This is a genomic window from Thermocrispum sp. (assembly GCF_002919275.1).
In the GTDB taxonomy this organism is placed as follows: Bacteria; Actinomycetota; Actinomycetes; order Mycobacteriales; family Pseudonocardiaceae; genus Thermocrispum; species Thermocrispum agreste.
In genome coordinates, this window is the sequence record NZ_PKFA01000065.1 from 55,931 (window position 1) to 113,601 (window position 57,671).

Genomic DNA, 57,671 nt, shown 5'->3' on the forward strand with positions numbered 1-57,671 from the left:
TCCAGGTGCACCGAGATCGCTCGATCGGCGCCGAGGTCGGCCGCGACCTTGTTCGCTTCGACATCCCGGACATCGGCGATCACGACCTTCGCTCCGCGTTCGACGAACAGGCGTGCTTCGGCCTCGCCTTGTCCACGGGCCGCGCCGGTGATCAGGGCAACCTTGCCGGTGAGTTCGGCCATGGCTGTCTCCGCTCGGAATCACGAGGCGATCGACGTCGCGGGGACCGCGAGAGCGCTGAGGATGTCCTGGGCGGCGGCGAATCCCGATTGCACGGCCGTCTCGGTGTACCAGGTGCCGAGATAGTCCCCGGCGAGCATGATGCGGCTGGAACGCCGGGTGAGCGTTGGCTGGAGTTCGCCGCGCCGCGGGAAGCAATAGGCCAGGCCCTGCGGCCATCGCTGTACATGCGCCTCTTCCACCAGGGACGGAAAGCCCGGGAAGATGTCGTCGAGATCCCGGTAGTAGACGTCGAGAATCTCGTCGTCGCTTTTGTCCAGCAGCGCCCGGGCCAATTGGGCGGGCGAGAACACCATGATGCTGCTGCCCCGGCCACGCGACCGTTCGATCGCCCGGATGGTGTTGGACATGTTGAAGAACACGTTGAAGGCCCGCTTCGGTGTCGCGATCGCATAGGCGTCGTCCCACACCTGGGGCGTGGACTCGTTGGTCAAAATGGCGACCGAGACGTACGGGCCGTACACGATCTTGCTCAACGCCGCACGGACGTCGGCTTCCAGATCCGGGGCGATCCGGTGCGCGATCGGAGCGGGAATGGCCAGCACGGCGTACCGGGCCTTGATCTCGTGCTCCTTGCCCGCGTGCTGGTAGCGCACGACGACGTGGTCCTTGGCGTGCACGACCTCGTGCGCTTCCGCCTGGAGTTTCGCGGCAGGTCCGAGGCTGGCGCCGAGCGTCTCGGTCAGCGTCGACGGCCCGCCGACGATGTTCCGGGAGAGTCCGCCGGTACGGCTCCACACCAGCTGGAAGTAGCCGACTCCGGCACCGGCCGAGATCTGCTCCGGATCACCCGCCGATCGGCTGACAGTAGGCCGGAACAACGCGTCGGCGTCGGCCGGGAGCTGCCCGACGAAGTCGGTGAAGGTGCGATCTCCGAGGAAGTCGTAGATGCGCTGCTGCCGGACGCGGTAGTCCTCACCGTCTCGCGGCGCGCAGACCTTGCTGTACCTCATCACGGCGAGGCGGACCTTGATGCCCGCCCTGACCACGGCGGCCCGATCTCGCCAGGACATCGGCACCCGGAACGGATAGCTGGCGACCGGTCCGGACGTGATCACCTTCCCGTTCATGGCCAGGCCGGTGAGGGTGCCGGGCACCGGTACCGAGTCGATGCCGATGGCGTCCGTCAGGGCCCCGGTGGCGGAGCCTGGCCCGTTGTAGACGTGCGCTCCCCAGTTCAACCAGTAGGGGCCGCGGCGTTCGGACCGGATACGACCGCCGAAGCGGGTGCCCTTTTCGAGCAGGAGGATGTCGCGGTGACGCAAGCGGTGCGCCGCAGCCAGGCCGGCGAGGCCACCTCCGATGACAACTGCGTCGTACACTTCGGTTCCTTTCGACCGGGTCAGATCGCCCAGCACAGGCGGTAGGCGTCCAAGATCGCCGCGTGAATGTTGCGGCTGGTCACGGCGTCGCCGATGCGGAAGAGCTGGAAGGAACCGGACTCGTTCCGCACGATGCGTTGCGGCGACAGGCTGATCAGCGCCGGGTAATCGACGGCTCCGTGATTCACCGACAGGTCCTTGAGGTCGAAGTAGAGGTTGTCCACCGGCACGGTGCCGTGCTCGACCACGACCTGGTCGACGATGCGCGTCTCGGTGGCTTGCGAGTACTCGTTCACCAGCGTCGCTTTGATGCGCCGGTCGCTGGTTCGCTCCACGGCCACCACGCGCGTGTTGAGCGTCGTGGTCACCGAGTGGTCGGCGAACACTGTCAGGTATGCGGGATAGTTGGTGCTGCCGACCAGCGGGGCGACGGTGCGTTCGGGAGTGACGATCTCGAGATCCGCGCCGGAGGTGGCGATCATCTCGGCCGCGCTCATCCCGGGGTGATCGCCGTTGTCGTCGTACAGCAGGACCGACTGCTTCGGCTTCGCCTCCCCGGTCAGGATCTGCCAGCTGTCCGTCACCAGATCCGCGGGCCCGTCCACACCACCGGTGTTCGGGATTCCACCGGTGGCAACGATGACGACGTCGGGATCCTCCGCCAGCACGTCGTCCGACTCGGCGACGGTGTTGTAGTGGATCTTCACCCCGAGGCGTTCGCATTCCTGCACGCGCCAGTCGACGATGCCGATCAGGTCACGCCGCCGGGGAAGACGGGCGGCGACTGCAACCTGTCCACCCGGCTGGCTGTTGGCCTCGAACACGGTCACCGAGTGGCCGCGCTCGGCCAGCACCCTGGCTGCCTCCAGGCCGGCGGGGCCCGCACCCACGACGACCGCGGTCTTCGGGCTGCTGCTCGGCTCGATGGTGTGGGGCAGCTGGAACTCCCGTCCGGTCGCCGCATTGTGCACGCAGAGGGCGTCCGCCCCCTCGTACACCCGGTCGATGCAGTAGCCGGCACCCACGCACGGCCGAATACGGTCTTCCTCCTTGGCAGCGACCCGCCGCATCACATGCGGATCGGCCATGTGCGCCCGGGTCATGCCGACCATGTCGAGCAGACCTTCTGCGATGGCGTACCGGGCCGTCGCCAGGTCGTTGATCCGCCCGGCATGCATGACCGGAACGTCCAGCGCCCGTTTCACCTCTCCGGCGAACGCGAGATGGGCCGCGGCCGGGGTGCCCATCGGGGCGATGACCCTGGACAGGTTGTTGTCGGTGTCCAAACTGCCCCGGATCACGCTGAGAAAGTCGATCCCCTCCGCGACCAGGCGGCGCGCGATCTCGATTCCGTCGCCGGCGGTGAGGCCGCCGGGTCGCGCTTCGTCGACGGCCATGCGCAGCCCGACGACGAATTCGTTGCCCACGCGGCGCCGGATGGCTCGGATCACCTCGATCGGAAACCGCAGGCGACGCTCGAAGTCCCCGCCCCATTCGTCGTCGCGATGGTTGGTCGCCGGGGACCAGAACTGATCGAGCAGATGCCCGTTGGCCATGAGCTCGATGCCATCCATTCCGCCCGCCCGGCAGCGCTCGGCGGCGTCCGCGTAGGCGGCGACGATCCGCTCGATGTCCCAGTCCTCGGCGACTTTCGGGAAGGCCCGGTGCTGGGGTTCTCGGTCGCCCGATGCCGAGACGACCGGCAGCCAGTCGCCCGCGTAGTTGCTGGTGCGGCGGCCCGCATGGGTCACCTGACACATGACCAGCGCACCGTGCTGGTGCACCGCGTCCGCGATCGCAGCCAGATACGGGACCACCTCGTCGCGATACAGCGCGATGTTGTTGACGAAGGCGGGTGAATCGGGGGCGACGCACGCCGCGCCACCCATCATGGTCAGCGCAAGACCGCCTTTGGCCTTCTCCTCGTGGTACCGGAGATACCGCTCCTTCGGCATCCCGTCCTCGGCGTACGCGGGTTCGTGCGACGTGCTGACCACCCGGTTCCTCAGCCGCAGGTGCTTGAGCCGGAACGGATCGAGCAGCGGATCGGTCGTTGCCATGGGTCTACTCCGTTGCGCGGGTAGGCGTCAGACGCCCATGTACGGGTATCGGTAGTCGGTGTCGGGCGCGAGGTTCTCCTTGATGAACCGACCGCTCACCCACCGCTGCAGGGCCAACGGTGAGCCGATCTTGTCGTTGGTGCCGGACGCCCGGGCACCCGCGAACTGCTGCCTGCCGATCAGCATCCCGGCGCACTTGTCGTTGATCGCCAGATAGCCAGCGGCGTCCCGCAACACGTCCAGTGCCTCGTTGATCGCCTTGCGGTCGGTGGCGTAGACGGATGCGGTCAGACCGTAGGGGCTGGTCCGGTCGGCCAGCTTCAAGGTGTCCAGCCAGTCCCGGTCCTCGTAGACGTACACCGTGAGCAGCGGCCCGAAGAACTCCGTGGTCATGGTGAAGGCCATCGGGTCGGTGGTCTCGAAAATGGTCGGGCGCACGAAGTACCCGACTTCCTTCGACGTGGTCCCACCGGCCACCACCGTGTGGGTTCCGGACGAGTTCGCCCGCGCGATGGCGTCGGCCAGGCGGTCGTGCGCGGCCTCGTCAATCACCGCGCCGAGGAACGTGCGGTGGTCAGCGACGTCACCTACCACGAGCGATTCGGTCTGCTCGGCGAGCCGGTCCTTCAACCGCTTCCAGATGCTGCGCGGGATGTAGGCGCGCGACGCGGCCGAGCATTTCTGTCCTTGGAATTCGAACGCGCCCCTGGTCAGACCGGTGAGCAGGGCCTGCAGATCGGCCGACGGGTGGGCGACCACCGCGTTCTTGCCACCGGTCTCCCCCACCAGCCGCGGGTAGTTGCGGTAGATGTCGATGTTCTTGGCGACCTTCTTCCACAGCTCGCGGAACACCTGGGTGGAGCCGACGAAGGCCAATCCGGCGAAGTTCGGGTCGGCCATGGCGACGTCGGTGACGAGCTTGCCATCGCCGTGCACGGTGTTGATGACGCCGGGCGGCAGCCCTGCTTCCTCGAAGACCCGCCGGACGACGTCCGAGCTCAACGCGGACTTCTCCGACGGCTTCCACACCACGGTGTTGCCCATCATCGCCGCCATGGCGGGCAGATTGCCGGCGATGTTGGTGAAGTTGAACGGGCTGACGGCGAGCACGAAGCCTTCCAGCCCCCGCTGGTCCAGGTAGTTGTTCTCGCCTTGCACCGAACGGGGCTGCCGGGTGTAGATCTCTTCGGCGTAGTAGGCGTTGTACCGCAGCAGGTCGGCCAGCTCGCACACGCCGTCGATCTCGGCCTGGTGGAACGTCTTGGACTGATTCAGCATGGTGGCGGCGTTGACCTCGTCGCGGTACTTGCCGGTCAACAGCTCGGCCGCGCGCAGGAACACAGAGATGCGTTCCCACCACGGCAGGCGGGACCATTCGTGCCGTGCTTCCAACGCGGCCGTGATCGCGTCGCGGACGTGCTGCTCGTCGGCCAGGCTGAGCCTGCCGATCACTCGGCGATGCTCGTGGGGCACCACGACCGGCATGGACCGCTCAGTTTCGAAGACCTTGTCGCCGATGGCCAGCGGGATCGGCTGGGTGAGCTCGGAAAGCCGCTTGATCTCCGCCTTCAGCGACTCGGCCTCGGGCGAACCCGGCCGGTATTCCCGGACCGGCTCGTTCTGTGGAGCCGGTACGCGGAAGTTTCCTTGCACGGGATGGTTGACACCAATCACGGGGCTGCTCCAATCACACGAGCTCGGGGGTTCGGATACGCACGCCGAAACGGTCGAGACGGAACGGTGTGAGCAGGGCATGCTCGGTTCGCTGGGCGATCTCGCGGGCGGCCAAGGCCCCGGTCACCGGCCCGAGCGTCACGCCGAGCGTGCCGTGCCCGGTGGCGAGGTAGAGGCCTTCGTGGGTGGGCACGGGCCCGATCACCGGCAGGTCGTCCGCGGTCGTCGGGCGGTGACCAACCCACTCGACGTCGATCTCGGTGGGCCGCCAGGTCTTCAGGTAGGACAGTCCTTCGCGGACGACCGTGTCCAAGCGTTTGCGGTCGAGTTCGAAGTCACGGCGTCCGATGTCGAACGTGCCGGACAGCCGGACCGCACCACCGAACGGCGAGCACGCGACCATGCTTTCGTAGAGCTTGAGCGGATGAGAGGGCGCCGTTCCCCGGCCGTAGGCCGTCATGCTGGTGCCCTTCGCAGCTTCCAGCGGAACCGGCACGCCCAGTGGTTTCAGCAGGGCGCGCGATGCGTATCCCGCGGCGACCACGACCTGGTCGGCTTCGAGCTGCCGGCCCTCCGAGGTGTCGACGGTCCATTTCCCACCGGGTCGCGATTGGAGCCGGACGGCCGCATCGTGCTCGATGACCGCGCCGCCGTTGGCTGCCAGGGCTTTCGCCAACCCGGCAGTCAGCGTCTCCGGGCGTACATGCCGCTCTGAGACCAGGTGGACGACTCCCGCCAGGTCCGGGCGGAGGGCAGGATCGAAGGCGACGATGTCCTGGCCGCGGTGGACTTCGATCTCGCCGACGTAGCCCAGCGAGCGCATCCGATCGGTCAGCCGCCGGAACTGCTGAAGATTCGCGGCGCGCTTGAACACCACGGCGAGCCCTTCGGTGTGGTGCTCGAAGGTGACGCCGCGCTCGAGGAGCGAGTCGACGTGCTCATGGGCGTGACGGGCGAGGGCCTGGAGGGCGGCCGTTGCCCGGCTGCTTCGCCTCTTGGAGCAGGCCCGCAGGAACCTCATGACCCAGGAGGCGAAATCCCACTCCAGATGCGGGCGCAGACGTGCCGGAGCTGCAGAGCTGAAGAGGCTACGCACCGCGTCCCGCACCGCGCCTGGCGCGGCCCGGGGGACTGACAAAAACGGCGTGATCCACCCGGCATTGCCAGCCGAAGCTCCTGCGCCCACCGCGCCCGCGTCGAGCACGGTCACCTCGAGACCGAGATCGGACAGCTCGTAGGCACATGCCAGTCCGATGACGCCCGCGCCGATGACCACGATCGTCATCGGGCGGCTCCCGCCAGCTCGCCAGTCACGTAGTACTCCCTTCACATCGGCGCCCGTCGCTCGCGCGGATCAGGCGGCACGTCCTGCACTCCCTAGCGGGCCGGGACATCCGGGGTTCCCCGTCGGCAGTGCTCCGGTCACCGGAACCGAGTCCAAAACACCGCACCTCGGTGCACCCGAATCCCAGGTCCACCCGGCGCTTGCGGGTGCCCCCGAACTCTGGTCACCCGAACTGTCGTTCGGTGCACCCGCACGCCCGTCACCCGATGCGCGGTCCGGACGACCGGGCGCCGGGTGCCATCGACCCGGACTGCCTGTGCTCGGTTCGCCGGTGCCTCGGCCGCCCGAGTCACGGTCGGTTTGCCGGAACGTCGGCAGCCCGGGCCGTGGTCGGGATCCGCCGACCGCGTCCCGAACCGTGGCCCGATCACCCGAACCGGGGTTCGTCACACGGACGACGGTAAATGTGATCACACATCACAGTCAACCCGATGTGATAACAGATCTCGCGCGGTAGGATCGTCTTGTGGCTTACCTACGCGATCCCGGACAGGCGGACCCGGCGGCACCCGTCGTCGCCGCTCCCCTTGCCGATCAGGTTTTCGCGCTGCTCCGCGGATGGATCATCAACGGAGAACTGCTTCCGGGCGACCGACTGCGCATCCGCGATCTGGCCGACCGCGTCGGCACAAGCGTGATGCCGGTGCGCGAGGCGGTACGCAGACTGGTGGAATCCGGCCTCGCCGTGCACGAGCCCTACAAAGGCGCCACCGTGCGCGAACTCGACGTCACCGAGCTCGAACACGCCTACGACGTGCGCATCCTGCTGGAAGGCGAATGCGCTCGGCTCGGCACACGGGCGGCGCCGCTCGTGGTGGCCGACCGTATGCAGGAACACTGGGAGCTGCTCGAGCAGGCTGCCCGGAACGATGACGTCACCGAGGCCCTGCACCAGGACGAACTCCTGCTCGGCGCGCTGTACGAAGCCTCGGGCAATACTGTCCTCGTCGACCTCATCCGGGGCCTGTGGGACAGGTGTCGCCCGTACAAGGTCGTCTGGGCGAGCAAGGCCAGCGAGAAGGGCAACGTCAGCCTGTGGCACTACAAGCCGGACCTCATCGAAGCAGTACGGAATCGGGACAGCGACGCTGCCGCTGACATCGTGCGGACTTCGTACCAGAAGGCCAAGACCGCCATTCGCGAGGCATTGGCGCGCACCAAGTCCAGCGTCGGCCGCGTGTGATCGCCCACCGCCACGCGACGTCGAAGGGTGTGATCACGATCGGTCACTGTCGTCGCGGCTCCCAGATCGGCACCGACCGCCGGACGATCGCATCGCTATTCCGTCCAGAATGACCTCGGCGCCCAGCCTGAACTGCTCGTCGAAATCGTCGAGTTCGACCGGAGCATGCTGGGCGAGCAGCGGAGCGTGAGCCGCAAGATGTTCCGCGACCGCCGAACGGATCTGCTTGTCACCTTCGGGTGTGCGCACCGTGGCCCACCAGGAGCTTTCCGCCGCCGCGAACCCGATCGCGTAGTTGGTGAGTGCGCCGACCGCCGCGACCAGAGTGGCGCCCGTCAGCCCCGCTTCGATCAACGAGGCGTGAAACCGCTCCGAACGACGCAGCGCGTTCGGGCCGATGAGCGGCCGCGTCGACATCAGCGTGGGCATCCAGCGGTGCCTGAGCATGACCTCGCGCATCCGGCACAGCTGTTCCAGCACAGCGTCCCGCCACGGCATACCGTCCGCGGCCGGCTCGATCTCCCCGATCACCGCGTCGAGGGCAAAGTCCAAGACGTCCTCCCGACCCGACACGTACTCGTACACCGACATCGGCGCCACGCCGAGCCGCCGGGCCAACGCACGCATCGAGAAGCCGTCCAGCCCGCTCACGTCGAGCAGGCCGACGGCGGCTTGCACGATGCGTTTCCGGGAGAGCCGGGGCCGGTGAGCGGGTTCCGTTCGGAACCAAACCGAGTCCATGGTTCCACCGTACACCGTACGGAATTCCGTACGACTACTTTCCAGGTGCATGAGCGACGATCAGGACTGGCAGCGCCGCTACTGCTTCCTCGCGTTACGACTGAATCGCCTGCTGCATGGCAGCGCCCTGCTCTACTACGGTCCGGCAGAGTGGCAATCACAGGTGGCGGCAGAAGAGCCCACTGCGGCGGAATTGCTGATCGACGAGGCAGACGAGCTCTTGGCTGACGCAGACTCGCCGCACCTCGTCGCCCATCTCGACGCAATGAAGGCAGTCGCGCGATTCACGACCGGGCAGCCGATGCCCTTCGGCGACCTGGTGGACGCGATCGTCGGCCTGCCGGCGGAGTGGATTCCCGAGACCATCTTCGAACACGCCCACGAACTGCTCGACCGAGCGCTGCCGCCCCGGCACGGGTCCCTGGCGGAGCGCTACCAGGCGTGGCAGCGGCACTACTCGGTCACCGATCTTCGGTTGATGGAACGTCTCGTCCTCAAGACAGATCACGAGTGCCGAGTGCGTACTCGCCGAATCCTCGGCATCGAGCCCGACGACGCCGTCGACTGTCAGGTCGTGCCTGACGCTCATTTCCACTTCGCCGGCCTGTACCGGCCGACCGCGCCGTCGACGATCTTCGTCAACGCCGGCAGACCCTTCAACGTCGCCGATCTGATCTACAACGTGGCCCACGAAAGCCACCCGGGCCACATCGCCGAGACACGCACCAAGATCCGTCGAGCCACCCGCCTCGACCAGCGAATTCGTTTCCTCTTCTCACCGTCTCTCGCGCTCGGCGAAGGCATCGGGCTGGCCGCCGAGTCCGTCATCTTCCCCGGCACCGAAGCGACGGAATGGCTTCGCCACACAGTGCTTCCGGACACCGGGATCGAGTACGACGGAAGCGATGTCGCCGACATCCACCTGGCCAAGAACATGCTGTGGGGTGTGTGGGCCAACGCTGCCCTGATGGCCGCCGAGGGCCGGGCGAACGACGACATCGCCGACTATTTGGCGCAGTGGGCGCTCTACGACGACGACGAGATCACCGCCGTGGTTCCCGCCATGAAACCCTCACCGATGTCCGCCTACTACCTGAGCTACTTCCACACCTGGAACCTGGTGCGGTATCTTGCGGCCGACGCCGGAGCCATGTTCAAGCTCCTGACCGAGCACTGGCTTCCTCGGGACGTCACGCGCCTGGTGCGGTGACCCGGGCGAGGACAAGCTTGGCCGCGACCAGGAGCATCGTGGCGGCGACGACGATCTCGAGTAGCTGCCATGCGCGCGGGCGGGCCAGTAGCGGTGCGAGCTTGCGTGCCCCGAACCCGAGGCTGGTGAACCACACGACGCTGGCCGTTGCCGCGCCCGCGGCGAACAACCACCGACCGTCGAGCGCACCGTGGGCAGCGTCGTACGTGGCAGCGATCGAGCCGATCAGCAGCACGGTGTCCAAGTAAACGTGCGGATTGAGCCAGGTCAACGCAACGGTCCGGGCGATGACGCGGCCACGGGACTCCCCCACCGGCCTCCCGTCGGTGGCGATCAACGCGCCCGGAGAGAACGCCCGGCGGAGCGAACTCGCCGCGTACCACAACAGGAACGCGACGCCGAACCAGGTGACGGCGTCGATGAGCCAGTGAGCGTGGGCGACGGCTGTCCCGACACCGGCGACACCGGCAGTGATCAGAACGATGTCGGACACCACGCACACGGCGATCACTGCGGCGGTGTGGCTTCGCGTCATCCCCTGGCGCAGCACGTACGCGTTCTGAGCTCCGATGGCGACGATCAGGGATCCCCCGGTCAGGAACCCGGCACCGAAAGGAACGAGCACGCATTCCACGCTAAGGCGCGATCGGGAACAGTTCAGCGAAAGATTCTTCAGTATTTGAAGCTGTGCTTCACTGAGCTCGTGCGCTTCCACCCCGCCCAGCTCGAAACGCTGCTCGCGATCGCCGAGGACGGATCGTTCGAGGCCGCAGCCCGCAGGCTGCACCTCACCCCCAGCGCGGTCAGCCAGCGCATCCGCGCGCTGGAATCAGCCGCAGGCCAGGTGCTTGTCCGGAGGACGACTCCCGCCGAGATCACCGACGCCGGCGCGCCACTTCTCCGGCTCGCCCAGCAGCTGCGGATGCTGACGGCCGAGGCCGGTGCGGAACTGGGGCACGACGACGTCGTGGAGCTGCGGGTGGCAGTCAACGCCGACTCACTGGCGACGTGGTTCCGGCCGGTGCTGTCCGCCATCGGCCGGCTCCGCAACACTGCACTCCAGCTCGCCGTCGAGGACGAGGGGCATTCCCACGAGCTGCTTCGCCGAGGCGAAGTCCTCGCCGCGGTCACCAAGGAGCCAAGGCCGGTGCAGGGATGCAACGTCGAATTTCTCGGCTCGCTGCGCTACCGGGCTGCAGCATCCCCGGAACTGCTCGCCGAGCATCAGCACGGTGCGGACGTGGACTGGTCCGCCATGCCGATGCTCGTGTTCAACGAGAAAGACCGGCTCCAGGACACCGTCCTCGCCGCCCACCAAGCGTCACGGCCCCGCGTGATCCATCGGGTTCCCAGCTCGGCCGACTTCTTCGAGGCCGTCCGTGCCGGCCTCGGCTGGGGCCTGATTCCTGTCCCCCAGCTCGTCCCCGCTTTGCAGCACGGCGATCTGGTGTGCATTCCTGGCACCGGGCCGGTCGACGTCGATCTGTTCTGGCAGCGGTGGCGTCTGCGCAGCCCGGCACTCGACACGCTGACCGACATGGTCAAGGCGGCCGCTCGATCCGAGATGCACCGGCAGGAAGACAGCGCTTGAACGCCACCCCCTGCTGCCACAAGTGGCCACTTGGGCCGGCCGGAGGGCTCCCCCGTGACCAAGGCTCTGTCCGGTGTGACTGCCCAGTCACCGTCTCCCTTCTGCCGTGAGCGAGACGACCTCGACGCTGTTCTCGCTTGCCCGACATGACCGAGATCAATCTGCGTATCGTCTCGGTCATGTTCGCACGCCCGGGTGTGCCTGCGGCTCTTGCAGCCTCCGGAGAGCACGAAACCCCCGAACCTACGACCCGTAGATCCAGGGGTTCCGATGTCCTGAGGCGTCTCGATGGTCGGGCTGACAGGATTTGAACCTGCGACCCCTTGACCCCCAGTCAAGTGCGCTAACCAAGCTGCGCCACAGCCCGCCGCACCCCGCGTCCTGGAGTGCGCGCTCCACGATAGCGCACCGGCCGTCGTCGCCGCTGACGCGGGCATCCCTGCGTCGCGCGTCCGCAGCGGCAGCGGAAACGGTCAGCGCGCCGAAGCCGGAACGGACTCGGCCCTTGCCACTTCCTTCGCCGGCGTGGACTCGATGTCCAACGTGGTGCGCAGCCTGATCGGCTTGAGCAGCAGCGCGGCGATCACGCCGACCACCGCGACCGCGGCCGAGATGAGGAAGATGTGCGCGGTCGCGTCCCCGTAGACCGACTGCACCACCTCGCGAACCTGCGGCGGCAACGCCTCGAGGTTCAGCGCGCTGGGCCCGCCCGAACCGCCGAGCGACGCACCGGTCCCGCCGAAGGCCGCGGACAGATCGGCAGTGACCCGGTTGGCCAGCACCGCACCGAGCACCGACACGCCGACGGTGCCGCCGAGCGACCGGAAGAACGTGATGGCGCCGGTGGCCGCACCCACGTCGGACAGCGGAACCGCGTTCTGCACCGCCAGCACCAGGTTCTGCATCGTCATGCCGACGCCGATGCCGACGACGACCATGGCACCGCCGACCTCCCACAGCGGGGTGGCGTGGTCCATCAGGCCGAGCCCCACGAACCCCAGCACCAGGATCGCCGTCCCGGCGATCACGTACGGCTTGATCTTGCCCGTCCGGCTGATCAACCGGCCCGACACGGTGGACGACACCAGCATCCCGGCCATCATCGGGATCGTGAGCAGCCCGGCCTCGGTGGGCGAATAGCCGCGGCCCACCTGGAAGTACTGCCCGAGGAACACCGCGCCGCCGAACATCGCCATGCCCACCGCCATGCTGGCCAGGATGGCCAGTGCGGGCGTCCGTCTGGTCACGATGCGCAGCGGCACGACCGGCTCGGCCACCCGCGCCTCGACCAACACGGCCACCACCAGCAGCGCCACTGCCCCACCTGCCATGGCCGCGGTCTGCCACGACAGCCAGGCGAACGAGTTGCCGACGAAGGACACCCAGATCAGCAGCAGGCTGACACCGGCGGCGATGAGCGACGCCCCCAGGTAGTCGACCGTGGTGTCCGGGCGCCGCACGGTGGGCAGCTGCAGCGTCTTCTGCAGAACGACGAATGCGATCACGGCGATGGGCACGCCGACGAAGAAGCACCACCGCCAGCCGAGCCACGACACGTCCACGATCAGCCCGCCGAGCAGTGGCCCACCGACCGTCGCCAGCGCCATCACGGCGCCCAGGTAGCCGTTGTACTTGCCGCGTTCCCGGGGCGGGATGATCGCCGCGATCACCACCTGGACCAGCGACTGCAACGCGCCGACGCCGAGACCCTGGAACGCGCGGGCCGCGATCAGCTGGCCGACGTTCTGGGACAGCCCGGCGAACAGTGAGCCGAGCACGAAGATGGCGATGCCGATCTGCAGCAGCAGCTTCTTGCTGAACAGGTCGGCCAGCTTGCCCCAGATCGGCGTGCTCGCGGTCATCGCCAGCAGCGTCGCGGTGACCACCCAGGTGTACTGGGTCTGCGAGCCGTTGAGCGAGCCGATGATGCGCGGCAGGGCGATGGACACCACCGTCGAGCTGATCATCGCGACGAACAGGACAAGCAGCAGCCCGCTCAACGACTCGAGCACCTGCCGTCGCCCCATCACCTCTGGTGTGTCCAAATCCGGCTCCTTCCCATCGACGCGGCTGTTCCCCCGTGATGCACAACGCCGCCGGGCGGGCGAACGTTTCCCACTGAGCAAACTTTCGCAGAGTGAAATAAGCCATATCGAATAAGGTGCTCTCATGGCGACCGCAGAGTCCCTCCGCGATCGGAAGAAGGCGGCGACCCGGCAGGCGTTGCACGAGGTCGCATTGCAGCTCGCGCTTCGCGAGGGGCTGGACAACGTCACCGTGGAGCAGATCGCCGACGAGGTCGGTGTCTCCCGGCGCACGTTCTCCAACTACTTCGCCAACAAGGAAGAGGCCATCCTGCACGCGGAGCGGGAACGCACCAGGAAACTGCTCGACCTACTGCGCGGCCGGCCTCCGGGGGAGAAGGCGTGGCTCGCCCTTCGGCGCAGCGCGCTCCAGCTCTACGGCGAGAAGAGCACACCCGATCTTGCCCGCATCGAGCAGTTCCGGCTGCTCATGCGGCATCCGTCCCTGATGGCCAGGCAGGCAGCCGACCACTTCGCACTCGCCCGGGAGATCGCCGCCGTCCTCCAGGAGCGCGAGCCCGGCATGACCCACGAAGTCGCCAGGCTCACCGCCACGACGTTCATGACGGTGCTGCGCACCGCCGGGACGCTGTGGTTCGAGCAGGGCGGCAAGGAACCCCTGGTCGACGTGATCAATCGGGCACTTGATCGCGTGCACATCGCTTGAGCATTCGTTGCACCCGGTACTGCCGACATCACACGGAACGGCTCTCCTGCGGGAGCCGCGCGCGACCCGGGCAGAGCGGCTATACGTCGATGATGGCCGCCGCGCACCACCGACCGTCGCGATGGTCCATGCTCAGCCCGGACAGTGCCACGGCCTTGGGCACCGCGCCGATGATCTCCACGCCCTCCAGATCCGCGACCGGCATGACCACTCGCAGCATCCGTGACCCGATGTCCACCGTCAGGCCGGCCGCGACGGCGTTCTCCGTGTCCAGCACGTAGATCACCTGGTCGAGCACAGCGACCAGGCGGTCGTCGTCGGTGTCCGCGGCAAGCTCTGCGGACACCGATCGTTCCGGCTGCGCGCGGATGTCGGCGAAGCTGCCGACCATCGCGGCCACCGCCTCGGCGAGGCACGCCTCACGCGTCGGCGCCCACGCTTCGATCCGGATGTCCGCGGTGTGCGGCACGATGCGGTGTCCGCGCTCGCTCGTCATCCCTTGACCACACCCAGCGGGACCAGCTTCGCGACGATCCGGCACAGGCCGGCTCGTTCGGCGACCGACACCACCTCGGACACGTCCTTGTACGCTTCCGGCGCCTCCTCCGCCAGACCACGGCGAGAGGCACCACGCACCGCGATCCCGTGCCGCCGCTCGAGCTGATCGAGCATCTTCGTGACGTCGACCGACTTCACCGCCTGGGTGCGGCTGAGCACCCTCCCAGCGCCGTGACACGTCGAATGGAACGCCCCGCCGTCGGGCACACCGGCCAGCACGTACGAGCCGGTGCCCATCGAGCCCGGGATCAGCACCGGCTGGCCCACTTCGCTCAGATCCGGCGGCAAGTCCGGATGCCGCGGCGGCAATGCGCGGGTGGCACCTTTGCGGTGCACGCACAGCTCCCGCCGCTCGCCGCCGACCTGGTGCCATTCCAGCTTGGCCAGGTTGTGCGAGATGTCGTAGATCAACTCCAGGCCGCGTCCGGTGATGGTGCGGAACACCTCGGCCGCGGCCAGCCCCAGCAGGTGCCGGTTCGCCCTGGCGTAGTTCGCCGCGGCCGCCATCGCCCCGAGGTAGGCACGGCCTTCCGCGGACTCGACCGGCACGCAGGCCAGCTGCCGATCCGGCACCCGGATGCCGTGCTTGGGCATCGCCCGTTCCATGCCACGCACGTGGTCGGTGCAGACCTGGTGGCCGAGTCCGCGCGAGCCGCAGTGGATCATCACGCACACCTGGCCCTCGCGCAGCCCGAAAGCGGCCGCGATCTTCTCGTCGTGGACCTGCTCGACCGCCTGCACCTCGAGGAAGTGATTCCCCGAGCCGAGGCTGCCCAGCTGGGCCAGCCCACGCTCGACCGCGCGGTCGCTGACCTGGCCCGGATCGGCGTCGGAGACCGCCCCGAACTCCTCGCATCGATCCAGATCCCGCTGACTGCCCTTGCCCTGCTCCACCACGTACCGCGCGCCGCCGGTGAGCACCCGCTCCAGTTCGCGACGGCTCTTCATGGGCCAGATCGCGCCTTTGCCGGCCCCGCGCGGCGTCTTCCTGGCCAGTGCGTCCATCAGCTTGTCGCGGACCTCCGCGAACTCCGCACGGCTGAGGTCTGCACCGAGCAGTCGGACACCGCACGAGATGTCGAAGCCGACACCGCCGGGCGAGACCACTCCCCCGGCACGGACGTCCGTAGCCGCCACACCACCGATCGGGAAGCCATATCCCCAATGGATGTCCGGCATGGCATAGGAGGCGCCGACGATCCCCGGCAGCGTCGCGACGTTGGCCACCTGCTGCAGCGACTGATCCCCGGCAGCCTCGGGCAGCAGCCGCTTCGACGCGAAGACCACGCCCGGCACGCGCATGTCGCCGGACGGGTCGATCCGGAACCGGTAAGGCGTCTCCTCGATCAGCTTCATCCTGGACACTCCGTCGTGACGCAAACCCCGAGAACCGAGCGCTCGACGAGTCCACTCATCCGTTGCGGACGGTTCAGCCTCACGGTAACCGCTGTGCTCGCACACGCCCGCCAGGTGCTGGCAAGCGAACCGAAGGTCGTTGTCACTCACCGTTTCGTCAGCTCGTCCAGGCGGGCCCAGTCGATCTGGCCGCCACCGAATCTGGCGGCGCGCAAGTCACCGGAGCGGGCATGCCCTTCGAACCGCTCCACCCTGGACAGCCGACCGCAGATCTCGCCAAGCTGGGCCGAACTCATCTTGTCCCGCACTTCTTGATACGTCACAGTCTTCAGGAACTTCCCCACCCACAGGCCGCCGGTGTAGCGGGCAGCGCCCCGGGTCGGCAGGACGTGGTTGGTGCCGATCACCTTGTCGCCGTACGGCACACAGGTGCGGTCACCGAGAAAGAGGGCCCCGTAGTCGCGCATCGCGTCGAGGGCTTTGCGCGGCTCATGCGTCATGACCTGAACATGCTCGAACGCGTAGCTGTCCGCCATCGCGTAGGCCTCCTCAAGGGTGTCGACGACGTGCACCTCGCCGTGGTCGCGCCAGGCCGCAGTGGCGACCTCGCCGGTGGGCATGCCGGGAAGAAGGTCGTCGATGCACCGCAACACCGCCTTGCCGATCGCCTCCGAGGTGGTGATCAGCACGCACGGGGAATCGGGGCCGTGCTCGGCCTGGCTGAGCAGATCCACGGCGACGGTGAAGGGATCGGCGTGTTCGTCGGCGACGATCAGGGTTTCCGTCGGACCGGCGAACAGGTCGATACCCACCTCGCCGTACAGCTGACGCTTGGCTTCCGCGACGAAGGCGTTGCCCGGACCGGTGAGAATGTCGACCGGCTCGATCGTCTCGGTGCCCAACGCAAGCGCGGCAATCGCCTGCACGCCACCTAGCACGTAGATCTCGTCGGCACCCGCAAGATACATGGCCGCGACCGTGATTGGCGGCGGCCCGCCCTCGCTCGGCGGGGTTGTCGCCGCCACCCGCTCGACACCGGCCACCTTCGCGGTCAGCACCGTCATGTGCGCCGACGCAGTGAGCGGATAGCGCCCACCCGGCACGTACGCGCCGGCGGCACGGACGGGAATGCTCCGCTGCCCGAGGAACACACCTGGCAGGGTCTGCACTTCGAAGTCCCGGATGGAGTCCCGCTGGGCCTGGGCGAATTGCCGTACCTGGCTCTGGGCGAATCGGATGTCGTCCAGCACAGTGGTCGGAACCGACGCCACGATCCGCGCGATGTCGTCGTCGGACAGCCGAAACGACGCCGGTGACCAGCCGTCGAACTTCTCCGAGTAGCGGCGGACAGCGTCGTCGCCGTTCTCGCGCACGTCCGCGATCACAGCGGCGACGGCCTCGGTCACCGCAGGGTCACCTGTCTGCGCGGAGCGGCAGCCAGCAGGACTTTTGAGTGCGTACGCCATGAATGCAAGCTCCTGAACACTACCGGGATGCAGTCGGATTGGGAGGAATCGCCACGCCTGCGCTTGCGCGCCGCGCGTCGACTCGACTCAGCATGCGGCGCCGCGTTGGCACGACATAGACGCACGATGGGCACTCCGCGCGGCGCACACTGCACATCTCGTGCAACCGGTCAGCCGGCCACTGGCCTGCTGCGCACCGCGTGGTCTTCCTGTGCTCCGAGGAAGTCCAGTGCGCGCACCGCAAGGGCGAGGCCCTGCCGCGTTTCGGGGTCCTCCAGGGACTTGCCCAGCAAGCCCTCGAGCCGCTCCAGCCGGTAGTAGAGAGTACGGCGTTGCACGAACAACTTCTCCGCAGCCTGCGACTTGTTACCGTCGCACGCCAGGTAGGCCCGCAACGTCGGCAACAGCGGGTTCGCGGTGGACGCGTCGTGGGCCAGCAACGCCCCGAGCTCGTCCTCGACGTATCGCGACAGCTCGGGCCCCTGGGACAGCGACGCGAGCAGCCTGAGCACGCCGAGACCGTCGAACGTCAACACCGTGGCGGTCTCCCGGGAAGCGGCCGCCGCCGCGGCCGTGCGCGCCTGCCTGATCGCCTCGGGCAGCTGAGCGGCGGTGCACGTCCGGCTGACCCCGGCGCGCAGCCCGCGCCGCTCGAAATGCTCGACGAGCTGCCTGTCACTGCACCGCGCCGACATACCTACCACGGCCAGCACATGTTCGCCGACGTCCGCCATCACCGCGGGGACGTGCAGTGATCGATACACCGAATCCAGGTAGCTGACGCAAGCAGCGTCGTCAGCAGACTGTTTGCCGTGGAAGACCACGACCAAGGGCCGGTTGCGCAGATCTCGTCCCAGACGCAGGGCCCGGTCCACGAATTGCTCACCGGTGATGTCACCGAGGAGCAAGCGGTTGACGATCGAGCTCTGCCGGTGGCCGGCTTGCACTCCGGCCTCCCGGACACCCAGCAGCGCGATCGCAATGGCGTCGGCCGCCCTGTCCAATGCGTACGCCGGGATGTTCGTCAGCCGCTCGCTGCCGTGCAGGATGTGCAGCCATCCCCACCGCTCTCCGCGGAGCACGATCGCCCGGCGAGCGCAACCCGGTGATTCGACCGCCGCCGACCTGGCCACCGGTGTGAGCGCGGTGTCCGGCCGGTGCATGACCCGCGCATGCAATCCCCAGTTCGTCAGCACCTCGTCGGCTTCCGAGGTGCCACCGGCGTATGCGACGACATCGTGGTTGGCGTCCTCCAGTACGACGGGATGACCCACTTGATGTGCAAGTGACTCGGTGAAGGCCCCTGGATCGCTGTTGTCCAGCAACATGCGTATGTATTGGGCGTTGAGCCGTTCGAAAGCGGCCAGCTCGGCCACCCGGTGATCGGTGAGAAATTCGTGCACCTGGGCCGAGATCTCGACGAACGGCAGCTCGCCCTGCAGGCCGACCAACGGCAAGCCGTGCTTGTCCGCCTCTTCCACCAGCGCGGCGGGCATGGCCGAGAAGACACGTCCGCTGAGTTCGACGACCAACACCGACGCGCCAGCGTCGGCGATCTCCTTGATGTAGCGTCGCTGCAGCTCACCGGATCGCCCGATCCCGAGTCCTGCGGTCAGCAGCATCTCCCCGCCACTAAGGAACCGGGCGATGTCCGGTACCTCCACCGGATGCACCCAGCGCACGCTGCGATCCAGGTTGGCGTGCCCGGCGTAGACGCGCCACCTGGTGCGCGAGAACACCTCCAGATGGAGTACGGCCTCGACCGACAACGCCATCGCAACTCCAGCACCGATCCGGCCATTCCGCGGATTGGTGAATCGTATCACCTTGTTTTCGCACGTCAAAGATCTGGAGATGTCACGACTGAGACTGTTATGCGCTGGCTTGGCCGTTCTGGCCGGCCTTGTCGTCGTGCCTGAACGAACGAAGCCCCTGGCTCCGAGCAAGAGCCAGGGGCGACACGGGTGCTGGGGCAGTGTCGTGTCGTCAGCTTTGCGACTCGGCCGGCTCGGCCTGCCTCGGTGGGCTGGACTCGCCGTAGCGCGGGGCGAAGCGCATCAGCAACGGCCCGCAGAGGGCGATCAGCAGCATCAACCCGAACGGGATGATCGGCATCCAGGCCAGTCCCGCGTTGGAGACCACCAGCGTGATCGACGCCGGACCCACCAGCATGCCCGAGTACCCCAGAGCGTTGACCAGCCCGATGTTGCGCCCGGCGTTGTCGGGATCGATCCGGCCCGCACTGGACAGCATCAGCGGCGCCATCGACGCCAGCCCGAGTCCGATCAGGACGAAGCCCACCATGGCCAGTGTTGCCGACGAGGTGAACGCGATGATCCCGACCCCTGCCGCGGCGATCACACCGCTCGCGGCCACCATGCGGATCGGCCCGACGTACTGGGTGAGCCGGTCACCGAACACCCGCCCGGCGAACTGGGCGCCGGAATACAGCGAGATCGCCAGGCCCGCGGTGGCCACGCTCGTACCAACTTCCCGACGGACGAACTCCTGTCCCCAGTCGGCGACCGCGCCCTCGCTGAGCATCGATGCGAGCAGCAGAACCCCGAAGCCGACCATGATCAGCACAACCAGGGTGCTGCGCCTGCGTGATGCATCCGCCGCCGAGACCTCGTGCTCCGCGGCTGGCGGGACCTCGTCGACGCTCAACAGCCAGCGCGCACACACCAGCCCCACTGCGGCCATGGCCAAGCCCATGGCGGTGAACAGCACAGCGGGACTCTCGGTGAACTGCCTGCCCAATGCGCTGCCGATGAGACCGGCCACGAACCCGCCCGCGGGATAGGCGGCATGGAACGCGGACATGATCGGCCGCCGGTAAAGGCGCTCCACCTGCACGCCGTGAGCGTTGATGGCGGTGTCCGAGGCCCCGCGGCACAGCCCGAGCACCGCCCCGGCGGCCATCGCCGCCACGAGCCCGTGCAGGTACGCCAAGGGGATGATCGACAGCGGGTGCAGCACCAGCGCCAGCGAGACCACCCGGCGCGGGCCGTAGCGGTCGATCACCGGGCCGATCACGAACGCCCCCAACGCTGCGCCGACGCCGATCGCCAGGGCGATGAGCCCGAACTGGGAGTCGCCGCTCTCACCGTCGAATCCGAGGTGCGAACGCAACGGTGACGTACCGGTGGACCAGGTGAACATCAGGGCGCCGAGCTGGAAGAAGCCGGCGAACGTGGCGAACCGGGCCATGCGCAAGCGCGTGGGACGCCACGGGTGTTTTTCGTGCGGTGGACTGTTGACCATCAGGGCCTCCTCGCTGGCACGACGTGCGACGGGCCGGTCAAGCGGGCCGACGCAGCGTTCGCTGTTCGGCGAGAAGTCAAGAGTTCGTTCGCCCGGACCACCAGACACACAATGAGCACTGCACCCGGAGATTTCTGCACGCTTGGCGCAATCGTCGCACCTTGTGCTCCCGCCGAACACAACAGACGTCAGTTCTTGGCGTGCGAGCTGCCATTCTCGACAGTTTCTTGCTCGTCGCGGAATTGCTCCCATGAACTCACAGCCACAGCGCGTCACCGGCGGGACCAAAGGCCGCCTCCGACCCTCGTCTCGTCGGTCGGGCGTAGCTGACGAGTGCGCACACCACGTGCAACAGCCGTCGGTTTTGTTGCACGGCTTGTGCCTGGTGCGCCATTGCCCGCCTGCCAAGACTGCATGGACAGATTCCCGTGCAACCCGTCCCGGCAAAGGAGTGGCGCTTGTCCGCATCGACCGCAAAGGCCCGGGTGCTGTACCTCTACGGCGGCTGGCCCGGGCACAAGCCGTACGAGATCGCCGAGAAATGGGCACTACCGCTGTTCCACGGCCTCGGGTTCGCCGTCGAAGAAGCCAATGACGTCTTCTGCCTGGATGCCGATCTCAGCGGTTACGACCTGATCGCGTTGAACTGGAACAACGCGCTGGTCACCGAAGGGCTGACCGCCGCGCAGGAATCCGCGCTGCTCACCGCGGTGGAGTCCGGGACCGGCATCGCCGCGTGGCACGGCGCCGCGGCCGCCTTCCGCACCAGCCTGAAGTACCACTGGCTGCTCGGCGGCAGCTTTCTGGACCACCCGGCCGGTGAAGGCGTCAAGTACCCGTACTCGGTGTCCATCGTCGACCGCGACCATCCGGTCACCGCGGGCGTGGAGGACTTCCGAGTCGCGTCCGAGCAGTACTACATGTCGGTCGACCCGAACAACCATGTACTCGCCGAAACCACGTTCACCGGTGATCAGCTGCCCTGGCTCGACGGACGCACGATCCCGCAGGCGTGGACCCGGACCTGGGGCAAAGGCCGGATCTTCTACAGCGCCATCGGCCACGACCTCGACGACCTGCAGAACCCCCATGTCACCCGGCTGTGCGCCCAGGGTTTCGCCTGGGCGGCGCGCCGCAGCTGACCCCTTCGACCGCGAACGGAGAACACCATGCCCGTCCTCACCGGTGGACAGATCGTCGCCCGGACCCTGCGCAACTACGGTGTCGGTTACGTGGCAGGAATCCCCGGCCACGGCATCTGGTCGGTGACCGACGCGTTCCTCGACGAGGAATCGAAGATCCCGTTCATCCAGACCTTCCACGAACAGAGCGCGGTGCACCTGGCCGACGGCTACTACCGCGCCACCGGCCGCCCGATCGCCGCGGTCGCCTCCATCGGTGCCGGAGCGAGCAACACGGTGATCGGTATGGCCACCGCGTTCACCGACTCGACCAGCGTCCTGGTCATCACCGGCGGGCCTGCCTCCCACATGCGCGGGCACGGGCTGCTGCAGGAGCTGGAGCGCTACACCGCCAACGACTTCCCCAAGGTCGCCGAGGCGGTCAGCAAGCGGCACTGGGTGGTCAGCCGGGTGGAAGAACTGCCGTTCGTGCTGCACCGGTGCTTCAACGCCATGCTCACCGGCCGCCCCGGTCCGGTGCACCTGGAGATTCCGATGGACGTCCAAGCCGAAGCGGCGGACGTGCAGCTGCACGACCTCCAGCGGCGGGTGCCGGTCGGGCGGCAGCACCCGGACCCGGATGCCGTCGAACGGGCGGTGGAGGTGCTGCGCGGAGCCCGGCGCCCGGTGCTGGTGGTCGGTGGCGGCACCATCACCTCCGACGCGTGCGATCAGGTGCTCGCGCTCGCCGAACGCTGGCGCATCCCCGTCGTGACCACCTGGAACGGGAAGAGCGCGTTCCCGGAGGATCACCCGCTGTTCGCCGGGAGCGTGGGCCAGACCGGCACCATCCCCGGCAACGCCGTCGCCAGCTCGGCGGACGTGGTGGTCGCAGTGGGCTGTCGGTTCACCGACTGGTCGGCGTCGAGCTATGCCAAGGGCATCAGCTTCGCCATCCCCCCGGCCAAGCTCATCCACATCGACATCGACCCCCACGAGATCGGCAAGAACTACCCCGCCGAAGTCGGGATCGTCGCCGACGCCCAGCGCGCGGTGGCGGCCGTCCTGGATGCGCTGCCCACCACCGCACCGGCCCGCGACGAGTACCTCGCGGAACTGCGCGCCCGCAAGCAGGAATGGGAGCACAAGCTCGCCGAGCGCCGCGACAGCAACCGATTTCCGTTCACGTCGCAGCGGCCGCTGGGCGCATTGCGTTCGGTGCTGCCGCGCGACGCCATCGTCGTCGTCGGTTCCGGTAACACGCAGGGGGCGGTCAAGCAGACCTTCCCGGTGTACCTGCCGCGGACACACATGACCTCGGGCGGGTTCTCGTCGATGGGCTGGGCGGTCCCGGCCGCGATCGGCGCCAAGCTCGGCTCGCCCGACCGCACCGTGGTCTGTGTGCTGGGCGACGGCGACTTCCTGATGACGGCACAGGAAATCGCGCTGAGCGTGACGGCGAACGCACCGGTCGTCTTCGTGGTGCAGAACAACGCGGGCTACATGTCCATCCGCGGCGGCCAGCGCAAGCTGACCTCGCGCCACATCGGCACCGAGTTCTCCCGGCCGGACGGCTCTCCGTACAGCCCCGACTATGCCGCCCTGGCCGCGTCGTTCGGGCTCGAGTCGTGGAAAGTCACCGACGCCGACTCGCTCGACCCCACGCTGCGCAAAGCCGTCGACTCCGGCGCTCCCGCGCTCGTCGAGGTGCCCACGGACCGCGATGCCGCCGGTCCATGGGTTCCGGGGTGGTGGGACTTCCCGGTACCCGAATACGTCACCGACGAACGGCAGCACGAATACCACCGCACCCGCGCCACCGAGCAGCACCTATGACGGCCGGCGTCGCTTCAGCCGCACGACGAATTTCTCCAGCACTGCCCGAGGGAGTCGGACGTGACCAACAGCATCCACGAGCAATTCGATTACCTGGTGCTCGGCGCGGGCTCGGCCGGCTGCGCGCTGGCGGCGCGACTGTCGGAGGATCCCGACACCACGGTCGCGCTCGTCGAGGCGGGACCAGCCGCCCACGGGCGCCTGTTCGAGATCCCCGCGCTGTTCTCGCAGCAGCTGAAGTCGTCCTACGACTGGGATTTCGAAACCGAGCCCGAACACCGACTCGACCACCGCCGGATCTACCTGCCGCGCGGCCGCGCCATCGGCGGCACGAGCTCGATGAACACCATGCTCTACGTCCGAGGACATCGGCACGACTACGACACCTGGGCCGAGCTGGGCAACAAGGGCTGGGAATACGCCGAGGTGCTGCCGTTCTTCATCAAGTCGGAGGACAACCAGCGCGGTGCCGACGAGTTCCACGGCGTCGGTGGGCCACTGACGGTCAGTGACCCGGTCTTCGTGCATCCACTGCTGAGCAGTTGGGTGGAGGCCGCGGTGGACGCGGGCCATCCGCTGAATTCGGATTTCAACGGCCCCGAGCAGGACGGGGTCGGCTATTACCAGGTCACCCAGCGCGGCGGTCTGCGATGCAGCAGCGCCGTCGCGTTCCTCGAGCCCGCCCTCGACCGACCGAATCTCACGGTGCTGCCGTGCACCCAGGCACTGCGACTGCGCTTCGAGCGCGCCCGTGCCGTCGGTGTCGAGGTCGACCACCTGGGCCGGCGTCGGTTCATCCGGGCGAACCGGGAGGTCGTGCTGTCGCTCGGGGCGTACAACTCGCCGCACCTGCTGCTGCAGTCCGGCGTCGGCCCGGCCGACGAACTGCTGGCCAGTGGGATCACGCCCGTGCTCGATCTGCCCGACGTCGGTCGCAATCTGCAGGATCACGTGGGTTGCTTCCTGAGCTTCTTCAGCAACACGCCGCCGGTCCTCGGCCCCGACACGTCCACAGAGGAGCGACGGCTTCGCGATGAGGGAACCGGGCCGATGTCCTGGACCGAGGTCGGCGGCTTCCTCCGGTCGGCCGACGACCTTCCCGCCCCGGACATCCAGGTGCACGCCGCGCTGGGCATCGTCCGTGATCAAGGCCTGGCCGCTCCACTGGAGCCGGGCGTGTCGTTCGGCCCGTACGTTGCGCGCCCGATTAGTCGTGGCTCGGTACGACTACGCCACGCGCACCCTTACGCGAAGCCGCGGATCGTGCACAACTACCTCGCCGACCCGGACGACCGGGCGCGGCTGCGCGAGGGCGTGCGGCTGTGCATGGAGATCGCCCGCCAGCGCCGGTTCACCGCAATGATCGACGGTGACCTGGCCAGCGCGGCCGAAGCAGGCCTGGCTCCCCGATCGGACCGCGACCAGGACATCGACGACTTCATCCGCACGCAAGCGTTCTCGTTCTACCACCCGGCAGGCACCTGCGCCATGGGCAAGGTCGTCGACCACCAGCTGCGCGTGTTCGGTCTGGACAACGTCCGGGTGGCCGACACGTCGGTCATGCCGACGCTGATCACCGGGAACACCAATGCCCCGGCGATCATGATCGGCGAACGCGCCGCGGTCTTCGTCCGACAGTCCTGAACCACCTCCCCTCCCCGTTCCGTACAGAAAGCTGCCGCTGATGTCCGCTCCGCTCGACCGCAACTACGTTCCGCCCGAGGTGAGTCCCGAGTCTCTGGTGTCTGTGCCCGACGACGGCGATATCGACACCGATGTTCTCGTCATCGGCTCCGGCATGGGCGGCGGCGCGATGGCCTGGGCACTGCGTGATTCGGGGTTCCGCGTACTGCTGGTAGAACGCGGTGGCTTCCTGCCGCGCGAGCCGGAGAACGCCCAGCCTGCCGAAATGCACATCAAAGGCCGTTACAAGAACGCGGGCCTGTGGTACGACGGCCGCACCGGGAAGCCGTTCATTCCGGGCACCTACTACTGGGTCGGCGGAAACACCCGTTTCTACGGCGCCGCACTTCCCCGCTTCCGCCGCTGCGACTTCGGCGAGGTGCAGCACGCGGAGGGCATCTCGCCGGCATGGCCGTTCGGCTACGACGAGCTCGAGCCCTACTACTGCCTGGTGGAGCGGCTGTTCGACGTGCACGGCCAAGTGGGCGAGGACCCGACCGAACCGCCTCATTCCAGCCCGTATCCGCACCCTCCGCTGGAGCACGAACCGGCGGTCGAACGGTTCGCCGGCTCGCTACGCGCCGAAGGCCTCCATCCGTTCCACATGCCCAACGCGCTCACCGTGCACACCGATCAGGACCGCAAGGCGGTGGCCACGGCGGACGGCTGCCCGGATCCCACCGGCAGGAAGGCCGACGCGGAGAACAGGCTGGTGCTGCCGGCATTACGCCGTGGGGTGAAGCTGCTCCGCCACGCCACGGTCACCCGGCTGCTGACCAGCCCGGACGGCCGCCACGTGGTCGCCGCCGAGGCCCGGCACGGCGACCGCACGATCAGGATCAACGCCCGCCGGTTCGTGCTGGCGGCGGGCGCGGTGAACTCCGCCGTTCTGCTCCTCCGCTCGGCCTGTCCAGCGCACCCGGCAGGCTTGGGCAACTCGTCCGGCCTGGTCGGCCGCAACTACATGGTGCACAACAGCACGTTCCTGGTCGGCGTCGATCCGTTCCGCGTCAACGACACGCAGTGGCAGAAGACACTGGGGCTCAACGACTTCTACGAGGCATCCGAACACACGCCGTACCCGCTGGGCAATGTGCAGATGCTCGGCAAGCTGCGCGGCCCGATGATCAAACGGGCTCGCCGATGGGTGCCGATGTGGCTGCTGGACTTCATGACCCGGCGCAGCCTGGATCTCTACCTGACCAGTGAGGACCTTCCGTCGGCTGACAACCGGGTGCGGATCGACGGCGACCGTGTCCTCATCGACTGGACACCCAACAACCTCACCGCGCACCGTGAGCTGGTCCGCCGGGTCACCATGCTGGTGCGCAAAGCCGGATACCCGCTGATCTTCAGACAGAAGATGGGCATCGAGACCAACTCGCACATGTGCGGCACCGCGGTGGCCGGTCATGATCCGGCCACAAGCGTGCTCAATGCCGAGTGTCGCAGCCACGACGTCGAGAACCTGTGGCTGGCGGACTCGTCCTTCTTCCCATCCTCGGCGGCGCTCAACCCGGCCCTGACAATCGCGGCGAACGCCGTACGAATCGCCCCGTCCGTGATCGCCGGACTTTCGACACGGCACGAGGCCCGCCGATCGGACGGCGACGGTCGTCAACGAAAGCAATCGACGGCAGGAAGGTGATGCGCAGGGTCGTCCCCGCGACATCGGCTGACTAGTGCGCCGCCCCGCAGGTGCCGCGCACGACGAGCTCGGTCGGCAGGATGATCTCCCGTCCCGGTTTCCCGTCGATGATGTCGAGCAGCAGCCGAGCTGCCAGGCGCCCCTTGTCCACGAGTGGCTGCCGCACGGTCGTCAGGCCGGCGGCCTTCGCTGCGGGGATGTCGTCGAACCCGACGACCGCCACATCGTCCGGGACCCGCAGCCCGTGCTTGTGCGCGACGTCGATCGCTGCCAGTGCCATCAGGTCCGACGCCGCAATGATCGCTTCGACGGGCTCGGCTGCGAGCAGCTGCTCGGCCGCTGCGCACGCCCGTTCGTAGTCGAAGCCGCCCGCTTCGACAACCCGCACGGATCGCCACGGCACCTTGTGCTTGCGGCACGCTGCGGCGTAACCGGCCATGCGTTCGCGCATGACGTGGTCTCGTGCTGCTTTGACGCGCGCGGCGTCGACCGTGCCGCCGCGGCCGTCCGGCACTAGCCGGTCGACCAGGATCCCTACCTGGCGATAACCGTGGGACAACAGGTGATCGGCCACTTCCCGCGCGGCTTTCCTGTCTCGGATGCCGACTCGTGGCAGTCCATCCGGGTTCGGGGTGTCGATGAAGACCAGCGGCAGCCTGCGACTCAGCACCGTGTCGATCGCCGGGTGCCCTTCCGGAATCGAGTAGACAAGGAAGCCGTCGACGGCGCCCCTGACGAGCACACCGGCACCTTCGGCAACCCGTGCGGATTCCAACGGACATGGCAGCAACGTCAACGCGACTTCCGCCAGCTCCCCCACTTCGGAGATACCTTTGAGCAGCTCGGTCGTCGCCGGATCGTCGAACGCGTACGGCAGCGAATCGGTGATCATCAGGCCGAGCGCGCCGACCTGCCCGGTACGCAAACTCCGTCCCGCCGGGTTCGGCCCCGCGTAGCCGAGCTTCTCGGCCACTGCGAGGATGTGCGCGCGTCGGGCCTCCGAGAGTTTGTGCGGCCGGTTGTACGCGTACGACACCGCGGCCTGCGACACCCCCGCCGCTTTCGCGACGTCATGCATCGTGGGCATCGTCGCGGCGATCCTTTCGGCTCATCGACATGCCTGCGCGGTGTCCGGCTGGCCTCCGCCTGGACGATTTCGGTGCACGCGTGGTCGTGCGCTGCAGCCAGAAATCCGTCACAGCGCCATACTACCGGCGTCATTCCAGCCCCTGCTGGGCAGTTTCGAATGCCCGACCTCAGGTCGCGGACAACCATTGCGAAATCCCGCGAGCAGAATTGTCGCGATGCGCTCGAACTTCCTGGCAGCACTCGACCGTTGGACCCGAGTGCCCTACTTGACCTGCGCAGACAGCATGCTGACGGAAAGCAAGTGACATACTGAGATGAACGCACCCTGGCTGGCCGAAGCCGCACCGGCGCAACGAAACCGCCGGACGTCGATGAACCATTTGACGGACATGAACCGATGGTTCGCCGTCGCAGGCATTACCGCACCGGAGACCTAGCCACCGCCGAACCCGGTTGCGGCCGAACAGGAACGCAAAAACCCCGAACCTACGGCGGTAGGTTCGGGGCCTGATGCCTCGGGCATCTCCGCGGTCGGGCTGACAGGATTTGAACCTGCGACCCCTTGACCCCCAGTCAAGTGCGCTAACCAAGCTGCGCCACAGCCCGTCCACTGCACAGCCTAGCGCGGACCCACAACGGCCGGAGTGGCGGCCCCGGCATCGTGCGGCGAGCGCCGGACAGCGCGGCACGTTGCGCGACGATCACCGGCACGTCTCGGCTCGCCTTCGAAACCCGCCACGGTCACCCACTCGGCTAACGACGGAACTGTGCCGAGCGACACAACGTCACACAGGCAAGTCACACAGGCAAGTCACGCGGGCGCTGACCAATGGGGATCGTGGAGGTGCGGCGATGACCGGGGGCGGTGCGGAACCGGGCGAACAACTGAATCACCGGGAACGGGCGACACTGCGGGCGGTGGCCCGTGGCGGTGCCGAGATCACCCTGAGCGCGGAGCCGGACCTGTTCATCGACGGGCTCGCCTGCTGCGACCAGATCACCGTGCGCCGGCTGGCCCACCGCGGGCTGATCGCCCCGGGCAGGCCGGGCGCCGCGGGCGAACGCGTCCCCGCCGAGATCACCCCCGCGGGCCGGGCGGCGCTCGGCCCTATACCGCATTCGGGCCGCGCGGCGTGACCTCTTTGTGTCGTCGGCCACATTGCGCCAGTGTGATTTAGCTATCACGAGGTTTAATAGTGACCAACGTCCCGGCGACAGGCCGGGAAGCAGGAAGGGAGCGCGACCGTGTCTGGGCCGGTCGTCGAGTTGAACCATCGAGAGCGGGCCACCCTGCGCGCGGTGGCCCAAAACACGGCCGAACTCACCTGCAGCCGCGTACCGGACCTCTTCATCGACGGCCTGGCGTTCTGCGACCAGGCCACCGCCCGTGAACTGGTCCGTCGCGGCTTGATCGCCGCGGTGCGGAAGGGACGCGCCGGCGAGCGCGTACCCGCCGTACTGACCGAAGCGGGCAAGGCAGCGCTCAACCTCGAGTCCGTCGCCTGACTTACCCCGCTCGGCGAGACGTGCCGCTTCGTCGGGGCGTCTGGCCAGCCGGCGATGCCCCGACGAAGCCGGCAAGTTCTCACCGCCGCTTGGCTGACTTGCGCGCCTTCTTCTCACGCACCCGGATGTTGAAGCGGATCGGGCTGCCGGTGAACCCGAACTGCTCACGCAGCTTCCGTTCCAGGAAACGCCGGTAGCCCGCTTCCAGAAACCCGGTGGTGAACAGCACGACCGTGGGCGGGCGCGTGGCCGCCTGAGTGGCGAAGAGGATCTTGGTCTGTTTGCCGCCCCGGACCGGTGGCGGCGTGGCGGCGACGATGTCGGACAGCCACGCGTTCAGCTGCCCGGTCGGTATCCGCTGATCCCACGACGCCAGCGCCCTGCGCATGGCCGGGGCGAGCTTGTGCACCGCGCGCCCGGTCAACGCCGAGATGTTCACCCGCTCCGCCCACGGGATCCGGACCAGGCCACGATCCAGCTCCTTCTCCAGCTGGTACCGCCGTTCCTCGTCGACCAGGTCCCACTTGTTCAGCGCCAGCACGCAGGCACGCCCTGATTCGACCACCATGGTGAGCACCCGCAGGTCCTGCTCGGCGATCGGCTCGCTCGCGTCCAGCAGCACCACGGCCACTTCCGCCGCGTCGATCGCGGCCTTGGTGCGCAGCGACGCGTAGTACTCGGTCCCCCGGGCCGTCTTCACCCGCTTGCGCAGGCCCGCGGTGTCCACGAACCGCCACTTCTCGCCGTCCAGTTCGACGAGCGAATCCACCGGGTCGACCGTGGTACCCGCGACCTCGTGCACCACGCTGCGGTCTTCCCCGGTCAGCTTGTTGAGCAGGCTCGACTTCCCCACGTTCGGTTTGCCGACCAGAGCGACCCGGCGCGGACCGCCGGTGATCACACGCTCGGGCGGCGCATCGGGCAGTGCCGCCACCACCGCGTCCAGCAGATCACCGGAGTTGCGGCCGTGCAGCGCGCTGACCGGATACGGCTCGCCCAGCCCCAGATTCCACAGCGCCGCCACCTCCGGCAGCAGGCGCTCGTCGTCCACCTTGTTCGCCGCCAGCACCACCGGACGTTTCGACCGTCGCAGCGTCTTCGCCACCGCTTCGTCGGTCGCCGTGGCCCCCACCGTGGCGTCGACCACCAGCACGACCACGTCGGCCGTCGTCATCGCCAGCTCGGCCTGCGCGGTCACCGCCGCTTGCAGCCCCTTGGCCTTCGGCTCCCAGCCACCGGTGTCCACCAGGGTGAACCGGCGTCCCGCCCACGACGCGTCGTAGGCGACCCTGTCCCTGGTGACCCCCGGGGTGTCCTGCACGACCGCTTCCCGCCTGCCGAGGATGCGATTCACCAGCGTCGACTTGCCCACGTTCGGCCTGCCCACCACGGCGACCACCGGCTGGGCCTGCACGACCTGCTGGTCTGCCCCGTCCGAGGCCTCGCCCGCGGCGTCGGCCTCGGCGAAGTCCGATTCCGACTCCCAGGTACCGCCGTCGTCACCGAGCACGTCCGGCAGCTCGCCGACGGTGTAGGTCTCGGTCTCCTCGCTCATCGCGCCTCACTCCTGCCCGGGGCGGCACCGCCTGCCCCGGCACGCCATTCGTCCAGCTCGGCCACGGTCGCCGCGAGCCGGGTTCGCACGGTCTCGGTTCCGCTCCGCAATCCGTCCCGCCCGCGCGGGACGTCGAGCGTGAACGGTTCACCGAACAGCAGGTCCACGGTCGGCCGGAAGCGTCGCCGCCCTCCCGGCGGCCGCGCCGTCCCGCGGGCGGCCACCGGCACCACGCGTGCCCCCGAGGCGCGCACCAGCCAGGCCGCACCGTGTTCAGCCTTCTCGACATTACCGGAACCGCGCGTACCCTCGGGAAACACCGCGACCAAGCCGCCGGAGCGGAGCAGCCGGACGGCGTCCAGCAGCGGCGTGCGATCCGGCTCGCCCCGGCGCACCGGAAGCTGGCCGAGCTTGCGCAGCAGCACGCCGGTGACCCCGCCCAGGGTGTCGAACAGTTCCTGCTTGACCAGGAACACCGGGCGCCGCGGCACGAACCCGAAAATGAGCTGCGGCTCGATCAGCGACATGTGGTTGGCCACCAGCAGCACCGGCCCGCTCGGCGGCACCCGGTCCGCGTGGTGCACCCGGATGCGATACGCCGGACGGTACAGATGCCGGGCGATCACCCTGGCCACGTCGTGCAGCAGCGGGCTGGCCCCGGCCGGTAATCCGGTGTCGCTCACCGTGGCGCCCCGGTGTGCAGCAGGTCGCGCTGCGCCACCAGTTCCAGCAGCGCGGTGACCACTTGCTCGATGTCGAGCTCGCTGGTGTCCAGGTGCACCGCATCGTCGGCCGGGCGCATCGGGTTGGTCGCCCGGGTGGCGTCCAGCCGGTCTCGGCGTTCGACCGCGGCCAGCACGGACTCCTGCTCCACCCGGCGGCCCGCGGCGCTGTCCTGGGCGGCCCGCCGCGCGGCACGCACCTGCGGGTCAGCCGTCAGGAACACCTTCAGCCCGGCGTCCGGCGCCACGACGGTGCCGATGTCCCGGCCTTCCACCACCATGCCGCCCGCCGCCTTCAGCCCCTCGGCGACCAGCGCACGCTGCATGGCGACCAAGTGCTCCCGCACGGCCGGCACCGCGGCGACCGCGGACACCGCGGACGTGACCTGCTCGCCACGGATCTCCGCGCTGACGTCCTCCTCCCCCAGCTTGACGAACGGCGCGCCCGGATCGGTGCCGACGACGACCTCGGCCTGCTCGGCCACCTTGGCCACCGCATCCGCGTCGCCCACGTCCGTCCCGGAGCGCAGCACGGCGAGCGTGACGGCCCGGTACATCGCACCGGTGTCCAGGTATCCGGCGCCGAGTCGCTGCGCCAGCCGCCTGGCCACCGTGGTCTTCCCGGTGCCGGACGGGCCGTCCAACGCGACCACGCCGCGCAGCACTGCAGTCACGGCCACTCCCTCACTCCTCGGCTGAACACCCGGTCGCTCATTCTGCCTGCTGCTGAGCTTGTCACGCGGCTGGGATACGTTAGGCGCGTGAACGTAGAAGTAACCCCGCTTCCCGGCATCGGTGTGCGCAAGGACTTCGCGATCCGGGCAGGCAAACGCATCGGCGTGATCAACCATCGGGACGGCGACGTCGAGTTGATCGTGTCCCGCACCGACGACCCGGATGCGTGCATCGCCTCGGTGCCGCTGACCACCGACGAGGCGGCGACGCTCGGCAACCTGCTCGGCGCCCCGCAGCTGGTGGCACAGCTCACCGAGGAGCATCGCGACGTTCCCGGCATCATGACCAAGCAGCTGCCGATTCCGGAGGGTTCACCCTTCGACGGACGCACACTGGGGGACACCGAAATGCGAACGCGAACCAAAGTGTCGATCGTCGCCGTCATGCGCGCCGGGCAGGTCCTGCCGTCACCCGGTCCCGAGCTCACCTTCACCGCAGGTGACCTGCTGGTCTGCGTGGGCACCGCCGAGGGCCTGGCCGCCGCTGCGAAGCTGTTGCAGAAGGGCTGATCCGTGGCGAGCACCGCACTTGAGTTGATCCAGCTCGGTGCCGTCTTCTTCGGATTGGGATTGCTGGGGAGGCTGGCGCAGCGCATCGGGATGTCGCCCATCCCGCTCTACCTGGTCGGTGGCCTGTTCTTCGGGCACGGCGGCGTCGTCGAACTGCACATCGATTCGTTCGCCGAACTCGCGGCGGAGATCGGCGTCGTCCTGCTGCTGCTCATGCTCGGCCTGGAGTACACCGCGGCCGAACTGGTCACCGGCCTGAAGCGGTCGTGGGTGGCAGGCTCGATCGATCTGGTGCTCAACGCATTGCCCGGCGCCCTGGTCGCGCTCATGCTGGGCTGGGGCCCGGTCGGCGCGCTGGTCATGGCGGGCGTCACCTACATCTCCTCGTCGGGCATCATCGCCAAGATCCTCAGCGACCTGGGCCGCATGGGTAACCGGGAAACACCGGTGGTGCTGGCCATCCTGGTGCTCGAGGACCTGGTCATGGCCCTGTACCTGCCGATCCTCACCGCCGTGCTCGGCGGCGTCAGCCTGATCGCCGGGCTGACCACCGTCGGCATTTCGCTGCTGGTGGTCTCCGCGGTGCTGCTGGTGGCGGTGAAGTTCGGCCGCGTCGTCTCGGCCGTGCTCTACTCCGAGGACCGCGAGATCTTCCTGCTCAAGCTGCTGGGGTCGGCGCTGCTGGTCGCCGGTATCGCGGCCGCGCTGCAGGTGTCCGCCGCGGTCGGCGCCTTCCTGCTGGGCATCGCGATCGCAGGCCCGGCCGCGCACAGCGCCACGCGCATCCTCGAGCCGCTGCGCGACCTGTTCGCGGCGCTCTTCTTCGTCGCGTTCGGGCTGAACACCGACCCGGCCGACATCCCGCCGGTGCTGGTCTACGGGCTCATCCTGGCGGTGGTGACCACGGGCACCAAGGTGGCGACCGGGTGGTTCGCCAGCGCCAGGAGCGGCATCGGACGCAAAGGCCGGATCCGTGCCGGGGCCGCACTCGTCGCTCGTGGTGAGTTCTCCATCGTCATCGCGGGCCTGGCGGTCTCCTCCGGCGCGGCGCCTCCGCAGCTGGCCGCGCTGGCCACGACCTACGTGCTGTTGATGGCGATCCTGGGACCGATCGTGGCGCGGGTCGCCGAGCCGGTGGCGGACCGGGTGACGCGGGTGAAGACCGCCCCGTCGGCGGCATAGCGCACCGCCTGCCGCACCGCCCGGTTCCGGACGCAGTCGCCCGGTTACGCACGCAGTCCGACGCGCCGTTCGGCGGGCGGGCCGTCACTGCTCCAGCACGGTGTGCAGGGAGGAGATCTCCTGCGGAGTCAGCTCGCGCATCGTGCCCGGCTTGAGGTCACCGAGCCGGATGTCGGCGATGGCGGTGCGCACCAGCCTGCGCACCGGGTGCCCGACCGCGGCGAACATCCGGCGGACGATCCGGTTGCGGCCCTCGTGCAGCACGACCTCCACGAGGGTCCGCCCGGGCAGCTTCTGGATCTCCTTGTAGCCGTCGACGGCGACCGGGCCGTCGTCCAGCTCGATCCCGGCGCGCAACCTCTTGCCGAGGCTGCGCGGCACCGCGCCGTCGACCTCCGCCAGGTAGGTCTTGAGCACGTGGAACGACGGGTGCATCAGCCGGTGCGCCAGCTCGCCGTCGTTGGTCAGCAGCAGCAGGCCCTCGGTGTCGGCGTCCAGCCTGCCGACATGGAACAGCCGCTCGGGCCGGTCCCGCACGAAGTCACCGACGCACTTCCTGCCGCGCTGGTCCCGCATGGTGGTGTGCACGCCCACCGGCTTGTTCAACGCCAGGTAGACCATGCCCGAGCGCACTTCGATGCGCCGCCCGTCGACCTTGATCACCGCCCGTTCCGGATCTACACGGCGGCCTTGCTCGCGCACGACCTCGCCGTCCACGCTGACCCGGCCCTGCGCGATGAGTTCCTCGGCTCCCCGGCGGGAAGCGACTCCGGCGCGTGCGAGCACCTTCTGCAAGCGGACACCCTCGACGTTCTGCTTGTCGGACATGCTCGCTCTCAGTGACCTCTGCGCTTCGGTGACTCGACGTCCCCGGCTCGGCACCCCCGCGCGCGGCGACGGCTCGAGCCAGGACTTGCTGGGACCGTCTCCGACGTTACAGCCGGTCCAGATCGTCGATGGAATCGACCTCGGGCAGCAGTGGCGCGATCGGCGGCAGGTCGTCGAGCGAACTCAACCCGAGGCGTTCCAGGAACAGCTCCGTGGTCTCGTACAGCGTCCCACCGGTCTCCGGGTCGGTGCCTGCTTCCGCGATCAGGCCGCGGGCGAGCAGCGTCCGGATCACCCCGTCGACGTTCACGCCGCGCACCGCAGCGACCCGTGCCCTGGTCACCGGCTGCCGGTAGGCGATGACGGCCAGCGTCTCCAAAGCCGCCCGGGTGAGTTTCGACCGCTGCCCGTCCAGCAGCAGCTTCTCCACGTACGGCGCGTAGATGTCCCGGGTGTACATGCGCCAGCCCTCGCCGACCCGGCGGAGATCGATGCCGCTGCGGCGGTCCTGCAGGTCGTTGGCCATGGTGCGCAGCGCTTCGGTCACCCGGTCCACCGGCTGCTCCACCGCGGCCGCGAGTGTCTGCTCGCTGACCGGTGCGTCCACCACCAGCAGCAGGGCCTCCAGGGCGGCCATCAACGCCTCGTCGGAGCTGAGGTCCGGCAGCGCGTCCTTGTTCGCCATCGCCACCGGATCGGGCTGTTCGCCGCCGGTACGTGCGGACTCGGAATCCGTCTCGGCCTGCTCACCCCGGGGGTCCTGCACTGCCGCAACTTCGACCTGGCCGTCGGCCGCCTCCGACGTGCTCCCCGCCCGCGGCTCCGTGCCCGCAGCGCTCCCGACAGGCTCCGCCTGCCGCGTGGAGTGCTCCCGAGCCTCCTGGCCGGCCACCGCCGCCGGCCCGGACCATCCCTGCCGGACGTCCGCGCCGGACTCGTACGGCCCGCCGGCCGCGGTCCCGCTCACCCGTAGTCCTCCTCTTCGGTACTGGCCAGATCCGCTTCGGACGCCGCCTTGGCCTCGTCCACCGTGCCGCCGGTCCACCGCACCCGCAACTCACCGAGCGGCTCGGGCTGGTCGAACTGCACCACCGTCTCCCGGTACAGCTCCAGCAGGGCCAGAAACCGCCCGACCACCAGCATGGTGTTCTCGCAGTCGGCGATCAGCTCGGCGAACGTGGCTTCCTTCCGCTCGGCCAGCCGCACCCGCAGCACCGCCGCCTGCTCCCGCACCGACACCCTCGTGGTGTGCAGGTGGTCCAGCGACACCGTGGGCGGCGGCTTCGGCCGGAAGACCGCGGCGGCGATCTCCGCGAACGCCTTGGCGTCCACCCCGAGCATCACCTCGGGCAGCAGGTCGTTGTACCGCTCCTCCAGCGACACCGACCGCGGATAGCGCCGCAACGCCCCCGCCTCCAGCTCGGCGAAGAGTGCGGCGACCTGCTTGTACGCCCGATACTGCAGTACCCGGGCGAACAACAGGTCACGGGCCTCCAGCAGGGCCAGGTCCTCCTCGTCCTCCACCTCGCCGGACGGCAGCAGGCGGGCGGCTTTGAGGTCCAGCAGCGTCGCGGCGACGACCAGGAACTGGGTGGTCTCGTCCAGGTCCCAGGCCGGCCCGAGCTGGCGGATGTGCGCGATGAAGTCGTCGGTCACCTGGCTCAGCGCGACCTCGGTGACGTCCAGTTCGTGCTGCGAGATCAGCTGCAGCAGCAGGTCGAACGGCCCCTCGAAGTTGTCGAGGCGCACCCGGAACCTCGGCCGCCCCTCCGGCTGGTCGCCGGGCCGGTCCGCGGTGTCCGACGCCGGGCCGGAGGTGTCGTCGGCGGCCACGATCACGCCACCGTCTCCTTGGTGCCGCCTTCCTCGGCCCGGCGGGCCGCCTCGGCCTCCTCCTCGCCGTCACTGCGCAGCCTGCGCACCAGCACCGAGTCGCGCCCGGCCACCTCGAGGTCGGCCAGCATCACCGCGACCGCCTCGCGCACCAGACGTCCGCGGTCGACCCGCAGGTCGTGCTCGGCACGCAAGGTCAGCCGGGCCTGCTCGAGCGCGAGCAGTTCCTGCTGCGACAGGTACACCGTGATCTTGGTGTCGTGCTTGACCCGGGGTGACCCTCGCCGCGGCACACGTGGCTTGGACCCGCTGCTGCCGTCGGTGCCGGCGATGTCGGTCGTTTTGCGGAAGAAGAGCTCGGACGCTCCGGGCAGCCGTGCCCGACGACTCACCGCGCGATCACCTCGCGAGCCAGCTGCCGGTACGCCTCCGCCCCCGCGGACTTCGGCGCCCAGCTGGTGATCGGTTCGCCTGCCACGGTCGTCTCCGGGAAGCGGACGGTGCGGTTGATCACCGTGTCGAAGACCTTGTCGCCGAACGCCTCGACCACGCGCGCCATCACTTCCTTGGAGTGCAGCGTGCGCGGGTCGAACATGGTGGCCAGAATCCCGGTGATCTCCAGCTGCGGGTTCAGCCGCTCACGCACCTTCTCGATGGTGTCCATCAGCAGCGCGACCCCGCGCAGGCTGAAGAACTCGCACTCCAGCGGGATGATGATGCCGTGCGCCGCGGTCAGCGCGTTCACCGTCAGCAACCCCAGCGACGGCTGGCAGTCGATGAGGATGTAGTCGTAGTCGGCGAGCACCGGCTTGAGCACCCGCAGCAGGCTGTGCTCCCTGCCCACCTCGGCGACCAGCTGCACCTCGGCCGCCGACAGGTCGATGTTGCTGGGCAGCAGGTCGCAGTTCTCCACGCCGGTCGGCCGCAGCACGTCGCGAACGTCGCAGGAGTCCTCCATGATCGCGTTGTAGATGGTCCGCTCGAGCTCGTGCGGCTGCACACCCAAGCCGACCGACAGTGCACCCTGCGGGTCGAAGTCGACCAGCAGCACCTTGCGCCCGTACTCGGCCAGTGATGCGCCGAGGTTGATCGTCGAGGTCGTCTTGCCGACGCCGCCCTTCTGGTTGCACATCGCCAGCACGCGTGCCGGCCCGTGTTCCTTCACCGGTGGCGGGACCGGGATCTCCCGCACCGGACGCCCGGTTGGGCCCACGCGTGACTCCGTTCCGTTCGTGTTCGTGTCGACGTCGTCGATCTCGTCGGCGCCTGGACTCTTGGTCGCCGGAATCGTCAGTGGCTCGAATGTCGACATAGCGAGAAGACTCCTTGGCGAGGCTGCTGTCGGAAGACTAAGCACCCGGCACGGCAGCCGACAAAGCGGCTCGCCGGAGTCGGCCACGATTCCTCGCCGAATCCCCGCGCTTTCCGTCCCGTTCACCGGAAGCGGCGGCGTATCACCAGCACGGCCGAATCAACCTGGGGCGGCGGACGGAACGCCTTCCGCGGCACCGTCCTGCCGATCTCCGTCCGCCAACGCGGCGGGACACGCGCCGGATCGGAGAACCGGCGTGCCGCCGCGCGTTGCAGCACCAGATCCGCGGCGACCATGCCCGACGGAGTCTTGAGCAGTTTGCGCACCAGGTCGCTGGTGATCGAATACGGCGGGTTCGCCACGACACGGAACGGCCGGCGCGGCAGCACCAGCTCACGGGCGTCGATCCGCAGCACGGTCACCGGCTGGCCGGCGAAGCGCTCCTGGAGTACGTCGGCCCGCCCAGGATGGGGTTCGATCGCCAGCACGCGGGCCCCGGCAGCGACCAGGTGCCTGGTCAGGGCACCGGTACCAGCCCCGATGTCCAGCACGTACTGCCCGGGGCGCACGTTCGCGTCAGCGACGACCTTCGCTGCCCATTCGTCGACAAGCGGATGCCAGCCCCACGCCCGGCGCGATCGCCGAGCGCCGGACACGGCGCACCATCACCAAGTACGGCATGGCCCAGACGTTATTGATCACCGCCGCCGGAGTCCAATGATTTTTCCGGCGGTGCTGAGCCGCAGTGGACAGGTGCGGCCGATCCGGCTGTCGTCGGCAGCAGACAGTCGCCGGGGCGGCGTTCGGATCACGGGCCGGCATTCGGCTCACGGGGGGCCGGGTCATTCGTCGGCGGCGTAGCGGACCCCTACCTGCGCGCGGGCGTCGTCCATCAGCCGCATGATCGCCAGCGTGTCGTCCAGCGGCACCAGCGGGCTTTCCGTCAGCCCCTGCCGCAGGCAGCGCTCGACCTCGGCGATCTCCGGCCCGTAGCCGTTGCCGACGATCGGCTGCAGGATCTCCTCGCTGGTGATGGTCCGGCCCTCGGCCTGTTCGAGGATCAGCCGCTCGGGACGGTAGAACGGGCGCTCGAGGGTCACCGAGCCCTTGGTGCCGACCACCACGCCACGCTGCGGTGTCGCCGCGACGGTGGTGCAGGAGACGTGGGCGAACCGGTCGTCGTCGTACTCCCACTGCATCGCCATCGTCTGATCCGCACCGGTCGGGGACAACGTCCCGGTCGCCCGGACCCGGGCGGGCTCGCCGAGGAAGATCCAGGCGAACGTCACCGCGTAGACGCCCAGGTCCAGCAGGGCGCCGCCGCCGAGGTGCAGGTCGTATAGCCGGTGTGCCGGGTCAAACGGGAACAGCAGGCCGTTGTCCACCGTGACGCTGCGCAACTCGCCGATGCGGCCGTCGGCCACCAGCTGCACCGCGGTGCGGACCAGGCCGTTGGTGCGCATCCACATGGCTTCCATGCAGAACAAGCCCCGGCTGCGGGCCGCATCGATCACCTCGGCGGCCTGCCGGGCGTTGAGCGTGAAGGCCTTCTCCACCAGCGCCGGTTTGCCGGCGGCGAAGGTCTGCAGCGCCTGCTCGTAGTGCTGGCCGTGGGTCGTGGCGATGTAGACGACGTCGACGTCGTCGTCCGCCAGCAGATCGGCGTACGAACCGTATGAGCGGCTCGCGCCGTATGCGGCGGCGAAGTCACGCGCCCGGTCGGCGTCTCGCGCGGCAACCGCCACCAGCTCGTTGCCCTTGGTCACACGCAGATCCGTGGCGAACTTCCCGGCCATGCGGCCTGCACCGAGAATCCCCCAGCGGACCGGGCGGTCAGGATCGATTGCACTCACCTGTCGAACTATGCCGCACTATGCCCTGGCGCGCGGGTGAGCCGTGGCATACACCTCGCGCAGCGTGTTGACCGTCACTAGCGTGTAGACCTGCGTGGTGGTGACCGACGCGTGACCGAGCAGTTCCTGGACCACCCGCACGTCCGCGCCTCCTTCGAGCAGATGAGTGGCGAACGAATGCCGCAGCGTGTGCGGGGAGACGCCGCCAGTGATGCCCGCTCGTTCGGCGGCGACCTTGAGCACGTGCCACGCCCCCTGCCGGGACAGGCGGCCACCGCGGGCGTTGAGGAACAGAGCCGGGGTTGCCGACGCGCGTTTCGTCCGGGCGATCAGCGCCGGGCGGGCCCGCACCAGGTACGCGTCGATCGCCGCCAGAGCGGGCCTGCCGACGGGCACCAGACGCTGTCTGCCGCCCTTGCCGTCGAGCAGCACCGTCCGCTGTTCGATGTCGACGTCGTCGACATCGAGCCCGACGGCCTCGGAGATCCGCGCCCCCGTGGAGTACAGCAGCTCCAGCAGCGCACGATCGCGCAGCGCCAGCGCGTCGCCGTCGCCCGGGACCTCCAGCAACCGCAGCACGTCGTCCACCGGCAACGCCTTGGGCAGCCGTCGTGGTGGTGCGGGCGGCTTCACCTCCCGCGCCACGTCACGCGGCACCAGGCCTTCCCGAACCGCGAACCGGTGCAGGCCACGGACGGCCACCAACGCCCGCCCCGCCGACGAAGCCGCGAGCGGGGGAAAATCTTCCGTGCCTTCCCGCAAGGCGACCAGGAACGCGGTGATGTCCTCGGCGTCGACCTCGGCAAGATCGGTCCGGCCGCGCGCCTGCAGATGAGCGTGGTACCGGCGCAGATCCCTGGCGTAGCTGTCCACCGTGTTGCGGGCCATCCCGCGTTCCACCACCAGGTGATCCACGAACGCCCGGATGACCCGGTCCGGCCGGGTGCCGCTCATGGCCTTGCACGATAGCCGGACGGCCGGACGATCCCGGGCAGGCACGCCCCGGGCGCCTGGGCGAACGCGGGTCGATCGGTCAGCGGCGCTTGCGTGCGGCCAGCGCCTGCGGCTTGTCCGGCCACGGGGCATCCGCCGGCCGGGCAGGCACGCCGTGGTTGAGCACCGCGTCGGCGGCCAGCACACCGCTGACCGTGGCGCCGTTGATCAGCTCACCGGACAGGCAACGCCGGACGGCTTCCCGCAGCGGCATCCGATGCAGCACGATGTCGCGCTCTTCGTCGTCGTCCTCCAGCACCTTGCGGCCGACCTCGGTGAGGTCGCGCGCCAGGTAGACCCGGACCACCTCGTCGGTGAACCCGGCCGAGGCCGCCACGTCGACCAGGGTGTCCCACCGGCCTGCCACCAGCCCCGCTTCCTCCTCCAGCTCGCGTTGCGCGGTCCGCAGCGGGTCCTCCCCCGCCACGTCCAGCAGGCCGGCGGGCAGCTCGAGCAGGCGGCGCCCGATCGGATGCCGGTATTGGTGCACCAGCGTCACGTTCTGCTCGTCGTCGACCGCGGCGATGGCCACGGCGCCGAGATGCTCGACCACCTCCCGGCGGGCCGTCCCGCCGCCGGGCATGGCCACCTCGTCGATGCGCAGCGCGACCACCCGGCCGATGTGCACGTCGGTGCTGGACACCACGGTGAACTCGTGCTCCCCGGGTCGCGGGGAGCCACGTCCGGCCGGCCGGGTCTCGGTCACGGCAGCGGCAGCCGTTCCGCGGCCTGGTACTTCACGGCCGCCTCGATGAACGCGTCGAACAACGGGTGCGGCCGGGTCGGCCTGCTCTTGAACTCCGGGTGCGCCTGGGTGCCCACGAAGAACGGGTGCACGTCCGGCGGCAGCTCGACGAACTCCACCAGCTTGCCGTCCGGCGACGTACCGGAGATGACCAGCCCGGCGTCGGTCAGCCGCTTGCGGTAGGCGTTGTTGACCTCGTACCGGTGCCGATGCCGCTCGGACACCTCGGTGGTGCCGTAGGCCTTGGCGACCAGGGTGCCGTCCACCAGCTTCGCCGGGTAGGCGCCCAGCCGCATGGTGCCGCCCATGTCCTTGGCGCCGGAGACGACGTCGACCTGCTCGGCCATGGTCGAGATCACCGGGTGCTTGGTGTCCGGCTCGAACTCGGTCGACCCGGCGTCGGGGATGCCGGCCAGCGAGCGGGCCACCTCGATGACCATGCACTGCAGGCCCAGGCACAACCCGAGCACCGGGATCTTGCGTTCCCTGGCGAACCGGATGGCCTCGATCTTGCCCTCGATGCCGCGGATGCCGAACCCGCCGGGCACGACGATGCCGTGCACGTCGGACAGCACTGCGGCCGCTCCGCCCGGCGTGGACAGGTCGTCGGAGGCCACCCACCGGATGTCGACCTTCGCGCGGTGGGCGAACCCGCCGGCACGCAGCGCCTCGGTCACCGACAGGTAGGCGTCCGGCAGGTCGATGTACTTGCCGACCAGGGCGATCTTGACGGTCTCCTTCGGGTGGTGCACCCGGTCGAGCAGGTCGCCCCACACCGTCCAGTCGACGTCCCGGAACGGCAGGTCCAGCTTGCGCACCACGTAGGCGTCCAGCGCCTCGGAATGCAGCACCTTCGGGATGTCGTAGATGGACGGCGCGTCCGGGCAGGCGATGACCGCGTCGGCGTCCACGTCGCACATCAAGCCGATCTTGCGCTTCAGCTCCGGGCCGATCTGCCGGTCGGCCCGGCACACCAGCGCGTCCGGCTGGATACCGATGTTGCGCAGCGCGGCCACCGAGTGCTGGGTCGGCTTGGTCTTGAGCTCACCGGACGGAGCCAGGTACGGCACCAGCGACACGTGCAGGAAGAAGCAGTTCTCCCGGCCGATCTCGTGGCGCACCTGACGGCAAGCCTCCAGGAACGGCAGCGACTCGATGTCGCCGACGGTGCCGCCGACCTCGGTGATCACCACGTGGGTGTCCTCGTCGGCCATGCCGAGGATGCGCGACTTGATCTCGTCGGTGATGTGCGGGATCACCTGCACGGTGTCACCCAGGTACTCCCCGCGCCGCTCCTTGGCGATCACCGCCGAGTACACCTGGCCGGTGGTGACGTTGGCGTTGGCGGTCAGATCGCGGTCCAGGAACCGCTCGTAGTGACCGATGTCCAGATCGGTCTCCGCGCCGTCCTCGGTGATGAACACCTCGCCGTGCTGGAAGGGGTTCATCGTGCCCGGGTCGACGTTGAGGTACGGGTCGAGCTTCTGCATGGTCACCCGCAACCCGCGTGCGGTGAGCAGTTGCCCGAGACTGGAGGCCGTCAGGCCCTTGCCGAGAGAGGAGGCGACACCGCCGGTGACGAACACGTGCTTGACTGCGGCGGCCTTGCCTGGCTGAAGTCCCACGGGCCTCTACGCTAACACGCATCCGCCCGACCGGCGGGCGACACCCGCGACACCCGCATCGTCATCGGAGGTCTTCCGCGCATGCGCAGCCCCGACTGGGCCGTTCCCACTGTGACACCGTCGGATCCGCCCCTGCACGCCACCGTGCGCGTCCCGGGGTCGAAGTCGATCACCAACCGGGCGTATCTGCTGGCAGCGCTCACCGACAGCGGGACGCGGGTGCGTCATCCGCTGGATTCCCGGGACGCCCGGCTGATGCTGGGCGCACTGTCGGCGCTCGGCGCGCGCTCGGAACCGGTCGACGACGGTGTGCTGGTGCACCCGAGGGGTGATGCCGAGCCGCAGGTGACCGTCCAGCTGGGCAATGCGGGCACGGTCGCGCGTTTCGTGCCGCCGGTGGCCGCACTCGGCACGCAGGAAGTGCGCTTCGACGGCGACCAGGCCCTGTACCGGCGTCCCATCGCTCCCCTGCTGGCGGCGTTGCGCGAACTGGGCGCCAGCGTCGACGGTGACGGGCTGCCGTTCACCGTGCGTGGTGGCGGCGGCCTGCGCGGCGGGTACGTCGAGCTCGACTCGTCGGCCTCGAGCCAGTTCCTGTCCGCGCTCCTGCTCAGCGGGGCGGCGTTCGACGAGGGCGTGACGGTCCAGCTGGTCGGCGGCACTCCGCCCAGCGAGCCGCACATCGCCATGACGCTCGACCTGCTGCGGACCTTCGGCGCGCGGCCGGAGCGCGACGGCGTGCGCTTCCACGTGCCGCCAGGTCCGCTGAACTGCCCGGAGTACACCGTCGAACCGGACCTGTCCACGGCGGCGCCGTTCCTCGCCGCCGCCATGCTCACCGGCGGCACCGTGCGGATCCCCGACTGGCCGGCCACCACCACCCAGCCCGGCGACTACCTGCGGCACCTGCTGAGCGACCTCGGCGCCACCGTGACCCTCGACGTGGACGGGCTGACCATCACCGGCCCGGACGGCTTCGGCGGCGCCGACCTCGACCTGCACGAGGTCGGCGAACTCACGCCCGTGCTGGCCGCGTTGCTGTGCTTCGCCGACAGCCCGTCGACCATCTCCGGCGTAGCGCACCTGCGTGGCCACGAGACCGACCGGCTCGCGGCGCTGGCCACCGAGCTGAGCGGGCTCGGAGCGTCGGTCGACGAAACCGAGGACGGCCTGCGCATCACACCGGGCAAGCTGCACGGCGGCCGCTTCCACACCTACGAGGATCACCGGCTGGTGATGGCTGCGGCGGTCGTCGGGCTGCGGGTGCCGGGCGTGCAGGTGGAAAACCCCGCAACGGTCGGCAAGACGTTCCCCGGATTCGTCGAGACGTGGAGCGCGATGATCGCGACCGGGCTCTCGTGAGGTCCCGGCGCGACGCGCGTCCGCCATTGCGGTGTCCGCCCGGGCGTTGGCCCCCGGCGACACGACGATCGTGTTCTCACCCTTCCGATCCGCCGCGATGCAGGCGGCACCGCCGGGGCCGTCGGTGCGCTGCACCCAGGAGGTGTCCACCCCCGCGTCTCACTTCAGCGCGCCTGCCACGAACCCTTCCCGGATCTTGCGCTGGAAGATCAGGTAGACGACCAGCACCGGCAGCATGCTGATCACCATGCCGGCGAACAGTGCGCTCCAGTCCGCGTCGTAGCCCTGCTGCGCCTGCAGCATCGCCAGGCCTTCGGTGAGCACCGCGGTGGACTCGTTGTTCTGGTTCAGCACCAGCGGCAGCAGGTACTGGTTCCACATGCTCAGGAAGTTGAACAGCGCGACGCTGACGATGCCGGGACGGGCCATCGGCAGCATCACCCGGAAGAACACGCCGGCGTGCGAGCACCCGTCGATCAGCGCCGCTTCCGCCACCGCGTTGGGCAGGGTGCGGAAGAACGCGGTCAGGAAGAACACCGAGAACGGCAGCGCGTAGGCGGTGTAGACGAGGATCAGGCCGAGGTGCGTGTGCAGCAGCCCGAGGTTGCGCACCACGAAGAACAGCGGCACGACGGCCAGGAAGACCGGGAACATCAGCCCGCTGGCGAACAGGTAGAACAGGAACCGGTTGCCGCGGAACTCGTAGCGGGCCAGCACGTAGGCGGCCATCGTGGACAGCAGCATGGTCAACAGCAGCGCGCCGGAGACCACGATGACCGTGTTGACGAAGAACTGCCCGATGGACGCCCCGCCCCATGCGCGGCCGAAGTTGTCCACCCGCCACTCGCTGGGCAGGGCGAACGGCGCGCCGAAGACCTCGTCGTTCGGCTTGAACGCGGTCACCACCGCCCACAGCAGCGGCATCACCGACACGATCGCCCACCCGGCCAGCACCACGTGGAAGAACGCGTCGGTCGGCCGCCAGGCGCGGCGCGGCGCCTGCTTCGGCGGCAGTGCGGCCGGTTCGGTGCGCGGCGGCGCTACGGTTTGCGTCATCCCAGTTCCACCTGCTCCCGGCGGGTCACCCGGAACATCACCGCCGCCAGCGTCAAGGTCAGGAAGAACAGCGCCACGCCGATCGCCGACGCGTAGCCGTACTGCGGGTTGATGTCACCGCTGAACGCTCGCGTGTACAGGTAGTGCGCCACGACCTCGGTGGAGTTGGAGATCGCCTCCGGATGCGGGGTCATGATGTTGACGATGGCGAAGAAGTCCAGCGCGATGATGCCCAGGTAGACGAACGCGACCTGAACGTTGTCCCACAACAGCGGCAGCGTGATGCGAAAGAACACGGTGAACCGGTTCGCCCCGTCCAGCGCGGCCGCCTCGAACACGTCCCGGGGAATGGCGGCCAGCCCCGCGGTGAACAGCACGACGTAGAAGCCGACCGCGTGCCACACCGCCACGCCGATGACCGCCCACAGCGCCGTCTCCGGCGAGCCGAGCAGCCCGTCGGTGGGCGGGTCCACGCCCACCGCGGCCATGGTCTTCGGCACCGGGCCGCCGCGCGGGCTGTAGGCCTGGCGCCACAGGATGGCGATGATGGCCACCGACAGCAGGTACGGAAAGAAGAACACCGCGCTGTAGAACTTCGACCCGCGCAGGCCGGTGGCCACCACGCCGCGCCGGGCGCCGCCCACGTTGATCAGGTACGCGAACAGCAGCCCGAGCGCGATGGTCACCACTGGCAGCACCACCAGCAGCACCGCGTTGTTGCGCAACGCGATCCAGAACGTCTCGTCGGCGAGCAGCCGGGCGTAGTTGTCCAGCCCGACGAAGTTGATCTCGTCGCTGTACCCGCTCCAGTCGGTGAAGCTGTAGATCAGCGCCTGCACGTTCGGCGAGACGACGAACAGCACGTACAGCCCCAGCGGCACCGCCAGGAACGAGACGATGAACCGGTACTTCCCGTGGCGCACTGGCGATGTTTACTTCCGCTCGTACTTCTCGATCGAATCGTCCGCGGCCGTCTTGTCCGCGGCCTGCTGGCACGCCTTGACGTACTCCTCGGCGCTCTTGCGTCCGGCCAGCAGGTCGGCCATCGCCTGGGTGCAGGCCTTGTGCATGTCCCCGTACCACAGGTTGTGGATGTAGGTGACGGTGTTCTCGCCGGCCGCCTGCAGCGCCGCCTGCGTCGACTCCAGGCCGGTGGTCTTCGGCTCGACCGCCTCGTTGGCCGCCTTCACCACGGTCAGCGACCCGGTCAGCTCGGTGAACGCCATCGCGTTGTCCTTGGCCAGCATGTAGCGCAGGAACTCCATCCCGCCGCGGACGTTGTCCGCTTTGCTCGGCACGATGAACGACTCGCCCGGGCTGGCGTACAGCGCCTCGGTGGGCATCGCGTCGTCGCTGCCCAAGCTCGGCACCGGCGACATCACCATGTCGAACCCCTTGGGGGTCACCGACTTCATCTCGTTCTCCACCCACGAGGCGTTCGGGTAGACGCCGACCTTGCCCTTGACCCATTCGGTCTGCGCCTCGGTGTGTTCCAGCGCGGCCGCACCGGGCAGCAGGTAGCCCTTGGCCGCCAGCTGTTCGATGGCCGCCGCCGCGTCACCGACCGCGGGCTGCTCCCACGCGCCCGGTTCCAGGTTGTCGATCTTGACCAGCACGTCCGGGCCACCCCGCTTGGCCGCCATGGTCAGCAGCGTGGTGGTGACGTACTGGGCGGCGTTCTGGCCCGCGTAGCCGACCGGGGCCAGGCCGGCCGACTTCATCTCCGCGCACAGGTCCAGGAAGTCGTCCCACTGCTTGGGCATCTCCCAGTTGTGCTTGTCGAACAGCGACCGCGAGTACCACATGCCGTAGACGAACAGGACGTAGTTCAGCGCGTGGAAGGTGCCGTTGTAGCTGCCGACGTCGACGGTGCCGTCGACCAGCGTGTCGCGGACCTTGACGTTCGGGTCGTCCACCGACGGCGCGTCCAGCAGCGGCTGGAGGTCGGCCAGCTGCTTGCCGCCGACCAGCGTGCCCAGCGGGATCTTCTGGGCGCCGGAGTCGTCGATCAGGTCGGGCGGATCGTCGCTGGCGAACCGGGGCTGCAGCGAGTTGATGTTGACCATGCCCTTGACGGTCACCTTCGCCCCGCTGTGCGCCTTCTTGTACGCCGCCTGCACCTCGGGGAACGTGGTCTTCAAGCCGCCGGCGAAGGTGATCACCTCGAGCGGGGCCGACGAATCGACGCCCAGCGGGTTCTTCGCCGAAACCTCCCCCTTGGCCTGCTCGTTGCCGCCGCTCCCGGCGGTGGCGCAGCTCGCCATCATCCCCGACACCGGCAGGAACAGCGCCCCGGCCGCAAGAGCCTGGCGCAGAAAGACCCGCCTGTCCACGTCGACCATGTCGGCCTCCCTCATCCGATGGATGGGCAGGGACGATACTTGTGATCGAGCAAGGACGCTAGTGGCAAAATTTGTTTTCAGCAAGAGCCATCGCGGCAAGCCTGGCCGCGCCGACGGCCGCCCCTTGCCGGGTGTCCACCGCGACCACCACGGGCCGCCCGGAAGGGCTCAACGCTGCCGTCACGCGCGACTGCAGGGGGCCGCCTGCCCCGATCAGTCCGCCGGCCAGGACCAACGGCTGGTCCGGCCGGGGACCCAGTGCCGTCGCGGTCGCCGCGAGGTGCTGCACGGCGCCTTGCACGATGTCGTGCGCCACCTCGTCTCCCGCCTCGGCCACCCGCAGCACACGGGGTGCCAGCCGTGCCAGTGCCGGTGGCGGCACCGCCATGGCCGCGGCGACGACATCGCAGGTGACCGGTCTCGTTCCCAGCTCGGCACACAGCGCGCCGGCGAGCTCGGTACGTGGCCCGCGGCCGTCGAGCGAGGCCAGCACGGCGTGCAAGGCCTGCCGGGCGATCCAGAAGCCACTGCCGTCGTCGCCCAGCAACCAGCCGGCGCCGTCGGCCGTCGCCACCGTGGTGAAGCCACGAATCCTGGCAGCGGACGCGCCCGTGCCCGCGATCAGCACCACGCCGTCGGGCTCCGCGCTGCCGCCGGCGAACGCCACCTCGACATCGGAGCAGACACCCACCGGGCATGCCATCCCGGCGGCGGCGACCGCGGCGCGGACGGTGTCCGCGGCGTGCGGCGCCGCACGGACCCCGGCAAGGCCCGCGACCACCGCGCCGACCTCCTCCGGGCGAGCCCCGGCTGACTCCAGGCATGCGGCAACACACGCGGTGAGGCGCGCTTGGAGTTGGTCAGGCGGTACGGACAGCGCGTTGCCCGCAGGCCCGTCCGCACTGCCCAGGACGGCTTCTCCCTCGCTACCGTGGTCGACGGCCACCGCACGCATCCCGGTCCCGCCTGCGTCCACCCCGATCACGACAGCCATCGCCACCTCCGTCGAGCCCGCCCGGCCGACCGCGCTTGACCGACCGCGGCGTGGTAGTAAATCATTTCAGCGAACCGTTTGTCGTTCGATAGGGAATTTCAGTGACGATCGAGCAGGCGATGCCCGCGGCCCTGTCCGCTCGCATCCGCGCGGCCGAGCCCAGCCTCGGCGGCGCCCTGCGGGACGTCGCGCAGTACATCCTGGCGGATCTGCCCGGCACCATGCACGCCTCGATCGGCGACCTGGCTCAGGCGTCCGGCACGTCCCCGGCCACCATCACCCGGTTCTGCCGGGCCATCGGCCTGGAGTCGTACCGGGAACTGAAGCTGGCCATCGCCGAGGAACTGGGCCGGGCCACGGTCAACCCGGCACTGAACGTCGGGGTGGGCATCGAACCGAACGACGACATGGAACGGGTCGCCGCAGTGGTGGTCAACGCCGACCTGCAAGCCATTCAGCAGACCGCCGCCCAGCTGGATTTGAAGGCGGTGGACGAGGCAGCGAAAGCCATCACGCGGGCCCGCCGGGTGGACGTGATCGGCACCGGCGGGAGCGGCACCAGCGCCACCGAGCTGCAGATGCGGTTGCACCGGATCGGCTGCCCGGTGTGGGTGTGGACCGAGAACCACCTCGCCGAGACGTCCGCCTACCTGCTCGGATCCGACGACGTCGCGGTCGGCGTCTCGCACACCGGCTCCACCAGGGAGACGGTCGAGCCGATGGCGATCGCCCGCGACCAGGGTGCCACCACGATCGCCATCACCAACCGTGCCCGTTCCCCGCTGGCCAAGCTGGCCGATCACGTGCTCACCACGGCGGCGCTGGAGACCAGCTTCCGGCACGGCGGACTGGCCGCCCGGCACTCCCAGCTCGTGGTCGTCGACCTGCTGTACATCCGGGTCGCCCAGCTGTCCGGCGACCGCGCCAGCAATGCCCTCAACCGCACCGCGGGAATCACCCGCGCCCACGCCTACCGGGAGCGCTCATGACACCGGAACTGTCCGCCGCGGGATTCGCCTCCTACGCCTTGTCGGCCATGGCCGAAGTGGCCGAGAAGGCCGCCGACGCGGTCGACGCGGCCGCCGAGCTGATCGCGAACGCGGTGCGTTCGGACGGCATCGTGCAGGCCTTCGGCACCGGACACTCACAAGCCGTCGCGCTGGAGATCGCGGGGCGCGCCGGCGGGCTGATCCCCACCAACCGCATCCGGCTCACCGATCTGGTCGTAGTGGGCGGCGACCAGCCCGATGTGCTGGCCGATCAGCTGCTGGAACGGCAGCCCGGCCTGGCGGAGCGGTTGTACCAGCTCGCCGGCGCGCGACCCGGCGACGTGTTCGTCATCGCCTCCAACTCCGGCGTCAACGCGGTCGTCTCCGAGATGGCCCGCTTGGTCACCGAGAAGGGCCACCCGCTGATCGCCATCACGTCGATGCAGCACACCATGCGGGTGACACCCAGTGACCCGGAGGGCAAGCGGCTGGCCGATTTCGCCGACGTGGTGCTGGACAACGGCGCCCCTTACGGCGACGCGGTGCTGCCGCTGCCCAACGGCGGCACGGCGTGCGGTTTCTCGTCGCTCAGCGCCGGGCTGCTGGTGCAGATGATGGTCGCCGAGGCGATCCGCAAGCTGGTGGACGCCGGGGTCGAGCCGCCGGTGTACGTCTCGTCGAACGTGCCCGGCGGATTCGAGCGGAACCGGGAGATCGAGAAGCGGTACGAGGGCCGCATCCGCCGCCTCGCCGGCTGAGACCCGCCGACGCGGACCCGGGCCGCAGTGCCCCGGCGTGCCTCCGCCGGCGCTGCGGCGTCAGTCGCCTTTGCCCGCCACGCCGGGTGCCGGCCCCTGCGCGTTGCCCGCGATACCGTATTGCCCGGCGTCGCCTTCCAACTGCTCGCGCAGCGCCAGCACGGTCACCACGCGGCCTGCTGCGGTGTCGACGTTGTCGACCGTGGACAGCACCTCGGTGGATGCCGTGTCCGACCGGGTGTAGCCGATCGGCCCGGTGGACTTCGCCGCCGCGGGCGTTCCGGCCAGCACCACGCCGGCGCTCGCCTTGTCCAGCTCGGTGGCGAACCGGCTGATCGTCGCGGTGCGGTCGCCGACGCCGTCGCCGGTCAGCTCGCCGCCGACCAGCACGACCGCCAGCTGTGCGGCCTGCACGTCACCCGGCTCCTTGATGAAGCCGCCGTCGGCGAGCCCGGCCAACGCGGCGTCGCGCTCCGCCGCCGTCGACTGCGGCTGGGCCGTCTTGGCGTCCAGCAGCAGGGTGTGGCCGAGCAGGGCACCCGCCAGCGTGCCCGGGCCTCCGGCGGTCGGGAACTTCGCCCCGGCGGGCTGCAGACGGGTCGCGAGCTCCGCCAGCTGGTCCGCCTGCCCCGGGTCGGCGAACGCCTCGGTCAGCTGCACCTCCCCGGTGACCTTGCCGCCCGCGGCGGTGATCAGCTTGCGCAACGCGTCCCGGTCCGCCGGGCGGGCGTCGTAGTTGGTCACCAGCAGCACCGTGCGCTTGTCCAGGCTCCCCGCGACGATCTTCGGGCCGACCGACGCGGAGAACGCGTCCTGATCGTCCAGGCGGGCCTGCAGCTCGTTCCGCTCGGCCTCCAGCGAGCTGGCCCGCTTGGCCAGCTCGTCCCTGTCCTCGGTCAGCGCCGACAGCAGGCTGCCGCCCAGCGCCGTGCTGCCCAGCACGACCCCGACGGCCAGGGCGAGGAAGACCGCCGCGATGGAGACGATGTGGTAGCGCAATGAGATCACGCGAACAACCCCTCGAGCCAAGTGACGAACGACGACCACTGCCGCTGCATCCAGTCGAGGTAGACGTCACCGACGTCGGACACCAGCAACGCGGCGATCACCACCAGCAGCGCGGCGCCGACCAGCAGCAGCACCGCACCGATCGACACCCGGTTGCGGTGCAGTTCGGCCACCGCCCTGCCGTCGACGATCTTCGACCCGAGCTTGAGGCGGGTGACGAACGTGGACGGATTGGATCCGGCTCGGCCGTGGTCGAGAAACTCGGCCAGCGTGGCCTGGAAACCCACCGTGACGACCAGGCTCGCGCCGTGCGTGTCGGCGAGCAGCAGGGCCAGGTCCTCCGGGTTGCCGGACGAGGGGAACCTGACCGCCTGGATGCCCAGGTCCTGGATCCGCTGCAGGCCGGGTGCGTGGCCGTCCGGCTGGGCAGGCACCACGACCTCCCTGGCGTGCCGCAGCGTCTCCTCCTCGATGCCACTGGGATCACCCAGCACGATGTCCGCGCGCACCCCTTGGGACCGCAGCGTGTCCGCCGCCGCGCCGACCCCGATCACCACCGGGTTGTGCTCGGCGATGTACTTCTTCAGCCGTTTCACGTCCTGCGCATGGCCCGGGCCCGGTGCGACGACCAGCGCGTGCCTGCCTTTGACCAGTACCCGCACGTCCGGCACGCCCACCCCGTCGAGGATCAGCGTCCGCTCCGCACGCAGGAACTCGATCGTGTTGGCCGAGAACGCCTCCAGCTGCGCGATCATCCCGGCCTTGGCCTCGATCATCTGATCGGCCACCGAGTCCGGCGTCTGCGCCACGCCGCGCCCCAGCTCCTTCTCCCCGGCGAAGATCACGCCGTCCAGCAACCGGATCTTGCTGCCGTCCTTGACCGTGCGCAGCAGCTCGACACCCACCCCGTCGATCAGCGGGACGCCCGCCCCGACCAGGATCTCCGGCCCCAGGTTGGGGAACCGGCCGGAGATCGACGGTGAGGCGTTGACCACGCCTGCCACCTCCGCTCGCACCAGGGCTTCTGCGGTGACCCGGTCCAGGTCGACTTCGTCCAGCACCGCGATGTCGCCCGGTCCGACGCGCCGGAGCAGCCGCTGCGTGTTGCGGTCCACCCGCGCGACGCCGGACACACCGGGCAGCGCCTCTTTCCCGCGAGACGAGGAGAGGAGGCCGTTGAGTTTCATGGGTCGATAGTGACTCATGAGGCGGCGTTCGCCGGTCCGCCACGCCGGGACACCCAACCCGCGGTATCCCCCGATCAGGTGAGTTTCGCCTTGTCCTCCGCGGCCACTTCGAGCAGCTCTTCCGCGTGCGCCAGGCCCGTCTCGGTGTCGTCCATGCCCGCCAGCATGCGCGCCAGCTCGGCGACGCGCTCCGAGTCCGACAGGGTCCGGACGTCGCTGGCTGTCACGCCGCCGGACGTCCCTTTGCGCACCGCCAGGTGGCGGTCCGCGTACGCCGCCACCTGGGGCAGATGCGTCACGACCAGCACCTGATGGGTTCGCGCCAGCCGGGCCAGGCGGCGGCCGATCTCCACCGCCGCACGCCCGCCGACCCCGGCGTCGACCTCGTCGAACACCATCGTCGGCACCGGGTCGGCCTTCGCCACCACCACCTCGATGGCCAGCATCACCCGGGACAGCTCCCCGCCGGACGCGCCCTTGTGCACCGGCAGCGGCGGAGCGCCTTCGTGCGGTTTGAGCAGCAGCTCCACGTCGTCGGTGCCGTGCTCGGCGGCGTGACAGAGCACGCCGTCCACCTCGAGCGCCGCCGGATCGTCCGCGGTGGCGGTGCGCCGGCGCACGCTGATCTGCACCTCGGCCTGGCCCATCGCCAAACCGGCCAGCTCCGCGGTGATGGCCGCGCCCATCTCCTCGGCCGCCGCGCACCGCGCCTTGGTGAGCCTGGCGGCGTGGCCGGCCAGCTCGTGCGCCAGCTCGTCGCGCCGGGCCGCCAGCTCGGCCAGCGCTTCGTCGGAGGTGTCCAGCGACGCCAGTTTCCGCCGGGCTTCCTCCGCCCAGGCGAGCACTCCGTCGACGTCGGCGGCGTATTTGCGGATCAGCTTCTTCAGCTCCGCCTGCCGGGCCAGCAGGCCCTCCAGCCGCTGGGGGTCGGCGTCGAGGTCGTCCAGATACGCACCGAGCTCGCCGCCGACGTCGGTGAGCACGACCAGGGCCTGGTCCAACCTGCTCGCCAGCTCGGTCAGCGCCGGGTCGCCGGTCGCCTCCAGCCGGCGCTTGGCCTCGCCGATCAGTCCGAGCGCCCCCGGCTGGTCCGGATCGCCGTCCTCGGCGCCGCTGAGAGCCCGCTGCGCGCCGTGGGCAGCGGACCGCAGCTCGTCGGCCTCCGCCAGCCGTTTGACCTCGGCGGCGATCTGCGCGTCCTCCCCCGGCTGCGGATCGACCGCGCCGATCTCGGTCAGCGCGTGCCGCAGCATGTCCGCCTGCTGGGCCAGCTCGCGGGACTTCGTGGTGCGCTCGGCCAGCTCGGCGACGACCGCCTGCCATTCTGCCCGCACCCGCTGGTAAGCGGCCAGCGGCTCGGCCACGGACTCGCCCGCGTAGCGGTCCAGCACCGCCAGCTGCTCCGCGGGCCGCAGCAGCCGCAGCTGGTCGTTCTGGCCGTGCACCGCGATGAGGTGCTCGGCGAGCTGGGCGAGCGCACCCGCGGGCACCGAGCGGCCGCCGAGGTGGGCCCGCGACCGGCCGTCCTTGCTGACCGACCGGACCGCGATGAGGCTGCCGTCGTCGTCGGTCTCGGCACCGGCTTCCTCCGCGATCGCCGCGGCTTGCGGCACCGTGGTCAGGTCGAACCGGCCTTCCACGACGGCCTTCTGCGCCCCTGCCCGCACCCGCGAGGCGTCCGCCCTGCCGCCGGACAGCAGGTGCAGGCCGGTGACCACCATGGTCTTGCCCGCACCGGTCTCACCGGTCACCACCGTGAACCCGGGGTGCAGTTCGAGCAGCGCGTCGTCGATGACTCCGACGCCCTGGATCCGCATCTCGGACAGCACGGGCTCTACCGTAACGGCTGCACCGACACTTCCGGGTGCTCCACGCCCGGCATCACGTGGTGTGCCGCTCCCGCCAGCTCTTCACCGGAAGAGCGAACTTGTGCACCAGCCGGTCGGTGAACGGGCCGTCCCACAACCGGGCCAGCTTCACCGGGATGGCGCCGCTGCCGACCTGCACCCTGGCCCCGACGGGGACTTCCACGTACCGCTGCCCGTCGCAGTTGAGCACACCGTTGGTGCCGTTCGGGTCCAGCTCGATGGCGATCTCCGACGACGGCGAGACCACCATCGGCCGGGAGAACATCGCGTGCGCGTTGCTCGGCACCACGCACATGGCCTGCACGTCCGGCCAGATGATCGGCCCGCCCGCGGAGAACGCATACGCCGTCGATCCGGTCGGCGTCGCCACCAGCACGCCGTCGCATCCGAACGCCGACACGGGATGGCCGTCGATGGTGATCAGCACGTCCAGCACGCGTTCCCGCGAACCCTTTTCCACGCTCGCCTCGTTCAGCGCCCAGGTGCTGGCCAGCACGGTGTCGCCGTGCCGCACAGTGACGTCGAGCGTCATCCGCTCTTCCACCCGGTAGGAGCCTTCGACGGCGCGCCAGACCGTCTCGCCGAGTGCATCGGAGTCCGCCTCGGTCAGAAAACCCATCCGTCCGAGGTTCACTCCGAGCACCGGCACGCGGGCGGGCCTGGCCACCTCCGCCGCACGCAGCAGAGTGCCGTCCCCGCCGAGGACGAACACCAGCTCGACACCGTCGGCCGGGTTCTCGTCGGCCCGCACCACGGTGCACGGAAACGTCGCACCTGCGACGGCGATCGCGTCGTCGGGCGCGGTGCCGAGCAACCGCACGGCGAACCCGGCGGCGGTGAACCGCTCCCCGACCTCGCGCGCCGCGTCCAGCGTCTGCTTCCGGTCGGAGTGCACCACCAGGAGGACTTCACGGCTCATGCCGGCCCCTTCTCGACGGCGGAGCGCACCAGGTCCGCCATCCTGGCGCGCTCGTCCTGGTCGTCGGCCGCGATCTTGTCGCCTGCGTGCCGTAGCCACGCGAAGTACTCGACGTTGCCTGCCGGCCCCGGCAACGGGCTGGCCACCACCCCCTGCGTGATCAGTCCCAGGTCGGCCGCCACGGTGAGCACGCCGAGCACGGCCTCGGCGCGTAGCCCGCGATCACGCACCACTCCACCGCTGCCGACCTTGTCCTTGCCCACCTCGAACTGCGGTTTCACCATCGGCAGCAGGTCACCGCCCACCCGGGTGCATGCCATGAGCGCGGGCAGCACCAACCGGAGCGAGATGAACGACAGGTCCGCGACCACCAGGTCGACTTCGCCGCCGACGAGGTCCGCGGTCAGCGACCTGGCGTTGGTCTTGTCCAGCACGGTGACCCGCTCGTCGGTTTGCAACCGCCAGTCGAGCAGGCCACGACCGACGTCGACCGCCACCACGCTCTTCGCTCCCCTGCGCAGCAGCACGTCGGTGAAACCGCCGGTGGACGCCCCCGCGTCCAGGCAACGCTTTCCGGCCACGTCCACACCGAACGCGTCGAGCGCGCCGAGCAGCTTGTACGCACCTCGCGACGCCCAGCCGGGGTCGTCGTCGTTCTTCACGACGATAGACGTGTCGCGGTCCACGCCCATGGCCGGTTTGCGCGCGGCCATGCCGCGCACGCTCACCCGTCCCGCGTTGATCAGGCTCACGGCGTGTTCGCGCGACCGGGCCAACCCGCGGCGCACCAGCTCGGCGTCCAGCCGGGCTTTGCGTGCCTTCGCCGTCACCGCTGATTCAGACCTTGTCGATCGACGACAGCGCCACCGTGAGCTCGGTGTGGACCGCGTCGAACCGCTCCACATGCTCGCTCAGCGGCAGCTGGTCGAGCTCGTCCAGACCGGCCACCGCCTCGGCCACGCCCGCCTTGGGGTCGGTCTCCAGCCGCGCAAGGCCGGGCTTCGGTTGGTCGTTCATGGGTCAACGGTAATCGATGCCGGGCAGGCCCAGCGATCGTGCCGCCCGCGCGGCGCCTTCTCCGCGGACCCGTACCGCGGTGACACCGGACTCCCACGCCGGCTGGCACAGCGCGCGCAGCAACGTCACCGGGGAACCTTCCCCGGACACTTCCAAGGCATCGGCCGTGACGGCGATCCGCCAGCCGTCCTGGGGGCCGACCGCCAGGGTCGCGGACGGTTCGAGCACGGCCGCCATCGTTTCGCCGATGTAGCCGGGTCGCTGGTCCTCCGGGGCGGCCAGCACCTCGTGGGCGGCAGTGACACCGCTGAGCACGAGCAGGGAGTCGTAGCCCGCCGCGTTCGCGCCGGCGATGTCGGTGTCCAGGCGGTCACCGATCACCAGCGGGCGGCTGGCGCCTGCGGTCGCTGCGGCGCGCTGGAACTGGCCGGGCGCCGGCTTCCCGGCGACCCGCGGCTGACGCCTGGTCGCCGTCCGCAACGCGGCCACCATCGACCCGTTGCCGGGGAGTTCACCCCGTTCGGTGGGCAAAGTGGGGTCGAGGTTGCACGCCACCCAGGTGGCACCCTCCCGGATGGCCATGCACGCTTCGGCCAGGTCGCGCCACGCCGTGGTGGGCGAATGTCCCTGGATGA

At 69.2% G+C, this 57,671-nt stretch carries 53 protein-coding genes and 2 tRNA genes (2 of these 55 running past the window's edge); 15 read left to right on the forward strand and 40 right to left on the reverse strand.

Features of this window, described 5'->3' with window-relative positions:
* The 5 genes in view from CXP56_RS17250 to CXP56_RS17270 are tightly spaced (at most 27 nt apart) and all read right to left on the reverse strand, a layout consistent with a single transcriptional unit that may run on beyond the window.
* Positions 1–182: the 5' portion of an SDR family NAD(P)-dependent oxidoreductase gene (locus tag CXP56_RS17250; RefSeq protein WP_028847246.1), read on the reverse strand. 580 nt of this gene lie to the left of the window's left edge; only the first 182 of its 762 coding nucleotides appear in the window; its start codon is at positions 180–182; its stop codon lies off the left edge, out of view.
* Between the two features lie 18 nt (positions 183–200).
* On the reverse strand, positions 201–1,562 hold the full coding sequence (locus CXP56_RS17255) for an FAD-dependent oxidoreductase (protein WP_028847247.1): 1,362 nt from the start codon (positions 1,560–1,562) through the stop codon (positions 201–203).
* A 20-nt stretch (positions 1,563–1,582) separates the two neighbouring features.
* Complete coding sequence (locus CXP56_RS17260; protein ID WP_028847248.1) at positions 1,583–3,622, reverse strand: FAD-dependent oxidoreductase; 2,040 nt, start codon at positions 3,620–3,622, stop codon at positions 1,583–1,585.
* Between the two features lie 27 nt (positions 3,623–3,649).
* Positions 3,650–5,296 (reverse strand): L-glutamate gamma-semialdehyde dehydrogenase, encoded by a 1,647-nt coding sequence (pruA, locus tag CXP56_RS17265; protein WP_028847249.1) that lies wholly within the window; start codon positions 5,294–5,296, stop codon positions 3,650–3,652.
* Between the two features lie 13 nt (positions 5,297–5,309).
* Positions 5,310–6,581 (reverse strand): NAD(P)/FAD-dependent oxidoreductase, encoded by a 1,272-nt coding sequence (locus CXP56_RS17270; protein WP_028847250.1) that lies wholly within the window; start codon positions 6,579–6,581, stop codon positions 5,310–5,312.
* 526 nt (positions 6,582–7,107) lie between these two features.
* On the opposite strand from CXP56_RS17270, the gene CXP56_RS17275 reads away from it, so the two are divergent.
* Positions 7,108–7,824 (forward strand): GntR family transcriptional regulator, encoded by a 717-nt coding sequence (locus CXP56_RS17275; RefSeq protein ID WP_084609115.1) that lies wholly within the window; start codon positions 7,108–7,110, stop codon positions 7,822–7,824.
* 33 nt (positions 7,825–7,857) lie between these two features.
* Here CXP56_RS17275 and CXP56_RS17280 read toward each other — a convergent pair whose 3' ends face one another.
* On the reverse strand, positions 7,858–8,565 hold the full coding sequence (locus CXP56_RS17280) for a TetR/AcrR family transcriptional regulator (RefSeq protein ID WP_051310060.1): 708 nt from the start codon (positions 8,563–8,565) through the stop codon (positions 7,858–7,860).
* Between the two features lie 49 nt (positions 8,566–8,614).
* Here CXP56_RS17280 and CXP56_RS17285 point away from each other — a divergent pair, with 49 nt between their 5' ends.
* Positions 8,615–9,775: a hypothetical protein gene (locus CXP56_RS17285; protein WP_286901971.1), complete on the forward strand. Its 1,161-nt coding sequence runs from the start codon at positions 8,615–8,617 to the stop codon at positions 9,773–9,775.
* On the opposite strand, the gene CXP56_RS17290 is transcribed toward CXP56_RS17285, so the two are convergent.
* Positions 9,756–10,490 carry a LysE/ArgO family amino acid transporter gene (locus CXP56_RS17290; RefSeq protein ID WP_342665103.1) on the reverse strand — a complete coding sequence of 245 codons (735 nt, stop codon included), beginning with the start codon at positions 10,488–10,490 and terminating at the stop codon, positions 9,756–9,758. The genes CXP56_RS17285 and CXP56_RS17290 overlap by 20 nt on opposite strands.
* On the opposite strand from CXP56_RS17290, the gene CXP56_RS17295 reads away from it, so the two are divergent.
* The gene (locus CXP56_RS17295) at positions 10,479–11,366 is read left to right on the forward strand and encodes a LysR family transcriptional regulator ArgP (protein WP_028847253.1); all 888 of its coding nucleotides are present in this window, start codon (positions 10,479–10,481) and stop codon (positions 11,364–11,366) included. The two genes, CXP56_RS17290 and CXP56_RS17295, sit on opposite strands and share 12 nt — an antisense overlap.
* A 289-nt stretch (positions 11,367–11,655) precedes the next feature.
* On the opposite strand, the gene CXP56_RS17300 is transcribed toward CXP56_RS17295, so the two are convergent.
* Positions 11,656–11,733, reverse strand: a tRNA-Pro gene (locus CXP56_RS17300).
* Between the two features lie 106 nt (positions 11,734–11,839).
* Positions 11,840–13,393: an MDR family MFS transporter gene (locus tag CXP56_RS17305; protein WP_051310062.1), complete on the reverse strand. Its 1,554-nt coding sequence runs from the start codon at positions 13,391–13,393 to the stop codon at positions 11,840–11,842.
* 142 nt (positions 13,394–13,535) lie between these two features.
* On the opposite strand from CXP56_RS17305, the gene CXP56_RS17310 reads away from it, so the two are divergent.
* Complete coding sequence (locus CXP56_RS17310) at positions 13,536–14,117, forward strand: TetR/AcrR family transcriptional regulator (protein WP_028847254.1); 582 nt, start codon at positions 13,536–13,538, stop codon at positions 14,115–14,117.
* A 79-nt stretch (positions 14,118–14,196) separates the two neighbouring features.
* Here the strand turns inward: CXP56_RS17310 and CXP56_RS17315 are convergent, their stop codons facing one another.
* The 5 genes from CXP56_RS17315 to CXP56_RS17335 form a co-directional block, all read right to left on the reverse strand.
* A complete protein-coding gene (locus CXP56_RS17315; RefSeq protein WP_028847255.1) occupies positions 14,197–14,613 on the reverse strand; it encodes an archease in 417 nt (138 codons plus the stop codon).
* The gene (locus CXP56_RS17320) at positions 14,610–16,031 is read right to left on the reverse strand and encodes an RtcB family protein (protein WP_286901972.1); all 1,422 of its coding nucleotides are present in this window, start codon (positions 16,029–16,031) and stop codon (positions 14,610–14,612) included. The genes CXP56_RS17315 and CXP56_RS17320 overlap by 4 nt, the downstream gene beginning before the upstream one ends.
* 146 nt (positions 16,032–16,177) lie before the next feature.
* Complete coding sequence (hisD, locus tag CXP56_RS17325; RefSeq protein WP_286901973.1) at positions 16,178–17,497, reverse strand: histidinol dehydrogenase; 1,320 nt, start codon at positions 17,495–17,497, stop codon at positions 16,178–16,180.
* A 170-nt stretch (positions 17,498–17,667) separates the two neighbouring features.
* Positions 17,668–19,272 (reverse strand): PucR family transcriptional regulator, encoded by a 1,605-nt coding sequence (locus CXP56_RS17330; protein ID WP_286901975.1) that lies wholly within the window; start codon positions 19,270–19,272, stop codon positions 17,668–17,670.
* A 211-nt stretch (positions 19,273–19,483) separates the two neighbouring features.
* Positions 19,484–20,761, reverse strand: a complete 1,278-nt coding sequence (locus tag CXP56_RS17335; RefSeq protein ID WP_286901976.1) for an MFS transporter — start codon at positions 20,759–20,761, stop codon at positions 19,484–19,486.
* Between the two features lie 458 nt (positions 20,762–21,219).
* On the opposite strand from CXP56_RS17335, the gene CXP56_RS17340 reads away from it, so the two are divergent.
* From CXP56_RS17340 to CXP56_RS17355, 4 genes are read left to right on the forward strand one after another with little or no spacing between them, the layout of a single operon-like run.
* Entirely contained in the window at positions 21,220–21,903 is a 684-nt protein-coding gene (locus CXP56_RS17340; protein ID WP_286901979.1) for a ThuA domain-containing protein, read from the forward strand.
* A gap of 27 nt (positions 21,904–21,930) precedes the next feature.
* Positions 21,931–23,718 carry a thiamine pyrophosphate-binding protein gene (locus CXP56_RS17345; protein WP_286901981.1) on the forward strand — a complete coding sequence of 596 codons (1,788 nt, stop codon included), beginning with the start codon at positions 21,931–21,933 and terminating at the stop codon, positions 23,716–23,718.
* A 60-nt stretch (positions 23,719–23,778) separates the two neighbouring features.
* Positions 23,779–25,362 carry a GMC family oxidoreductase gene (locus CXP56_RS17350; RefSeq protein ID WP_286901982.1) on the forward strand — a complete coding sequence of 528 codons (1,584 nt, stop codon included), beginning with the start codon at positions 23,779–23,781 and terminating at the stop codon, positions 25,360–25,362.
* Positions 25,363–25,402: 40 nt separating this feature from the next.
* On the forward strand, positions 25,403–27,049 hold the full coding sequence (locus CXP56_RS17355) for a GMC oxidoreductase (RefSeq protein ID WP_286901983.1): 1,647 nt from the start codon (positions 25,403–25,405) through the stop codon (positions 27,047–27,049).
* Positions 27,050–27,080: 31 nt separating this feature from the next.
* Here CXP56_RS17355 and CXP56_RS17360 read toward each other — a convergent pair whose 3' ends face one another.
* Both CXP56_RS17360 and CXP56_RS17365 read right to left on the reverse strand, forming a co-directional pair.
* A complete protein-coding gene (locus CXP56_RS17360) occupies positions 27,081–28,127 on the reverse strand; it encodes a LacI family DNA-binding transcriptional regulator (protein WP_286901985.1) in 1,047 nt (348 codons plus the stop codon).
* 542 nt (positions 28,128–28,669) lie between these two features.
* Positions 28,670–28,744 (reverse strand) — tRNA-Pro (locus tag CXP56_RS17365).
* A 246-nt stretch (positions 28,745–28,990) separates the two neighbouring features.
* On the opposite strand from CXP56_RS17365, the gene CXP56_RS17370 reads away from it, so the two are divergent.
* Both CXP56_RS17370 and CXP56_RS17375 read left to right on the forward strand, forming a co-directional pair.
* Complete coding sequence (locus CXP56_RS17370; protein WP_028847259.1) at positions 28,991–29,275, forward strand: hypothetical protein; 285 nt, start codon at positions 28,991–28,993, stop codon at positions 29,273–29,275.
* Positions 29,276–29,383: 108 nt separating this feature from the next.
* Complete coding sequence (locus CXP56_RS17375; protein WP_028847260.1) at positions 29,384–29,644, forward strand: hypothetical protein; 261 nt, start codon at positions 29,384–29,386, stop codon at positions 29,642–29,644.
* A gap of 79 nt (positions 29,645–29,723) precedes the next feature.
* Here CXP56_RS17375 and der read toward each other — a convergent pair whose 3' ends face one another.
* From der to cmk, 3 genes are read right to left on the reverse strand one after another with little or no spacing between them, the layout of a single operon-like run.
* Positions 29,724–31,199: a ribosome biogenesis GTPase Der gene (gene der / locus CXP56_RS17380; RefSeq protein WP_286901986.1), complete on the reverse strand. Its 1,476-nt coding sequence runs from the start codon at positions 31,197–31,199 to the stop codon at positions 29,724–29,726.
* Positions 31,196–31,882, reverse strand: coding sequence for a lysophospholipid acyltransferase family protein (locus tag CXP56_RS17385; RefSeq protein ID WP_028847262.1), 687 nt, complete (start codon positions 31,880–31,882; stop codon positions 31,196–31,198). The genes der and CXP56_RS17385 overlap by 4 nt, the downstream gene beginning before the upstream one ends.
* Complete coding sequence (gene cmk, locus CXP56_RS17390) at positions 31,879–32,574, reverse strand: (d)CMP kinase (protein WP_028847263.1); 696 nt, start codon at positions 32,572–32,574, stop codon at positions 31,879–31,881. Before cmk ends, CXP56_RS17385 begins: the two co-directional genes overlap by 4 nt.
* A 108-nt stretch (positions 32,575–32,682) precedes the next feature.
* On the opposite strand from cmk, the gene CXP56_RS17395 reads away from it, so the two are divergent.
* On the forward strand, positions 32,683–33,165 hold the full coding sequence (locus tag CXP56_RS17395) for a cation:proton antiporter regulatory subunit (RefSeq protein ID WP_028847264.1): 483 nt from the start codon (positions 32,683–32,685) through the stop codon (positions 33,163–33,165).
* Positions 33,166–33,168: 3 nt separating this feature from the next.
* Complete coding sequence (locus tag CXP56_RS17400; RefSeq protein ID WP_286901989.1) at positions 33,169–34,347, forward strand: cation:proton antiporter; 1,179 nt, start codon at positions 33,169–33,171, stop codon at positions 34,345–34,347.
* A gap of 84 nt (positions 34,348–34,431) precedes the next feature.
* On the opposite strand, the gene CXP56_RS17405 is transcribed toward CXP56_RS17400, so the two are convergent.
* From CXP56_RS17405 to pyrG, 10 genes are all read right to left on the reverse strand, one after another.
* The gene (locus CXP56_RS17405) at positions 34,432–35,175 is read right to left on the reverse strand and encodes a pseudouridine synthase (RefSeq protein ID WP_028847266.1); all 744 of its coding nucleotides are present in this window, start codon (positions 35,173–35,175) and stop codon (positions 34,432–34,434) included.
* Between the two features lie 106 nt (positions 35,176–35,281).
* The gene (gene scpB, locus CXP56_RS17410; RefSeq protein ID WP_286901991.1) at positions 35,282–36,142 is read right to left on the reverse strand and encodes an SMC-Scp complex subunit ScpB; all 861 of its coding nucleotides are present in this window, start codon (positions 36,140–36,142) and stop codon (positions 35,282–35,284) included.
* A complete protein-coding gene (locus CXP56_RS17415; protein WP_286902005.1) occupies positions 36,139–36,924 on the reverse strand; it encodes a segregation and condensation protein A in 786 nt (261 codons plus the stop codon). Before CXP56_RS17415 ends, scpB begins: the two co-directional genes overlap by 4 nt.
* 86 nt (positions 36,925–37,010) lie before the next feature.
* On the reverse strand, positions 37,011–37,400 hold the full coding sequence (locus CXP56_RS17420) for a hypothetical protein (RefSeq protein ID WP_028847268.1): 390 nt from the start codon (positions 37,398–37,400) through the stop codon (positions 37,011–37,013).
* The gene (locus CXP56_RS17425) at positions 37,397–38,320 is read right to left on the reverse strand and encodes a ParA family protein (RefSeq protein WP_028847269.1); all 924 of its coding nucleotides are present in this window, start codon (positions 38,318–38,320) and stop codon (positions 37,397–37,399) included. The genes CXP56_RS17420 and CXP56_RS17425 overlap by 4 nt, the downstream gene beginning before the upstream one ends.
* 122 nt (positions 38,321–38,442) lie before the next feature.
* A complete protein-coding gene (locus CXP56_RS17430; protein WP_028847270.1) occupies positions 38,443–38,976 on the reverse strand; it encodes an rRNA adenine N-6-methyltransferase family protein in 534 nt (177 codons plus the stop codon).
* A 186-nt stretch (positions 38,977–39,162) separates the two neighbouring features.
* Positions 39,163–40,173 (reverse strand): Gfo/Idh/MocA family protein, encoded by a 1,011-nt coding sequence (locus CXP56_RS17435; protein ID WP_211227504.1) that lies wholly within the window; start codon positions 40,171–40,173, stop codon positions 39,163–39,165.
* An 18-nt stretch (positions 40,174–40,191) separates the two neighbouring features.
* On the reverse strand, positions 40,192–41,127 hold the full coding sequence (gene xerD / locus CXP56_RS17440) for a site-specific tyrosine recombinase XerD (protein ID WP_286901994.1): 936 nt from the start codon (positions 41,125–41,127) through the stop codon (positions 40,192–40,194).
* Between the two features lie 79 nt (positions 41,128–41,206).
* Positions 41,207–41,872, reverse strand: a complete 666-nt coding sequence (locus tag CXP56_RS17445) for an NUDIX domain-containing protein (protein WP_051310066.1) — start codon at positions 41,870–41,872, stop codon at positions 41,207–41,209.
* The gene (gene pyrG, locus CXP56_RS17450; RefSeq protein WP_028847274.1) at positions 41,869–43,536 is read right to left on the reverse strand and encodes a CTP synthase; all 1,668 of its coding nucleotides are present in this window, start codon (positions 43,534–43,536) and stop codon (positions 41,869–41,871) included. The genes CXP56_RS17445 and pyrG overlap by 4 nt, the downstream gene beginning before the upstream one ends.
* An 81-nt stretch (positions 43,537–43,617) precedes the next feature.
* Between pyrG and aroA the strand changes: the two genes are divergently transcribed.
* Positions 43,618–44,898 carry a 3-phosphoshikimate 1-carboxyvinyltransferase gene (gene aroA / locus CXP56_RS17455; RefSeq protein WP_051310067.1) on the forward strand — a complete coding sequence of 427 codons (1,281 nt, stop codon included), beginning with the start codon at positions 43,618–43,620 and terminating at the stop codon, positions 44,896–44,898.
* Between the two features lie 159 nt (positions 44,899–45,057).
* Here aroA and CXP56_RS17460 read toward each other — a convergent pair whose 3' ends face one another.
* From CXP56_RS17460 to CXP56_RS17475, 4 genes are read right to left on the reverse strand one after another with little or no spacing between them, the layout of a single operon-like run.
* Positions 45,058–45,954, reverse strand: coding sequence for a carbohydrate ABC transporter permease (locus CXP56_RS17460; protein WP_038044795.1), 897 nt, complete (start codon positions 45,952–45,954; stop codon positions 45,058–45,060).
* On the reverse strand, positions 45,951–46,877 hold the full coding sequence (locus CXP56_RS17465) for a carbohydrate ABC transporter permease (RefSeq protein WP_028847277.1): 927 nt from the start codon (positions 46,875–46,877) through the stop codon (positions 45,951–45,953). Before CXP56_RS17465 ends, CXP56_RS17460 begins: the two co-directional genes overlap by 4 nt.
* A gap of 9 nt (positions 46,878–46,886) precedes the next feature.
* Entirely contained in the window at positions 46,887–48,296 is a 1,410-nt protein-coding gene (gene ngcE, locus CXP56_RS17470; RefSeq protein ID WP_038044852.1) for an N-acetylglucosamine/diacetylchitobiose ABC transporter substrate-binding protein, read from the reverse strand.
* Positions 48,297–48,354: 58 nt separating this feature from the next.
* The gene (locus CXP56_RS17475) at positions 48,355–49,290 is read right to left on the reverse strand and encodes an N-acetylglucosamine kinase (protein ID WP_286901997.1); all 936 of its coding nucleotides are present in this window, start codon (positions 49,288–49,290) and stop codon (positions 48,355–48,357) included.
* A gap of 101 nt (positions 49,291–49,391) precedes the next feature.
* Between CXP56_RS17475 and CXP56_RS17480 the strand changes: the two genes are divergently transcribed.
* Entirely contained in the window at positions 49,392–50,279 is an 888-nt protein-coding gene (locus CXP56_RS17480) for a MurR/RpiR family transcriptional regulator (protein ID WP_286901999.1), read from the forward strand.
* Positions 50,276–51,037, forward strand: a complete 762-nt coding sequence (locus tag CXP56_RS17485; RefSeq protein ID WP_028847280.1) for a sugar isomerase domain-containing protein — start codon at positions 50,276–50,278, stop codon at positions 51,035–51,037. The genes CXP56_RS17480 and CXP56_RS17485 overlap by 4 nt, the downstream gene beginning before the upstream one ends.
* Before the next feature lie 60 nt (positions 51,038–51,097).
* Here CXP56_RS17485 and CXP56_RS17490 read toward each other — a convergent pair whose 3' ends face one another.
* The 7 genes from CXP56_RS17490 to CXP56_RS17520 form a co-directional block, all read right to left on the reverse strand.
* Positions 51,098–52,045 (reverse strand): copper transporter, encoded by a 948-nt coding sequence (locus tag CXP56_RS17490; protein WP_286902000.1) that lies wholly within the window; start codon positions 52,043–52,045, stop codon positions 51,098–51,100.
* A complete protein-coding gene (gene steA, locus CXP56_RS17495) occupies positions 52,042–53,232 on the reverse strand; it encodes a putative cytokinetic ring protein SteA (protein ID WP_028847282.1) in 1,191 nt (396 codons plus the stop codon). The genes CXP56_RS17490 and steA overlap by 4 nt, the downstream gene beginning before the upstream one ends.
* A gap of 74 nt (positions 53,233–53,306) precedes the next feature.
* Complete coding sequence (gene recN / locus CXP56_RS17500; protein WP_028847283.1) at positions 53,307–55,061, reverse strand: DNA repair protein RecN; 1,755 nt, start codon at positions 55,059–55,061, stop codon at positions 53,307–53,309.
* A 52-nt stretch (positions 55,062–55,113) separates the two neighbouring features.
* Positions 55,114–56,019, reverse strand: coding sequence for an NAD kinase (locus CXP56_RS17505; RefSeq protein ID WP_028847284.1), 906 nt, complete (start codon positions 56,017–56,019; stop codon positions 55,114–55,116).
* The gene (locus CXP56_RS17510; protein WP_038044796.1) at positions 56,016–56,849 is read right to left on the reverse strand and encodes a TlyA family RNA methyltransferase; all 834 of its coding nucleotides are present in this window, start codon (positions 56,847–56,849) and stop codon (positions 56,016–56,018) included. The genes CXP56_RS17505 and CXP56_RS17510 overlap by 4 nt, the downstream gene beginning before the upstream one ends.
* A 7-nt stretch (positions 56,850–56,856) precedes the next feature.
* Positions 56,857–57,036 (reverse strand): hypothetical protein, encoded by a 180-nt coding sequence (locus CXP56_RS17515; protein WP_028847286.1) that lies wholly within the window; start codon positions 57,034–57,036, stop codon positions 56,857–56,859.
* Between the two features lie 3 nt (positions 57,037–57,039).
* On the reverse strand, positions 57,040–57,671 hold the 3' portion of the coding sequence (locus CXP56_RS17520; RefSeq protein ID WP_051310070.1) for an HAD-IIA family hydrolase. The gene runs 427 nt beyond the window's last position; 632 of the gene's 1,059 nt are visible here — the last part of the coding sequence; the start codon falls outside the window, past its right edge — the gene reads right to left on this strand; the stop codon is at positions 57,040–57,042.

Bases quoted from the DNA above. Each gene is read 5' to 3' on its own strand.
- CXP56_RS17260 (WP_028847248.1), bottom strand. From the start codon at position 3,622: ATGGCAACGACCGATCCGCTGCTCGATCCGTTCCGGCTCAAGCACCTG.
- CXP56_RS17270 (WP_028847250.1), bottom strand. From the start codon at position 6,581: ATGACGATCGTGGTCATCGGCGCGGGCGTCATCGGACTGGCATGTGCC.
- CXP56_RS17280 (WP_051310060.1), bottom strand. From the start codon at position 8,565: ATGGACTCGGTTTGGTTCCGAACGGAACCCGCTCACCGGCCCCGGCTC.
- CXP56_RS17285 (WP_286901971.1), top strand. From the start codon at position 8,615: ATGAGCGACGATCAGGACTGGCAGCGCCGCTACTGCTTCCTCGCGTTA.
- CXP56_RS17305 (WP_051310062.1), bottom strand. From the start codon at position 13,393: ATGGGGCGACGGCAGGTGCTCGAGTCGTTGAGCGGGCTGCTGCTTGTC.
- CXP56_RS17310 (WP_028847254.1), top strand. From the start codon at position 13,536: ATGGCGACCGCAGAGTCCCTCCGCGATCGGAAGAAGGCGGCGACCCGG.
- CXP56_RS17315 (WP_028847255.1), bottom strand. From the start codon at position 14,613: ATGACGAGCGAGCGCGGACACCGCATCGTGCCGCACACCGCGGACATC.
- CXP56_RS17320 (WP_286901972.1), bottom strand. From the start codon at position 16,031: ATGAAGCTGATCGAGGAGACGCCTTACCGGTTCCGGATCGACCCGTCC.
- hisD (WP_286901973.1), bottom strand. From the start codon at position 17,497: ATGGCGTACGCACTCAAAAGTCCTGCTGGCTGCCGCTCCGCGCAGACA.
- CXP56_RS17330 (WP_286901975.1), bottom strand. From the start codon at position 19,272: ATGGCGTTGTCGGTCGAGGCCGTACTCCATCTGGAGGTGTTCTCGCGC.
- CXP56_RS17335 (WP_286901976.1), bottom strand. From the start codon at position 20,761: ATGGTCAACAGTCCACCGCACGAAAAACACCCGTGGCGTCCCACGCGC.
- CXP56_RS17345 (WP_286901981.1), top strand. From the start codon at position 21,931: ATGCCCGTCCTCACCGGTGGACAGATCGTCGCCCGGACCCTGCGCAAC.
- CXP56_RS17355 (WP_286901983.1), top strand. From the start codon at position 25,403: ATGTCCGCTCCGCTCGACCGCAACTACGTTCCGCCCGAGGTGAGTCCC.
- CXP56_RS17360 (WP_286901985.1), bottom strand. From the start codon at position 28,127: ATGCATGACGTCGCGAAAGCGGCGGGGGTGTCGCAGGCCGCGGTGTCG.
- CXP56_RS17370 (WP_028847259.1), top strand. From the start codon at position 28,991: ATGACCGGGGGCGGTGCGGAACCGGGCGAACAACTGAATCACCGGGAA.
- der (WP_286901986.1), bottom strand. From the start codon at position 31,199: ATGAGCGAGGAGACCGAGACCTACACCGTCGGCGAGCTGCCGGACGTG.
- CXP56_RS17405 (WP_028847266.1), bottom strand. From the start codon at position 35,175: ATGTCCGACAAGCAGAACGTCGAGGGTGTCCGCTTGCAGAAGGTGCTC.
- CXP56_RS17425 (WP_028847269.1), bottom strand. From the start codon at position 38,320: ATGTCGACATTCGAGCCACTGACGATTCCGGCGACCAAGAGTCCAGGC.
- xerD (WP_286901994.1), bottom strand. From the start codon at position 41,127: ATGAGCGGCACCCGGCCGGACCGGGTCATCCGGGCGTTCGTGGATCAC.
- aroA (WP_051310067.1), top strand. From the start codon at position 43,618: ATGCGCAGCCCCGACTGGGCCGTTCCCACTGTGACACCGTCGGATCCG.
- CXP56_RS17460 (WP_038044795.1), bottom strand. From the start codon at position 45,954: ATGACGCAAACCGTAGCGCCGCCGCGCACCGAACCGGCCGCACTGCCG.
- ngcE (WP_038044852.1), bottom strand. From the start codon at position 48,296: ATGGTCGACGTGGACAGGCGGGTCTTTCTGCGCCAGGCTCTTGCGGCC.
- CXP56_RS17475 (WP_286901997.1), bottom strand. From the start codon at position 49,290: ATGGCTGTCGTGATCGGGGTGGACGCAGGCGGGACCGGGATGCGTGCG.
- CXP56_RS17485 (WP_028847280.1), top strand. From the start codon at position 50,276: ATGACACCGGAACTGTCCGCCGCGGGATTCGCCTCCTACGCCTTGTCG.
- steA (WP_028847282.1), bottom strand. From the start codon at position 53,232: ATGAAACTCAACGGCCTCCTCTCCTCGTCTCGCGGGAAAGAGGCGCTG.
- CXP56_RS17505 (WP_028847284.1), bottom strand. From the start codon at position 56,019: ATGAGCCGTGAAGTCCTCCTGGTGGTGCACTCCGACCGGAAGCAGACG.
- CXP56_RS17515 (WP_028847286.1), bottom strand. From the start codon at position 57,036: ATGAACGACCAACCGAAGCCCGGCCTTGCGCGGCTGGAGACCGACCCC.